The 56953-nt window shown below is 47.4% G+C and carries 59 protein-coding genes and 1 tRNA gene (2 of these 60 only partly in view); 29 read left to right on the top strand and 31 right to left on the bottom strand.

All coding sequences use genetic code 11. The annotated features are described in order from the left end of the window. The 5 genes from MST20_RS00945 to MST20_RS00925 form a co-directional block, all read right to left on the bottom strand. A protein-coding gene (locus MST20_RS00945; RefSeq protein WP_165426556.1) for a TetR/AcrR family transcriptional regulator crosses the window boundary here: on the bottom strand, positions 1 to 66 show its 5' end (the start). 507 nt of this gene lie to the left of the window's left edge; the window shows 66 of its 573 coding nt (coding positions 1-66); its start codon is at positions 64 to 66; its stop codon lies off the left edge, out of view. Between the two features lie 197 nt (positions 67 to 263). After that, complete coding sequence (hemY, locus tag MST20_RS00940; RefSeq protein ID WP_243939426.1) at positions 264 to 1676, bottom strand: protoporphyrinogen oxidase; 1413 nt, start codon at positions 1674 to 1676, stop codon at positions 264 to 266. Positions 1677 to 1691: 15 nt separating this feature from the next. Beyond that, the gene (gene hemH, locus MST20_RS00935; protein ID WP_243939424.1) at positions 1692 to 2630 is read right to left on the bottom strand and encodes a ferrochelatase; all 939 of its coding nucleotides are present in this window, start codon (positions 2628 to 2630) and stop codon (positions 1692 to 1694) included. 73 nt (positions 2631 to 2703) lie between these two features. Then, a complete protein-coding gene (hemE, locus tag MST20_RS00930) occupies positions 2704 to 3765 on the bottom strand; it encodes a uroporphyrinogen decarboxylase (RefSeq protein ID WP_243939422.1) in 1062 nt (353 codons plus the stop codon). Positions 3766 to 3890: 125 nt separating this feature from the next. Then, positions 3891 to 6029, bottom strand: a complete 2139-nt coding sequence (locus MST20_RS00925) for a transglycosylase domain-containing protein (RefSeq protein ID WP_243939420.1) — start codon at positions 6027 to 6029, stop codon at positions 3891 to 3893. A 132-nt stretch (positions 6030 to 6161) separates the two neighbouring features. Between MST20_RS00925 and MST20_RS00920 the strand changes: the two genes are divergently transcribed. From MST20_RS00920 to MST20_RS00910, 3 genes are all read left to right on the top strand, one after another. Further along, complete coding sequence (locus tag MST20_RS00920; protein ID WP_243939418.1) at positions 6162 to 6665, top strand: antibiotic biosynthesis monooxygenase family protein; 504 nt, start codon at positions 6162 to 6164, stop codon at positions 6663 to 6665. Between the two features lie 108 nt (positions 6666 to 6773). Beyond that, complete coding sequence (locus tag MST20_RS00915; RefSeq protein ID WP_243939416.1) at positions 6774 to 8150, top strand: hypothetical protein; 1377 nt, start codon at positions 6774 to 6776, stop codon at positions 8148 to 8150. 140 nt (positions 8151 to 8290) lie between these two features. Then, positions 8291 to 9451 carry a M20 family metallopeptidase gene (locus tag MST20_RS00910; RefSeq protein WP_243941115.1) on the top strand — a complete coding sequence of 387 codons (1161 nt, stop codon included), beginning with the start codon at positions 8291 to 8293 and terminating at the stop codon, positions 9449 to 9451. A gap of 30 nt (positions 9452 to 9481) precedes the next feature. Here MST20_RS00910 and MST20_RS00905 read toward each other — a convergent pair whose 3' ends face one another. Genes MST20_RS00905 through MST20_RS00895 form a run of 3 tightly spaced genes read right to left on the bottom strand, consistent with a single transcriptional unit; the run spans position 9482 to position 12200 of the window. Then, on the bottom strand, positions 9482 to 10192 hold the full coding sequence (locus MST20_RS00905; protein ID WP_243939414.1) for an EcsC family protein: 711 nt from the start codon (positions 10190 to 10192) through the stop codon (positions 9482 to 9484). 48 nt (positions 10193 to 10240) lie between these two features. After that, the gene (locus tag MST20_RS00900; protein ID WP_243939412.1) at positions 10241 to 11467 is read right to left on the bottom strand and encodes an ABC transporter permease; all 1227 of its coding nucleotides are present in this window, start codon (positions 11465 to 11467) and stop codon (positions 10241 to 10243) included. Next, entirely contained in the window at positions 11460 to 12200 is a 741-nt protein-coding gene (locus MST20_RS00895) for an ABC transporter ATP-binding protein (RefSeq protein ID WP_106070777.1), read from the bottom strand. The genes MST20_RS00900 and MST20_RS00895 overlap by 8 nt, the downstream gene beginning before the upstream one ends. A 524-nt stretch (positions 12201 to 12724) precedes the next feature. Here MST20_RS00895 and MST20_RS00890 point away from each other — a divergent pair. From MST20_RS00890 to MST20_RS00880, 3 genes are all read left to right on the top strand, one after another. Further along, a complete protein-coding gene (locus tag MST20_RS00890; protein ID WP_020450801.1) occupies positions 12725 to 13144 on the top strand; it encodes an HIT family protein in 420 nt (139 codons plus the stop codon). Positions 13145 to 13341: 197 nt separating this feature from the next. Then, a complete protein-coding gene (gene serC / locus MST20_RS00885) occupies positions 13342 to 14415 on the top strand; it encodes a 3-phosphoserine/phosphohydroxythreonine transaminase (RefSeq protein ID WP_106070778.1) in 1074 nt (357 codons plus the stop codon). Between the two features lie 142 nt (positions 14416 to 14557). Next, a complete protein-coding gene (locus MST20_RS00880; RefSeq protein ID WP_020450799.1) occupies positions 14558 to 15085 on the top strand; it encodes a tryptophan transporter in 528 nt (175 codons plus the stop codon). A 91-nt stretch (positions 15086 to 15176) separates the two neighbouring features. On the opposite strand, the gene yhzF is transcribed toward MST20_RS00880, so the two are convergent. Next, positions 15177 to 15368 (bottom strand): membrane protein YhzF, encoded by a 192-nt coding sequence (yhzF, locus tag MST20_RS00875; RefSeq protein ID WP_020450798.1) that lies wholly within the window; start codon positions 15366 to 15368, stop codon positions 15177 to 15179. A gap of 161 nt (positions 15369 to 15529) precedes the next feature. Between yhzF and MST20_RS00870 the strand changes: the two genes are divergently transcribed. Together MST20_RS00870 and MST20_RS00865 are read left to right on the top strand one after the other, a co-directional pair. Next, positions 15530 to 15886, top strand: coding sequence for a YtxH domain-containing protein (locus tag MST20_RS00870; protein WP_003180256.1), 357 nt, complete (start codon positions 15530 to 15532; stop codon positions 15884 to 15886). Positions 15887 to 16079: 193 nt separating this feature from the next. Beyond that, positions 16080 to 16700 (top strand): HTH-type transcriptional regulator Hpr, encoded by a 621-nt coding sequence (locus MST20_RS00865; RefSeq protein WP_020450797.1) that lies wholly within the window; start codon positions 16080 to 16082, stop codon positions 16698 to 16700. Here the strand turns inward: MST20_RS00865 and MST20_RS00860 are convergent. Next, complete coding sequence (locus tag MST20_RS00860; RefSeq protein ID WP_243939410.1) at positions 16697 to 17044, bottom strand: YhaI family protein; 348 nt, start codon at positions 17042 to 17044, stop codon at positions 16697 to 16699. The genes MST20_RS00865 and MST20_RS00860 overlap by 4 nt on opposite strands. A 212-nt stretch (positions 17045 to 17256) precedes the next feature. On the opposite strand from MST20_RS00860, the gene MST20_RS00855 reads away from it, so the two are divergent. Beyond that, positions 17257 to 17772: a DUF3267 domain-containing protein gene (locus MST20_RS00855; protein WP_075754797.1), complete on the top strand. Its 516-nt coding sequence runs from the start codon at positions 17257 to 17259 to the stop codon at positions 17770 to 17772. Positions 17773 to 17850: 78 nt separating this feature from the next. Then, on the top strand, positions 17851 to 18066 hold the full coding sequence (locus MST20_RS00850) for a hypothetical protein (protein ID WP_003180249.1): 216 nt from the start codon (positions 17851 to 17853) through the stop codon (positions 18064 to 18066). 54 nt (positions 18067 to 18120) lie between these two features. On the opposite strand, the gene MST20_RS00845 is transcribed toward MST20_RS00850, so the two are convergent. Together MST20_RS00845 and MST20_RS00840 are read right to left on the bottom strand one after the other, a co-directional pair. Next, positions 18121 to 18219 carry a YjcZ family sporulation protein gene (locus MST20_RS00845; RefSeq protein WP_003180247.1) on the bottom strand — a complete coding sequence of 33 codons (99 nt, stop codon included), beginning with the start codon at positions 18217 to 18219 and terminating at the stop codon, positions 18121 to 18123. Positions 18220 to 18346: 127 nt separating this feature from the next. Further along, the gene (locus MST20_RS00840; RefSeq protein WP_003180245.1) at positions 18347 to 18433 is read right to left on the bottom strand and encodes a YjcZ family sporulation protein; all 87 of its coding nucleotides are present in this window, start codon (positions 18431 to 18433) and stop codon (positions 18347 to 18349) included. Between the two features lie 163 nt (positions 18434 to 18596). Here MST20_RS00840 and MST20_RS00835 point away from each other — a divergent pair, with 163 nt between their 5' ends. Beyond that, complete coding sequence (locus MST20_RS00835; protein WP_003180243.1) at positions 18597 to 19457, top strand: peptidylprolyl isomerase; 861 nt, start codon at positions 18597 to 18599, stop codon at positions 19455 to 19457. 44 nt (positions 19458 to 19501) lie between these two features. On the opposite strand, the gene MST20_RS00830 is transcribed toward MST20_RS00835, so the two are convergent. The 6 genes from MST20_RS00830 to MST20_RS00805 form a co-directional block, all read right to left on the bottom strand. Then, positions 19502 to 19735: a sporulation YhaL family protein gene (locus tag MST20_RS00830; RefSeq protein WP_020450792.1), complete on the bottom strand. Its 234-nt coding sequence runs from the start codon at positions 19733 to 19735 to the stop codon at positions 19502 to 19504. 67 nt (positions 19736 to 19802) lie between these two features. Then, on the bottom strand, positions 19803 to 20747 hold the full coding sequence (gene yhaM / locus MST20_RS00825; protein ID WP_243939408.1) for a 3'-5' exoribonuclease YhaM: 945 nt from the start codon (positions 20745 to 20747) through the stop codon (positions 19803 to 19805). Between the two features lie 49 nt (positions 20748 to 20796). Beyond that, positions 20797 to 23757, bottom strand: coding sequence for an AAA family ATPase (locus MST20_RS00820; RefSeq protein ID WP_243939406.1), 2961 nt, complete (start codon positions 23755 to 23757; stop codon positions 20797 to 20799). Positions 23758 to 23770: 13 nt separating this feature from the next. Further along, positions 23771 to 24997 (bottom strand): metallophosphoesterase family protein, encoded by a 1227-nt coding sequence (locus MST20_RS00815; protein WP_243939400.1) that lies wholly within the window; start codon positions 24995 to 24997, stop codon positions 23771 to 23773. 119 nt (positions 24998 to 25116) lie between these two features. Next, positions 25117 to 26385, bottom strand: a complete 1269-nt coding sequence (locus MST20_RS00810; RefSeq protein ID WP_243939399.1) for an ABC transporter permease — start codon at positions 26383 to 26385, stop codon at positions 25117 to 25119. After that, the gene (locus MST20_RS00805; protein WP_065643326.1) at positions 26378 to 27274 is read right to left on the bottom strand and encodes an ABC transporter ATP-binding protein; all 897 of its coding nucleotides are present in this window, start codon (positions 27272 to 27274) and stop codon (positions 26378 to 26380) included. Before MST20_RS00805 ends, MST20_RS00810 begins: the two co-directional genes overlap by 8 nt. A 117-nt stretch (positions 27275 to 27391) precedes the next feature. On the opposite strand from MST20_RS00805, the gene MST20_RS00800 reads away from it, so the two are divergent. Beyond that, on the top strand, positions 27392 to 27577 hold the full coding sequence (locus MST20_RS00800) for a YhzD family protein (protein ID WP_065643325.1): 186 nt from the start codon (positions 27392 to 27394) through the stop codon (positions 27575 to 27577). Positions 27578 to 27649: 72 nt separating this feature from the next. On the opposite strand, the gene MST20_RS00795 is transcribed toward MST20_RS00800, so the two are convergent. From MST20_RS00795 to MST20_RS00765, 7 genes are all read right to left on the bottom strand, one after another. Next, positions 27650 to 27928, bottom strand: a complete 279-nt coding sequence (locus tag MST20_RS00795; protein ID WP_243939398.1) for a hypothetical protein — start codon at positions 27926 to 27928, stop codon at positions 27650 to 27652. A 4-nt stretch (positions 27929 to 27932) separates the two neighbouring features. Further along, on the bottom strand, positions 27933 to 28070 hold the full coding sequence (locus MST20_RS00790) for a hypothetical protein (RefSeq protein WP_243939397.1): 138 nt from the start codon (positions 28068 to 28070) through the stop codon (positions 27933 to 27935). Positions 28071 to 28216: 146 nt separating this feature from the next. Further along, the gene (locus MST20_RS00785) at positions 28217 to 28993 is read right to left on the bottom strand and encodes an enoyl-CoA hydratase (RefSeq protein WP_243939396.1); all 777 of its coding nucleotides are present in this window, start codon (positions 28991 to 28993) and stop codon (positions 28217 to 28219) included. A 135-nt stretch (positions 28994 to 29128) separates the two neighbouring features. Beyond that, on the bottom strand, positions 29129 to 30646 hold the full coding sequence (locus MST20_RS00780) for a coproporphyrinogen III oxidase (protein WP_243939394.1): 1518 nt from the start codon (positions 30644 to 30646) through the stop codon (positions 29129 to 29131). A gap of 130 nt (positions 30647 to 30776) precedes the next feature. Further along, complete coding sequence (locus MST20_RS00775; RefSeq protein ID WP_243939392.1) at positions 30777 to 31640, bottom strand: Cof-type HAD-IIB family hydrolase; 864 nt, start codon at positions 31638 to 31640, stop codon at positions 30777 to 30779. 447 nt (positions 31641 to 32087) lie between these two features. Then, positions 32088 to 32441 (bottom strand): YlbF/YmcA family competence regulator, encoded by a 354-nt coding sequence (locus MST20_RS00770; protein ID WP_016886435.1) that lies wholly within the window; start codon positions 32439 to 32441, stop codon positions 32088 to 32090. 122 nt (positions 32442 to 32563) lie between these two features. Next, positions 32564 to 33694 carry a DUF445 domain-containing protein gene (locus MST20_RS00765; protein ID WP_065643323.1) on the bottom strand — a complete coding sequence of 377 codons (1131 nt, stop codon included), beginning with the start codon at positions 33692 to 33694 and terminating at the stop codon, positions 32564 to 32566. Between the two features lie 329 nt (positions 33695 to 34023). Between MST20_RS00765 and MST20_RS00760 the strand changes: the two genes are divergently transcribed. The 5 genes from MST20_RS00760 to MST20_RS00740 all read left to right on the top strand — a co-directional run bounded on the left by MST20_RS00760 (position 34024) and on the right by MST20_RS00740 (position 38948). Next, complete coding sequence (locus tag MST20_RS00760) at positions 34024 to 35109, top strand: YheC/YheD family endospore coat-associated protein (protein WP_243939391.1); 1086 nt, start codon at positions 34024 to 34026, stop codon at positions 35107 to 35109. Next, positions 35106 to 36464, top strand: coding sequence for a YheC/YheD family endospore coat-associated protein (locus tag MST20_RS00755; protein WP_065643321.1), 1359 nt, complete (start codon positions 35106 to 35108; stop codon positions 36462 to 36464). The genes MST20_RS00760 and MST20_RS00755 overlap by 4 nt, the downstream gene beginning before the upstream one ends. 143 nt (positions 36465 to 36607) lie before the next feature. Beyond that, complete coding sequence (locus MST20_RS00750) at positions 36608 to 36826, top strand: YheE family protein (protein ID WP_171866274.1); 219 nt, start codon at positions 36608 to 36610, stop codon at positions 36824 to 36826. A gap of 18 nt (positions 36827 to 36844) precedes the next feature. Next, positions 36845 to 37726, top strand: coding sequence for a helix-turn-helix domain-containing protein (locus MST20_RS00745; RefSeq protein ID WP_065643320.1), 882 nt, complete (start codon positions 36845 to 36847; stop codon positions 37724 to 37726). A 115-nt stretch (positions 37727 to 37841) separates the two neighbouring features. Beyond that, complete coding sequence (locus tag MST20_RS00740) at positions 37842 to 38948, top strand: ABC transporter ATP-binding protein (protein ID WP_059231197.1); 1107 nt, start codon at positions 37842 to 37844, stop codon at positions 38946 to 38948. 40 nt (positions 38949 to 38988) lie between these two features. On the opposite strand, the gene MST20_RS00735 is transcribed toward MST20_RS00740, so the two are convergent. After that, on the bottom strand, positions 38989 to 39213 hold the full coding sequence (locus MST20_RS00735; RefSeq protein ID WP_065643319.1) for a hypothetical protein: 225 nt from the start codon (positions 39211 to 39213) through the stop codon (positions 38989 to 38991). A 128-nt stretch (positions 39214 to 39341) separates the two neighbouring features. On the opposite strand from MST20_RS00735, the gene MST20_RS00730 reads away from it, so the two are divergent. The 4 genes from MST20_RS00730 (at position 39342) to MST20_RS00715 (ending at position 40597) form a co-directional block, all read left to right on the top strand. Continuing rightward, positions 39342 to 39417 (top strand) — tRNA-OTHER (locus tag MST20_RS00730). 29 nt (positions 39418 to 39446) lie between these two features. Next, the gene (locus MST20_RS00725; protein ID WP_020450770.1) at positions 39447 to 39650 is read left to right on the top strand and encodes an alpha/beta-type small acid-soluble spore protein; all 204 of its coding nucleotides are present in this window, start codon (positions 39447 to 39449) and stop codon (positions 39648 to 39650) included. 156 nt (positions 39651 to 39806) lie between these two features. Then, the gene (locus MST20_RS00720) at positions 39807 to 39950 is read left to right on the top strand and encodes a hypothetical protein (protein ID WP_020450769.1); all 144 of its coding nucleotides are present in this window, start codon (positions 39807 to 39809) and stop codon (positions 39948 to 39950) included. 20 nt (positions 39951 to 39970) lie between these two features. Next, the gene (locus MST20_RS00715) at positions 39971 to 40597 is read left to right on the top strand and encodes an NAD(P)-dependent oxidoreductase (RefSeq protein ID WP_243941113.1); all 627 of its coding nucleotides are present in this window, start codon (positions 39971 to 39973) and stop codon (positions 40595 to 40597) included. Between the two features lie 19 nt (positions 40598 to 40616). On the opposite strand, the gene bmrD is transcribed toward MST20_RS00715, so the two are convergent. Both bmrD and bmrC read right to left on the bottom strand, forming a co-directional pair. Next, complete coding sequence (gene bmrD, locus MST20_RS00710; protein WP_243939382.1) at positions 40617 to 42635, bottom strand: multidrug resistance ABC transporter ATP-binding protein/permease BmrD; 2019 nt, start codon at positions 42633 to 42635, stop codon at positions 40617 to 40619. Continuing rightward, a complete protein-coding gene (bmrC, locus tag MST20_RS00705) occupies positions 42632 to 44386 on the bottom strand; it encodes a multidrug ABC transporter ATP-binding protein BmrC (protein WP_243939380.1) in 1755 nt (584 codons plus the stop codon). Before bmrC ends, bmrD begins: the two co-directional genes overlap by 4 nt. A 522-nt stretch (positions 44387 to 44908) precedes the next feature. Between bmrC and MST20_RS00700 the strand changes: the two genes are divergently transcribed. The 5 genes from MST20_RS00700 (at position 44909) to MST20_RS00685 (ending at position 50890) form a co-directional block, all read left to right on the top strand. Then, positions 44909 to 45409, top strand: a complete 501-nt coding sequence (locus MST20_RS00700; RefSeq protein ID WP_243939378.1) for a universal stress protein — start codon at positions 44909 to 44911, stop codon at positions 45407 to 45409. A 681-nt stretch (positions 45410 to 46090) separates the two neighbouring features. Beyond that, on the top strand, positions 46091 to 46423 hold the full coding sequence (locus MST20_RS21310) for a heterocycloanthracin/sonorensin family bacteriocin (RefSeq protein ID WP_377903678.1): 333 nt from the start codon (positions 46091 to 46093) through the stop codon (positions 46421 to 46423). A gap of 125 nt (positions 46424 to 46548) precedes the next feature. Beyond that, positions 46549 to 48402 carry a putative thiazole-containing bacteriocin maturation protein gene (locus MST20_RS00695; RefSeq protein WP_243939376.1) on the top strand — a complete coding sequence of 618 codons (1854 nt, stop codon included), beginning with the start codon at positions 46549 to 46551 and terminating at the stop codon, positions 48400 to 48402. Next, positions 48402 to 50336, top strand: coding sequence for a TOMM precursor leader peptide-binding protein (locus MST20_RS00690; protein ID WP_243939374.1), 1935 nt, complete (start codon positions 48402 to 48404; stop codon positions 50334 to 50336). Before MST20_RS00695 ends, MST20_RS00690 begins: the two co-directional genes overlap by 1 nt. A gap of 77 nt (positions 50337 to 50413) precedes the next feature. Then, on the top strand, positions 50414 to 50890 hold the full coding sequence (locus MST20_RS00685; protein WP_243939372.1) for a DUF4944 domain-containing protein: 477 nt from the start codon (positions 50414 to 50416) through the stop codon (positions 50888 to 50890). A 15-nt stretch (positions 50891 to 50905) separates the two neighbouring features. Here MST20_RS00685 and MST20_RS00680 read toward each other — a convergent pair whose 3' ends face one another. Next, positions 50906 to 51886, bottom strand: coding sequence for an aldose 1-epimerase (locus MST20_RS00680; RefSeq protein WP_243939371.1), 981 nt, complete (start codon positions 51884 to 51886; stop codon positions 50906 to 50908). A gap of 220 nt (positions 51887 to 52106) precedes the next feature. Here MST20_RS00680 and nhaC point away from each other — a divergent pair, with 220 nt between their 5' ends. Next, positions 52107 to 53465, top strand: a complete 1359-nt coding sequence (gene nhaC, locus MST20_RS00675; RefSeq protein WP_243939369.1) for a Na+/H+ antiporter NhaC — start codon at positions 52107 to 52109, stop codon at positions 53463 to 53465. Between the two features lie 40 nt (positions 53466 to 53505). Here the strand turns inward: nhaC and dat are convergent, their stop codons facing one another. After that, the gene (dat, locus tag MST20_RS00670) at positions 53506 to 54357 is read right to left on the bottom strand and encodes a D-amino-acid transaminase (protein ID WP_243939367.1); all 852 of its coding nucleotides are present in this window, start codon (positions 54355 to 54357) and stop codon (positions 53506 to 53508) included. A 293-nt stretch (positions 54358 to 54650) separates the two neighbouring features. Here dat and MST20_RS00665 point away from each other — a divergent pair, with 293 nt between their 5' ends. Both MST20_RS00665 and MST20_RS00660 read left to right on the top strand, forming a co-directional pair. Continuing rightward, a complete protein-coding gene (locus MST20_RS00665) occupies positions 54651 to 55562 on the top strand; it encodes a polysaccharide deacetylase family protein (RefSeq protein WP_243939365.1) in 912 nt (303 codons plus the stop codon). Between the two features lie 134 nt (positions 55563 to 55696). Further along, a complete protein-coding gene (locus MST20_RS00660) occupies positions 55697 to 56191 on the top strand; it encodes a GNAT family N-acetyltransferase (RefSeq protein WP_243939363.1) in 495 nt (164 codons plus the stop codon). A 244-nt stretch (positions 56192 to 56435) separates the two neighbouring features. On the opposite strand, the gene MST20_RS00655 is transcribed toward MST20_RS00660, so the two are convergent. After that, a protein-coding gene (locus MST20_RS00655) for an NAD-dependent protein deacylase (protein ID WP_279599727.1) crosses the window boundary here: on the bottom strand, positions 56436 to 56953 show its 3' portion. 232 nt of this gene lie beyond the right edge of the window; only the last 518 of its 750 coding nucleotides appear in the window; the start codon falls outside the window, past its right edge; its stop codon occupies positions 56436 to 56438.

The raw sequence follows: 56953 nt of genomic DNA, 5'->3' as shown, positions 1-56953 counted from the left end.
GTAGCCGAATTGTGTAAACGATTTTGTCGCCGCTTCTAAAATCAGTGCTTTTCGATCTTTGCTCACGGTTTCTCACCCCGAAATTGACTATTTGAACATTTTGGTCAGTAAGTACAAAAAGTAATGTAACACACCTGAATATAAAATGCAATAATTTAAATGTTATCTTTTCCATAAACAAACTTTAAAATGATGAAAGCTGTAAAAAGAGTGAAAATAAAAAAAGCCGCCGAATGGATTCGGACAGCTTTATTTGCTCTTCTTTATTCGAAAAGGTGTGAGAGTACATCGGCTACGGCCTGCTTGCCTTGGTCGATGCAATCCGGAATGCCGACCCCTTCAAAAGAGGCCCCCGTCATGAAAACGCCCGGATATGACGCCTGTAACCCTTCCCTGATCTCTTTCATTCTTTTCTTATGGCCGACATGGTATTGCGGCATCGCTTCATGCCATCTTGTGATGCAGGTCATTTCCGGCTCACCGTCGATCTTCATAATCCGTTTTAAATCGTCGAGGACGATTTTCACCATCTCGTTATCCGACTGTTCGACAACGGACTCATCGCCGGCTTTCCCCACATAAGCCCTTAACAGGATTTTTCCTTCAGGCGTTGTACTCGGCCATTTTTTGTTTGTCCAAGTGCACGCCGTAATCGAAAAGTCGCTGTTTCTTGAAATGACAAAGCCTGTTCCTTGATGCTCCATTTGGACGGCTTCTTCCGGAAATCCGAGCGCCACATTGGCGACAGATGTTGACACCATATCTTCTAAACCCTTCAGCCAATCCGCTTTGGGAAACATCGCGGCAGCTGCTTTATGGGGAGCGGTGACCACGGCCGAATCGGCGTGAAGCAGCTTGCCGTTGTCAAGCTTCATGCTGTAGCCCGAGCCCGCGCGCTCAATGCTGACAACCTTTGTGCCTTTATAAACCTTTGTGATATCGAGCTGCTTTTCCAGTTCTTCAACAATCGTCTGCAGGCCGGTTTTCACCGTCTGGAACTGGCCTTTCTTTTTGTTTGCAGGCTTTTTGGCGCTCTGGGCGCCGCGCGATTTTTTCATCCCGATGATCAAGCTTCTGTACTTCTGTTCTGTCTGGTAGAATTGCGGGAAAGTCGACATCAGACTGAGGCGGTCAATGTCCCCGGCATAAATGCCTGACAAAAGCGGTTCGATCAGGTTCTCCACCACTTCACCGCCGACGCGTCTTCTGAAAAATTCTCCGAGCGACTGGTCTTCCTGCGGCTTGCTCGCCGGAAGCAGCAAATCCATTCCGGCTCTCAACTTCCCCGGCAAGGAAAACAAGCCGGTTGTCAGAAAAGGTCCGATTTTTGTCGGCACCCCCATCACGGCTCCTTCTGGAATCGGATAAAGCGTTTCGCTGACAAGAACATAAGACTGGCCTGTAGCGTTGTTCACGAGCAAGTGCTCCAGCCCGAGATCCTTCACGAGCTGAGGTGCGCTTTGCTTCCGTTCCAAAAATGAATCCGGCCCCCGTTCAATCACATAGCCGTCTTTGTGTACCGTCTGTATCTTTCCGCCCAGTCTCGGACTTGCTTCAACAAGCGTGACTTCGGCCGGGAGATCGTTCTTTTTGATTTCCTTCTCCAAGTAGAAGGCGGCGGCCAATCCGGTAATACCGCCGCCGATGATGACAATCTGCCTGCGTTCTCCACTCATTTACAATCGCCTTCTTTACTGTTCTTTCTCCAATTGTTTTAATACAACATCTGCTAAAGCATCGATAAACTCATGTTTTGCATTCGGCATTTCAGGTCTGTAATAGCTTGCTCCGATATCGTCCGTGACGACTTTGCATTCATAGTCGTTGTCATAAAGAACTTCCAAATGGTCGGCTACGAAGCCGACGGGAGCATAAACAAAAGCGCTGTACCCTTTTTGCTCTGACAAGTCGCGCGTCAAATCCTGAACATCCGGCCCAAGCCACGGATCAGGGGTGTTTCCTTCGCTTTGCCAGCCGACGGCGTAATCTTTTACACCCGCCGCTTCGGCAATCAGCTTCGCTGATTCTTTAAGCTGTTCAGGATATGGATCACCCATTTCGACGATCTTTTCGGGAAGGCTGTGCGCCGAAACAATCAAGACGGCGTTTTCCCTTTCTTCCGAAGGCATTTCGTCATAGGTTTTTCTCACTTGATCCGCCCAATATGCGATGAATTTCGGCTCATCATACCAGCTGTTGATCGATGTGATCGACAATCCGCCGAGCTTTTCAGCCTCGTCTTTCGCCCGCTTGTTGTACGACTGTACGCTGAAGGTGGAGAAATGGGGCGCGAGCACGATGCTGACGGCTTCTGTAATCCCGGCTTTATGCATCTCCTGAACGGCATCCTCAATGAAAGGTTCGATATGTTTGAGACCGATATATGACTTGAATACCACATCATCCTGAAGCTCGTTTAAGCGTTTTTCAAGCTGCTTCGTCTGCTCTTGCGTGATCTTTGCAAGCGGAGAAATTCCGCCGATCGCCTTATAGCGGTCTTTTAAGTCCTGCAGCATGTCAGGCTCAGGCTTCCTGCCTCTTCTGATGTGTGTATAATAACGTTCAATGTCTTCCTCTTTGTACGGCGTCCCATACGCCATCACAAGAAGCCCCATTTTCTTTTTACCCAACGTGAACACCTCTTTAAAGATCATGATCTATACGTATTTTGACAGTTTATATTGAAAAGACCAACTGAAATGCTCATGTGATCAGGCTCGATTTTTTTGAGGCGGAATACTCATGAACAAATGCCGTCAATTTTTTCAGTGTGTCTGGACTGACTTCGGGAAAAATCCCGTGACCGAGGTTGAAAATAAACCGGTCCGTCTGCATGCCCTGATCGAGAATGGCTTTCGTCCTCTCTTCAATGACTTCCCACGGGGCAAGCAGGATCGAAGGGTCCAAATTCCCCTGAAGCGTTTTTGTCAGCCCTTTATCCCTGGCTTCCTGCACGCTCATCCGCCAGTCCAACCCGACGACGTCGAGGTCAAGATCGTGCCATTCAGTCGCAAGGTGGCTTGCGCCGACTCCGAACATAATCAGCGGCACGCCTTCTTTTTTCAGCTCTTTGAAAAGAATGTCCATCGTCGGCTTGATATAGCGGCAGTAATCACCGGCATTCAGCGCGCCGACCCATGAATCGAACACTTGAATGGCTTTGGCGCCGGCGCGGATTTGGGCTTTGACGTATACAGCCGCCATCTTCCCGAGCTTATTCATCAAGAGATCCCATGCAGCAGGCTGGCTGTACATAAACGCTTTTGTTTTATTGTAGTTTTTGGACGGGCCGCCTTCGATCATATAGCTGGCCAGTGTAAACGGCGCTCCTGTAAAGCCGATCAGCGGAACGTTCAGCTGTTCTTCTGTCAAGAGCCTGATCGTCTCCAGCACATATGGAATATGCTCCTCCGGCTCGAGTTCGCCGAGTTTTTCAACATCTGTGAGAGATGTAACCGGCTGATCGATGACAGGACCGATGCCGTTTTTAATTTCGACGTCAACGCCAATACCTGGAAGCGGTGTCATTATGTCTTTATAAAGTATTGCCGCATCGACACCGTACTGTTCGACGGGCAGTCTTGTCACATAGGCGCACAATTCGGGCTGATGGGTAATGTCAAACAGTCCGTACTTTTCCTTGAGCGCTCTGTACTCAGGCTGTGATCTTCCGGCCTGCCTCATGTACCATACCGGTACATGGGCGGCCTTTTCTCCTCGGCATGCTTTTAAGAATGTGTCATTAAAAGCCTTGTCGTTTTTCATCATGATATCCACCTTTCAAGCTGCAACCATACGTTCGCAAAATTACTCCTTCCAATATACCGTTTTTTTATTGAACGGTATACTCATGAGACTTATTGTTCAAGAAATTGATGAATTTCGGGTACCTAATGCCCCGAAGGAAACACTTTCGGTTCGACATAATCAGTCCCTTTCCCCTCTGTTTTCGTCTGCGGATTGTACGGAACAATTTTATAGGAAGCATTGGAAAAGATGTTTGCATAAGGGATTGAATAGCTTCCTTTCCCCTTAACCGTATCGATGAGCGTTTCTTTTCCATTTTTCATTTCATATATTCGGTATTCAACTCTTTTATCCTCTTGTTCATGCCATTTTAATGATACCGTAATCAGCCCCATCGGCGTAAAGGAATAGTCTGCTTTAACACTTTCCAGATCTTCGAGGCGGATCGGCCTGTCCAGATCTTTTACACCTTCAGGCGCCTTAAATCGTTCAGGCTTATGGTTGGAGCGTTTTAAAATGTCTTTAAACAGCCTTGTCGGATAAGCGCTGCCGCCTTTTAAATAATGGGATTCATCCGTTTTATCGTAGCCCATCCAGACAGCTCCCGTTACTTCGGGCGTATACCCCGCAAACCAGGCATCTTTTGTTCCGCCCTCTTTTCCGGTATACGTGGTCGACCCCGTTTTTCCTGCAATCTCTCCGGAAAAATCACCTGCTTTTCCCGTTCCGCTCTTCACGACCTCCTCCAGCATTCGCGTCATGTTCCAAGCTGTGTGTTTGCTGAATACCTTTTCTGATTTTTCCTCGTGGCGGAATATGACATCCCCGTTTTCGTCCGTGATTTTTTTAATAAAGAACGGCTCGGTGTATTGTCCTGAATTTGCGAAGGTCCGGTATGCCCCGGCAATCTCAAGCGGCGACACTCCTTTCTCTAAGCCGCCCAGCCCCAATGCCAGGCCCTCATCCGGCACGTTCATGCCTAAGCGGCTGAGATAAGGCTTCACCGTTTCGATTCCGATCTCATTTAACGTCCATACGGCAGGCGCGTTTTTGCTGTAAGTCAGCGCATCCACCATTGAGACCTTGCCCTCATACTGGCCGTCATAGTTTTTCGGCGAGTAGCCGCCGTATGACAGCTGTTTATCTTCAAGCATGGAGTACGGCTTGAACCGCTTTTCTTCAAGAGCTGGGCCGTAAACGGCAAGCGGTTTAAACGTCGAACCGGGCTGACGCGGGGCTGTTGCCCTGTTGTAGCCTTTCGGAGCGTATTCCCGGCCTCCGAGAGCGGCTACTATGCCGCCTGTCCGGTTATCGATAAAAACGGCGCTCCCTTCAGCTTTATTGTCTGTTCCGGGAAAATAGCCGTCCTGCTTCATCAGCGTGTAAGCCGCTTTTTGAATCGAAATGTCGAGCGGAACACTAATCGTGTATCCGCCTTGAAGAAGCTGTTCGCTCGAAATCGAATATTTGTCTTCTGCTTCTTTCATGACCAGATCAATATAGCTGTCAAGCCACGGATTTTTTGATTTTTCTTTCACATGGAGACCCAATGTGCTGCCTTGGGCTCTGACGGTTTCCTTTGAGCTGATATATCCCTGCTCATTCATCATGCCGAGAATGACATTGCGCCGCTCACGGCTTTTTTCCGGATTGAGAATGGGCGAATACGTGGACGGCGCTTTAGGAATGGAAGCAAGCACCGCTCCCTCACTGACCGTCAAGTCTTTCACATCTTTGCTAAAAAAGTAGTTTGCCGCCGCCTGGATTCCATAGACGCCGTGCCCGAAATAAAGCTGGTTCAAATACATTTCCAAAAGCTTGTCTTTGCTGTAGTCCCGCTCCAAGTTGATCGCGATAATGACTTCTTTCGTTTTTCTTAAAAACGTTTTGTCGTGTGTTAAAAAAGTGTTTTTTGCAAGCTGCTGGGTGATCGTACTTCCACCTTCCACTTTCCCTCCCGCTAATATATCTTTATAGACCGCACGGCTCACCGATTTAAAATCGATGCCGTGGTGCTCATAAAAGCGCTTGTCTTCAACCGCGATAAAGGCATTTTTTACGCCGTCCGGCACCTCGGCAATTGAAACAGGTCTTCTGTTTTCGGTATAGAGGCTTGCGACTTCTTCTCCATTTTGGTCGACGATTTTAGAAGAAGCATGGAAAATCAGTTTCTTTTCATCAATCACATAATCCCCCAGAAACAAAATCGTAATATATCCGATTAACGATAAAAGGAATATCGCCGCTGTAATGATGATTGGAATGAAAAATCTCTTTCTCATATGGTCACCTCATTCCTTTCTATAGCTAGTATGGGAATTTTTTCTTCAAATTATGTTGCAGCATTTATAGCGGGTAATAGATAGAATTTTAAATCGTCCTTTTGTTATACTATCAAAAAAGGGGTGATGAAATTGAATTTTTACATTACATACGGAACTGTCGAGTTTTTAAAAAAGCTCGCCAAACAGCACGGTCTTGAAAACATGTTATTTATGAAAAGCCACGATTCCGCCATTCTCTTTCACGAAACCGACGGAGAAAGCGTCTTTCATTCTCCGCACCGCTACGAAATCATCGATCAGTCGGGAACTTTGAAACATTCCGGATTCGCCGTCCTCAACAACATCCCTGTCACACCGGAAGGAAGACCGCTTTTCGAAACCCGTTTTAAAAACAGAGCCGGAAAAATCGAAAATCAGCCCGGTTTTAAAGCCCTCAGGGTGCTGAGGCCAAAAGACAGCGATACGTATATCGTCCTGACGCTGTGGGACACAGAACAGTCATTTCAGGACTGGAAAAGCTCCAAATCGTTCGGCGAAGCCCATCAAAAGAAGGAATCTTCAGCTGGAATCAACCAAGGCGGAACGATTTTTTCCCGCCCATCCTATATTTCTTCGTATCATTCTGTCGAATAACTGCCTTTTAAGGCAGTTTTTTTATTTCCGAGGAAATGAGCCCTTCCTTCACACTCTGACAGCCCAGGAATAAGCTGTATGAGGCTATGTTAACGGGGGGATCGGGAAATGGAAATTGAATTAACGTCCATTCACTTTATATATTTGGGCTTTATCGCTGCTATTCTCGCATTTATGCTTCTTCGTCTTGATACCACCTTTATATCGCTTGCCGGGGTTTTTTTCATTTCATTCGCGGCGACCCATTCTGCCATTGCCTCTGTGATGGGCCTGTTCAACAGCTTAATCTATGCCGCCGGAGAACTTCTCCCGACCATTTTCATCATCTGCTTTACCGTTTCGATGAGCGAACTGTTGGCAAAGACCGGCGTTAATGAAGCAATGGTCACTCCGATCGCCAAATGGATGAAAGGTCCTGCCTTGGCCTACTGGATCACCGGAGCTTTAATGTTTATCATTTCTTCATTTTTTTGGCCCTCCCCGGCTGTCGCATTGATCGGCGCCGTCCTCCTGCCTGCCGCGCTGAAAGCCGGTCTCTCCCCGATAGCGGTAGCGTGCGCCATGAATTTGTTCGGTCACGGTTTCGCTCTATCAGGTGATTACATCATCCAGGCAGCACCTAAATTGACCGGAGATGCAGCCGGACTGTCCGTTGCAGAAGTGATGTCTGCAAGCGTTCCGCTCGTCCTGATCATGGGCTTTTCGACAACGGCGGCAGCCTTTTTGATGCTCAGGAAAGAGAAAGGCAATCAAGGAGCGGCAAACAGTGAGCGGCGGCAAAGCGAGCCTGAATGGCTTCTTCCCCCGGCCCCAAGAAAACGGCTCGCGCTGATGATTCCGGTCATTTTTTTAGGGGATATCGCCGCGATGCTGATCCTGGAATTGCAAGGAGACGAAGCGACGGCGCTTGTCGGAGGAACGGCTGTCTTCGTCATGATTCTCATTCATTTTATCGTCCACAAACACCGTCGTCTTGAGAAAATCACCGGTTATTTCATTCGCGGATTTCAGTTCGGCTTTAAAGTGTTTGCCCCCGTCATTCCGATCGCCGCCTTTTTTTACTTGGGCGACGCGGGTTTCGAAAAAGTACTGACAGCCGAGATGCCCGGTTTTTCTAATAGGATCGTGCAGGACCTCGGCTCAGCTTTTGCCCACAGCGTTCCGCTCTCTCCAGAACTCGCCGCAGTGGCGCTCACTGTCACGGGAGCGGTGACCGGTCTTGACGGCTCCGGTTTTTCAGGGATTTCTCTAGCCGGATCAGCCGCTTCGATGTTTGCTGCGGCTGTTGACGGCAACCCGACCGTTCTGACCGCGCTCGGCCAAATCTCAGCCATTTGGGTCGGCGGTGGTACGCTTGTGCCATGGGCGCTCATTCCGGTTGCAGCGATTTGTAAAGTTGACCCGTTCGATCTTGCCAGAAAAAACTTTATTCCTGTAGCAGCCGGATTAACTGTCACAACGATTGCCGCCATTTTTCTTCTATAAAACGTGACAGCAAGGTTGAACAGCGGCTTCAGTTGTCATAAAATTATAAAAACTTACCATTCCTAAAAGGAGGAATTTTTTTGAGCGCATCCGCATTCATCCGACAAATCAATGAGCAGCTTGATGCCCACTACGATGAAATGGTCAAATTGAGGCGCCATTTTCATCAGCACCCGGAGCTTTCTTTTCAAGAAAAGAAAACAGCCGCATTTATCGCTTCTTACTATGAAGCGCTCGGTATTCCTATCCGCACCAATGTCGGCGGAGGCGGAGTTCTCGCGCACATCGAAGGCGGATCGCCCGGCCCCGTCATTGCGCTTCGAGCCGATTTTGACGCGCTGCCCATTCATGATGAAAAAGATGTAACTTACCGGTCGACGGTGCCGGGAGTGATGCATGCCTGCGGACACGACGGGCACACGGCCACCCTGCTCGTCCTCGCGAAAATTTTGAATGAACATGCCGACCGTTTAAAAGGAAAGATCGTCCTCATCCATCAGCACGCCGAGGAATATTCGCCGGGCGGAGCCAGGCCGATGATTGAAGACGGCTGTCTTGACGGTGTTGACGTGATTTTCGGAACCCATTTGTGGGCTACAGAGCCGACGGGAACCGTTCAATATCGAACAGGACCGATCATGGCCGCTGCGGACCGTTTTACGATTACGATTAAAGGCAAAGGCGGGCATGGCGCACAGCCTCATAAAACAAAAGACGCCGTGTTGATCGGATCGCAGATCGTCGCTTCACTCCAGCAGATTGTCAGCCGCAGGCTCGATCCGACTCAGCCGGCAGTCGTTTCGATAGGTTCATTTGTTGCCGAAAACTCCTTTAATGTCATCGCTGATAAAGCCGTTTTAATCGGGACGGCGCGTTCATTCAATGAAGAAATCCGCACCTTGATTGAAAACGAAATTGAACAGATTGCAAAAGGGATATGCGGCATGCATGGCGCTGACTGTGACTATTCCTTTGAAAGAGGCTATCCGCCTGTCTGCAACCATCCGGAAGAAACGGCTTTTCTCGCAAACATCGCCAAACAGACAGAAGGCGTCGAAAACGTCGAGGAAAGCGGCATGCAAATGGGCGGGGAAGATTTCGCTTACTACCTGGAGCACGTCAAAGGGACATTCTTCTTTACAGGCGCCCGTCCTGAAAATCCAGACGCGGTGTTTCCCCATCACCATCCGAAATTCGATCTTGATGAAAAAGCGCTGCTGATCGCAGCCAAGGTGCTGGCAAATGCCGCGATCTCCTATCAGGAGAAAGAGCAGGCGCCCCGCGAAACGCCTGCAATGTAACAGCCGAAAAAGCAAAAAACAGCCGGATCATCAATATCCGGCTGTCTCATGTATCAACCTCATATGGAAAACGTGCCTCGCTGTTTCCCCAAGATGCCCAAGCAGCTTATAGTTAGCCGTTCCGCCTATGACCGCGCCGAAGCCCGGCACAAGCTGAAACAGCTTGACAAGATCGAGATAGTCCCGGTATTCCTGCTGAAAAGCCTGCCAATCGATTTCGCGCTTTTCGGTTTCCCAATGTTCAATCATGCGGAAAATTTCTTTTCGGTGCGCTTCCCCGGAGAAGGCGAGCTGAAAAATATACAGAAGAAACATCCGCTCTTCTTTCTCCTTAATATCGTATCCGTAAATCGACGCCAATTCAAACAGGCATTTCATTTTGATGCCGAGCAAAAGCGGAAAGTCCGCCAGTCCGAGAAAAATCCCGCCTGCACCTGTTCCCATCCCTTCAACTGCAGCCGCCTTTTGATACTGGGCGATCGTCTTCTGAGCCAGCTCATCTTTTTCCCTTAGCGAAAGCGCGCCTGTTTTCTTGTCAAAAGTCGTCAAATTCGAGCCGAGCAAAGTGGCCTCGACCATCTTTTTAATGCTTTCTGTTATCGCTTTGTGAACTTTGGCGGGAATGCGGGCGTTGATTTTCGACTGCACGCCTTTCGACATCCGCTCAGCCATCGACGGCTTTCTGAGAAACTTCATTTTCCAGCGGATCGCTTCCTCCAAATAAAGCTGGTTTTCATTCATGCGCCACTCACCTCTTCTTTCATGATACTTGCTTAAAAAGAAAAGGATTCATGATCTCTTGGCATTTTTCTTTAATCTGCTGCTGAAATAAGGCTTCAAAATTACAAAAATAAGCAATGCGGAGCCGGCCAGTCCGGCGAGCATCCCGGTCCACTGCATCATGGCTCCGGCAACAGCAGACAAAACAAGCGCCTGGACGCTCAGAACAATGTGAAGCAAGCCGAAAAAGCTCTTCCGCTTTTCTTCCGCTTTGACGGGATAAAGCTCCTGCAATGACAAGTGTGAGAAATGATCAAACAGCGGCGTCAGCTGAATTCCTGTAATGAATACGGTAAAGACGATGAGTGCGGCAGAAACCCACTCATATGTCGAAAAATAAGCGATGATGATACCAAAAATTGCGGTCAGTCTGACGACGATGCCGAAATAGTCGTTTGATCTGATAAAGGCCCTTCCGTACATATATGTAAATGTCCGGCGCTGTTCATACGGAATAAACCGGAGCATCCAATCGAGATATGCTCTTCTTTTCGCCTGCTTTCTAAGATGGGGAACGTCTGTGAATAGGTTCGCAATTCTGTAGAACCGCTGCTTTCTTCTGATTTCGTCTTCAATATGCAGCTCCCATTTAAACGATTTTTTCTTATCAATCATTTTAAAATACACATACAGGGCGGCCATGATCAGGTAGACAGCTGCTGCAAATCCGTATGAAGACGCTAAAGCGAAATAGATCGCGATCGTGTTGAGAAGCAGTCTGACAATCCAGTCGGTGACCCTCATGTTTTTTTCGCCGAAAAACGTCATCCGCCATTGCATCGCCGTGTTCCATCCTTTTAAGACGAGCAGTTGAATCAGCAAGATGAAGTATGCGGAAAAAGCCTTGCCGCTCGCTTCAAGATAGAGCGGCGCCAAAGCGAGGGCCGCGGCGGCCAGCGGAAACAGCTGCGTCAACAAACTGAATCGGAAAGCCTGCTGAAAATACGGCTCCATCTTTGCTTCGAGCGGCAGCAAAAAGACGAGGTCCGCTTCTTTAATCAGCGTGCGGACGTAAGAGCCTGTCAAAATGAACGAAAAGATGACGGCCATCACCCAATAGGCGGGAAAACCTTCCGGCATCTCTTTCAGCCATTTGCTGTACCAGCTCGCAGCTCCTGCAAGGAAAAAAATCATGACGATGACAAGGTGGTCATTCAGCATGTACTTCAAATATGATCTTGTTTCTTTGACATACTCCTCAATTCTTGTCTTCCAAATCCCCAGAATGCTATTCATAGCTCTCTTCCTTCGTCAGTTCAAGATACAGGTCGTCGAGGCTCGCTTCTTCCATCGAAAACTGTTCCCTGAGCTCATCAAGCGTTCCTTTCGCCCGCACTTCGCCGTTATGGAGAATAATGAAGGAGTCGCAATACCGCTCTGCCGTTGCCAAAATATGCGTCGACATCAAAACGGCCGCGCCGTTTTTCTTCGCTTCGTTCATCCGCTCAAGAAGGGCATTGATCGCCAGCGGATCAAGACCGAGAAACGGTTCATCTATAATGTACAGGTCGGGTTCGACAAGGAAAGCGCACATGATCATAACCTTCTGCTTCATTCCTTTTGAAAAGTGGGCGGGGAACCATTTCAGGCGCTTTTCCATTCTGAATTCTTTCAAAAGCGGCGGAAGCCTTTTCTCCAACGTTTCCTTGGAAAGGCCGTACGCCATCGCCGTCAGCTCCAAATGCTCCTTCAATGTCAGCTCTTCATATAAAATCGGCGTTTCCGGAATAAACGTAAATTGGGAACGATAGCTTTCCGGATCGTCCATGAACGTTTTGCCGTTCAATTCAACCGATCCTTTGTGCGGTTCCATTAAGCCGATGATATGCCGGATCGTCGTGCTTTTCCCCGCTCCGTTCAAACCGATCAGCCCGACGATCTGCTCCCGTTCAATCGCAAATGAAACATCGCGCAGCACCGGGTTTCTTGTATACCCTCCAGTTAACTCATTAACAGTCAGTAGTGACATACGTTCGTTCCTTTCATGCATTTTTCTTAATAGTACCAAAAACAAGAATGTATTTGAAACGTTTTCCCTCCCGCTTTTCGGCCTTAAAATAAAACGAATAATCGAATGCGCATCAGGACATTCTAATTCTTGAAGAAGGGAAAGCTTATCAACTCTGGCGAATGAGGTGTTTGTCAAAGACAAAATCGGCAAGAGTTCCTGAGTATGAAACATGTCAAGCTTAGAAATTTCTTTCATCCACTGAATTGAGAAAGCACCTGTTTTATTTGACATCTCCGTCATATAAAAAAGGTGTGACGATCAAATGAGGTGTTTGTCGCAGGAAATGTATAGGCGTTACAAGCTTTCATTTTGACGAAAATGGGGTGCTTGCAAAAGGCAGTTAACGTTTCTTCATTAAAGCGTACCTTCTTCAGGCAGGGTGAACGTTGGAGCCGTTCATCCTGTTTTTCGTGTTTTCACGCAAATTGTGGTAATATGTTGCTTATACATAACCTTTCCCTAATGGAAAAAGGAGGAAAAGTATGAGCGACTGTATTTTCTGCAAAATCATAAACGGAGAAATCCCTTGTGCAAAGGTATTTGAAAATGAACATGTGCTGGCTTTTCTCGACATCAGCCAAGTCACAAAAGGGCACACGCTTGTGATTCCAAAAGTTCATAAAACCAATATTTACGAAATGACACCTGATGTTTCAAGGGAATTTTTTGAAGCGGTTCCGAAAATCGCCCAAGCTATCAAAGACGAATACGAGCCGATCGGCTTAAACCTTCTGAATAACAATGGCGAAAAAGCGGGGCAGTCCGTCTTCCACTATCACATGCACATCATCCCCCGCTACGGCAAAGGAGACGGATTCGGAGCCGTCTGGAAAACACATGCGGACGACTATTCACCGGAAGACTTGCAGAACATTGCAGCTTCCATCAACAAGCACCTGTAATCGAGACATTGTCCAAGGGCGCCGGCAGCTGCCGGCGTCTTTTTTTCGTTCAAAAAAACTCCACATTTTTCAGATCGCCCGGCACGGCTAAACAGACTTGCTCTATATTTCACACAATTCAAATTTTTTATGTATAACCGGAACCTTTTATGATAGGATTGTTTTATATTTTTATACATGAACAGGGAGCGATTGTGATGATACGTACAACGAACTTTAACGCAGGACCGGCAGCACTGCCTTTAGAAGTACTGCAAAAGGCGAAAGACGAATTTCTTGATTTCAACGGTGCGGGGATGTCCGTGATGGAGCTGTCCCACCGCAGCAAAGAGTATGACGCCGTTCATCAAAAAGCGAAAGCTCTGTTAAAGGAACTGATGGACATACCTGATGATTATGAAATCATGTTTCTGCAAGGCGGAGCAAGCCTTCAGTTCTCAATGATTCCGATGAACTTCCTCTCCAAAGACAAAACGGCCCACTTCATGATGACAGGCGCCTGGTCTGAAAAAGCGCTGGCCGAAGCGAAGCTCTTCGGAAACACATCGATCATCGCGTCCAGTAAAGAAGATACGTACAGCTATATTCCCGAAGTACCGGAGATTCCGGCAGACGGGGCTTACCTCCACCTGACTTCCAACAACACGATCTTCGGAACGCAGTGGCAAAAGTTCCCTGACGCTCCGATTCCGGTTGTCGCTGATATGTCCAGCGATATTTTAAGCAGAAAAATCGATGTTTCCCAATTTGACATCATCTATGCCGGCGCGCAGAAAAACCTCGGACCGTCAGGGGTGACCGTTGTCATCATGAAAAAAGACTGGCTCGGCAAAGAAAACGAGCAAGTTGCCAAAATCCTGAAGTACTCAACACATGCCAAAGCGGATTCGCTCTACAATACCCCTCCGACTTTTGCGATTTATATGCTGTCTCTCGTGCTGGAGTGGCTCAAGGAAAAAGGAGGCCTAGATGCCATTGAGAAACGCAATCGCGAAAAGGCCGGTATTCTATACAGCGCGATCGACGAAAGCGGCGGATTCTACCGCGGCCATGCGAGAGAAGACAGCCGCTCAAACATGAACGTCACTTTTACGCTCAAAAATGATGAGCTGACAGCATCATTCATCGCAAAGGCAAAGGAAGAAAAAATGTCAGGGCTTGGCGGACACCGTTCGGTCGGAGGCTGCCGCGCTTCGATTTACAATGCCGTATCGGTTGAAGACTGCGAAAAGCTGGCGGCCTTTATGAAGAAATTCCGCGAAGAAAACTGATGGTTATCCTGATGATGGAAAATGGCGAAAAAGGCTTCCCCATTCCTTCGAAAGTTTGATATACTACTAGAAAGCTTTCGCAATAAATGACGAGCATATTATTGGAAAGCGTAAAAAGAGCCTAGACGAGGAGAGAATAGATATGAAAACAAAAGAATTAGTCGCTATGGCCCTGTTTGTCGCCATTGGAGCGGCGCTTCACGCTGTGATTCCGCCTTTTTTCTACGGAATGAAGCCGGATATGATGCTGATCATGATGTTTATGGGAATCCTTTTGTTCCCTAGATTGCAAAATGTTCTCGTCATCGGAATCGTGACAGGCGTCATTTCCGCGTTGACGACGGCTTTTCCTGGAGGACAGCTGCCCAACATCATCGACAAACCGCTAACAGCCTTGATGTTCTTCGGCGTATTTCTGCTTGTGAAAAAGCTGAACAGCAAAACGCTTGCCGCCGCCGGATTAACTGCTGCAGGAACGGTTCTTTCCGGAACCATTTTCCTTACGGCTGCGCTGTTCATCGTCGGCCTGCCTGGAAACCAGGGGTTCATCACTCTGTTTTCTGTTGTCGTTTTACCTGCTGCCTTGATCAACACGATCGCCATGGCGGTCATCTTCCCGATCGTGCAGTCGATCATGAAGCGCTCAAGGCTGATTGAACAAGTCAAATAAAACCAGAACCTCTTCTTGAAAAGGGATATCCTTTTTTTGAAGAGGTTTTTTTCGTTTTGATGGTCAAAAAAAGGGGAATCCGCCCGATATTTTATATAAGAAGCTGAATAAAAAAAAGGAGCAGGAGCGCCAATCCTGCACTTCCCGTGCAAAAAAGCGCTTTTTGTTTAAGAATGCGTTTCGGCGGGTAAGATGCAGAATATCCGAGAAGCCTTAAATAATAAAAGGAGCCGGCGGTAAATACAGCACTTAAAATTGTCAAAACAATGATAATGACAGACAACCCTCTCCCTCCTTTTTAAAAAAGTATGCTAAAATAAAGCAAGCTATGCAGAAGTTTCTAAGAAGAAAAACGGATGGCTCGGCTCGGACGCCAATATCTAATCATGAGAAGACGGGCGCCTGCCAAGCCTGATCTTTAAAAATATAACCGGGGTGATGTACATGTCAAAAGGCCGATCTTTAGCAGCCGGACTGATTGTAGGCGGTGTTATCGGCGGTGTTGCAGCATTGCTGACCGCACCGACTTCAGGAAAAAACTTGAGAGGACAGCTTAAAGCCAACTGCGGTAAATGGGAAGACACCGTCAAAAGGCTGAAAAACGACGGAATCGCATTAAAAGAGCAATTCGTCAAAACCGCCATAGAAGGCGCGGAAATCATCAAAGACGTCGGCAGCGAACTGCAAACGTCCATTCAGGAATGGCGCGAGGAAATCAAACCTCACCAGCAGGACTTAAAAAAGGAAATCGCTGAGATTGAAGAAAAGATAAAACAGCTGGAGAAAACCTTACAAAACTAATATACTCAGCGAAAAAAATGAACCTTAAAAAAGGGGTGTGAATGGAAAATTTTCACGCTCTTTTTTTGGGTAAAATCCTGATTTCACACCGTAAAGCTGGATTTTTTAAAAATTTCGTAAATTTACATCTTTATTAATCTTTATTTTATTGGCATAATAGAAATTATAAGATAAAGAGAAGCAGGTGAAGTGAATGAATCGAGCGGAAGAGCCCTATACGGTGAAAGAAGCCCTTTTATTCAGTCAAAGAATGGCACAGCTTAGCAAAGCGCTTTGGAAGTCAATAGAAAAGGATTGGCAGCAGTGGATTAAACCTTATGATCTGAACATTAACGAGCATCATATTTTGTGGATCGCCTACCAGCTGAACGGTGCATCCATTTCAGAAATCGCCAAGTTCGGCGTCATGCACGTATCCACAGCGTTTAATTTTTCAAAAAAACTTGAGGAAAGAGGTTACCTGGAGTTTTCTAAAAAATTGAATGACAAACGAAACACTTACATTCAGCTGACTCCGAAAGGTGAAGACGTTTTCCTTAAAATCCTCGAGTCTTACGATCCGACCCGAAATGCCGTCTTAAAAGGCGCTCAGCCCCTTCATCAGCTGTACGGGAAGTTTCCAGAAATCGTCGAGATGATGTCGATCATCCGCCATATTTACGGCGATGATTTCATGGAAATTTTCGAAAAATCGTTTTCAAACATCGAAAGTGAATTTACGAGCGAAGAGGGCAAAATGAAGAAAAAACAAGAAGCAAAAGAAGCCGGGGAATCGATAGAGATGGACAAACCGCTTGAGCCTCTTAAAAACTAAGCCAGATCGTATTGCCTGATTATGCTGACGAATTCGCTCATCAGCGGTTTGTACAGACCTTGTCTGTGAAGGGCGAAAATCGTTTCGTGCACTTCAAGTTTTTCATTTAACTGTCCCGCAAAAAGCGTGAGGAGATGATCGAACATCACATATCCTTGCGCTTTTTGTGCTTCAAGCTCCTTTGAGAGCTCTTCGCACAGCTTTTCCGTTTCCTTTGCTTCTTCCTCTGATAAGCCCTTTTCGATCAACATTTTATAATACGGATACTCTTCCATATCCGCATTGTTCAATAACAGTTTGATGTAATATTCCAGCCGCTCAAGGCGTTGCTCGATAGAGTTCATATTTGTCCCTTCTCTCCCTTTCTCTTATTTTAGCCGATATTCCCTTCTGATGAAAGTTCAACACGGGAGATTTCTGTTCCTTTTACACCCTTCTAAATTCTTTGGAAAATGACGAAATTTTTTTCGGAAAAGGGATTGATTTTTCTCATCCAGAGGAGTAAATTATTCTGAGGATTTCATATAAAGTTTGTTGAAACGGAAGGATGTCATTTATGAGTTGCTGGAAAACCATCAATCTCGTTAAAGATTATGGAGGCATGCGCATCGTGCTCACTGCCGTCAGTTTAATGATTTTATTTTTTATTCCCGAATATTTAGCGATGCAGCTGATTCATCCGCAAACTGTTCAGAGAGGCGATCATGCCCTTTTGTTTGCAGGACTTTTGGTTGCGGCTATAATTGCCCATAAAATTCTTCATATCTTGCCGGTGATCAGCAAGAAAAAATTAGAAAAAAAGATTTATTGGTTGAAAATGAGAACATGGAGAGAAGTTCCAAAAAACACGATGCTTGTCTCTCTTCTCTGCCCTTTTTTCGTCATCACGCCTGCTTTATTTTACGCGGGGGCTGTGATGCCGAGCTTTGCTCATTATTTCTGCATCATTTCAAGCATTCATTTCGGCTATTGTCTGCCTGATTTTCTGTTCGCCTGGAAACTGATCAAAGCGCCTAAAAACTGCTATGTCGATCAGGAAGCCGACGATTTTGATATTTTAATACAAAAATAATCCAGCCGCTCGGTACTTGGAAAATCCTTTTTTTCAGTCTATTTTCTATCTTTTTTAATAAATATTTGGTAATGTAGTATGGAGCAGAAACAGAGAGGGGGATCTCCTATCATCCTTTTTTATTTCATCTTGTTTGCGGTTTTTACTGTCTTCAACATAAACAAGCTTACAAACTCTTTATGCCTTGTCAGAGAGATTCCTGAAGAACGGCAGGATAAGGTGTTTAGAATGATTAATGTGCTGATCTTAATTTTATTGATCTCATCATTCATTGAGATTTCCTTTACGGTGTAAAGAAAAAAAGGATAGCTGCCGATCGTATTGATCCGGCAGCTATCCTTTTGTTGATTAGCATATCCAAGAAGCACCAATAATAATTAATAAGATGAACAGTACCACAAGCAGCGCAAAGCCGCCAGCGAAACCTCCTGCATAACCGTCGCCCATATTGACACCTCCTCTGCCCCAGTCGTTACATTAGTGTATGCACGAATGTCATGAAACGCTTAGGCTATCGTCCAAAAGAAAAGAACCGCCTGAAAAAATAACGGTTCTTTTCTCATTTTCTAAGGTTTTAGTACAGATAAGCTGCACCAACGATGATTAATAAAATGAACAACACGACCAATAAAGCAAAACCGCTTGAGTATCCTCCGCTCATGTTATTGACCTCCTTTTCTTGATCAATATATTTGTATGAGCGGAAAGAAAATTTGACTAGACGGATGCCCCTCTGTTGAAAATCTTTTTACAGCATGTCAGAATATGATATGATACAATTCAAAGGAAAGTTTAAACTGTTATGATTAGGAGTGTTTGCATTTATGAAGAAGATTGCAATTGCGGCGATTACAGCGACAAGTGTGCTGGCTCTCAGCGCATGCAGCGGGGGAGACTCTGAGGTTGTTGCAGAAACAAAAGCTGGAAATATTACAAAAGAAGACCTTTATCAAACATTAAAAGACAATGCCGGAGCGGACGCACTGAACATGCTTGTTCAGCAAAAAGTACTCGACGATAAATACGATGTCTCCGACAAAGAAATCGACAAAAAGCTGAACGAGTACAAAAAATCGATGGGTGACCAGCTCAACCAGCTCATTGACCAGAAAGGCGAAGACTTCGTCAAAGAACAGATCAAATACGAACTTCTCATGCAAAAAGCCGCAAAGGATAACATAAAAGTAACCGATGATGACGTAAAAGAATATTATGACGGCCTGAAAGGCAAAATCCACTTAAGCCACATTCTTGTGAAGGAAAAGAAAACGGCTGAAGAAGTTGAGAAAAAGCTGAAAAAAGGCGAAAAATTCGAAGACCTTGCAAAAGAGTATTCAACTGACGGAACAGCCGAAAAAGGCGGCGACCTCGGATGGGTCGGCAAGGACGATAACATGGACAAGGATTTCGTCAAAGCGGCATTTGCTTTGAAAACCGGCGAAATCAGCGGCCCTGTGAAATCGCAATTCGGCTATCACATCATTAAGAAAGACGAAGAGCGCGGCAAATATGAAGACATGAAAAAAGAGCTCAAAAAAGAGGTCCAAGAACAAAAGCAAAACGATCAAACTGAACTGCAATCTGTCATTGACAAACTTGTCAAAGATGCTGATTTAAAAGTAAAAGACAAAGAGTTGAAAAAACAAGTCGACCAGCGCCAAGCTCAGACAAGCAGCAGCAGCTGACGCCAAAAAAGCTGTCCTCCCCTCGCGGGGCCGGACAGCTTTTTTTATGCGATGGAATGACTGTCAGCCGATTTTTCATGCTGTTCTTGATCTTCATCCAATGAACGCTTCATGCGCTGTGCTTTTTCTTTTTCCATCCGTTCGATATAAATGCGGCCTTCTTTTTCGATAAAAGCCTGATCGATCTTTTCCTCTTCCTTTGCCGTCGTCATCAGCTTATAGGCGCTGAAAATAATGCCGACGATGCAAAGGTACACCCACCACGGAAACAGCAGCACGGCTTTTCCCCCTTTTTGAATAAACTGTATATCAGACATTATGCAAAAGGGAGACAAGTTATGACGCTTATTTGTGAAAAACGGGTTTATAAAAGGAACGATTATCCAATGCAAAGACGCGTTCGGTATATTCTCCAGGCTTGACCCGTTCGAGCGCTCTGTCCATCATATTGATCTTCGCGTCAAGGTTGTCGATATAGTGAAGAATTTCCGCTTCCTTGACCATCGGCGGCTTTGGACTGCCCCATTCGGGTTTGCCGTGATGGCTTAAAATCAAATGCTGGAGAATCAGCACTTCTTCTGAATCAATTTGAAGCTCTTCGGCTGCTTTTGCAAGTTCTGTCACCATAATCGAAATGTGCCCCAGCAGATTCCCCTCGACAGTATAGGTCGTGGACACCGGTCCGGATAGTTCTTTTACTTTTCCAAGGTCATGCAGAATAACGCCTGCGTACAATAGGTCGCGGTCGAGCGACGGATACAGGTCTGCGACCGATTTGGCCAGGTTCAGCATGGAGACAACATGGTATGCGAGACCTGATACGAACTCGTGGTGATTTTTCGTCGCAGCCGGATAATCAATGAATTCCTTGCCGTATTTTTTGACGAGGTGCCTCGTGATTCGCTGAATACTCGGGTTTTTCATTTCAAAAATATATTGAGTGACCGCATCCATCATTTCGTTTTTGGGAATCGGTGCAGTCTCAAGAAAGTCATCGATTTTGACATTTTCATTCTCGCCCGCAGGTCTGATGTTTCTCAGCTTCAGCTGGTTCCGCCCGCGGTAATGATGAATGTCGCCGACCACTTTTACGATCGTCTGCGGGCCATAGGTCACTTCGTCCTGCTGTTTGGCGTCCCAAAGCTTCGCTTCTATATCTCCGGACTGATCCTGGAGCATCAGCGTTAAAAACGGTTTCCCGTTGCTCGCGATTCCTTTCGTTGACGATTTAATGAGCAAATACAAATCCACCTGCTCGCCAACTTCGTGCAGCATGATACCTTTTGCCATGATAAAGCTCCCTCCGTTTTCCTACATAAAATCATTATAGCACACACTTTTATTTGTTAGTTATACCCTTCACTTCCACCTTTTTCATGACAGAAGGCAGCAGAATCACATCTTCGTCGTGAAAAGCTTCTCTTACATGTTCATGACACGTAAAATACAAGATTTGCTGATCTTCGCCTGAAAGCTTTTTTAAGATGTTCAGCACTTGTTTAAACCTCTCCCGGTCAAAGTGGACAAAGCTGTCATCCAACTGGAACGGCAATTTGACTTCCTTTTGATGGGAGAGGGCCAGAGCGAATCGGATCGCTAAATAGAGCTGTTCACAAGTTGCCTGGGACAGTTCGTGGGCGTAAAAAACAGCCCCGTCTTTCCGCATGACCATTATGGAATCATCTGTTTCAGAAAAATAAATTTTTTCGTATTGCCCGGCAGTCAATGGGTTCAGTAATGATTCAGCCGTCTGTAACAGCTTCGGAAGCCGAACCTCCTTATGTTCATCGATCTTGTTTTTGACCGCCTGCCTGATCAGCTTGACGGCGGCCCACTTTTTGGCCAGTTCGGCGACCCGCTCTTTTTGCATTCCGGTCTGATAGGCGAGCTCGGATACCGCTCCCGATTCCTCAAGTCTGACCAGTTCCGCATGGACATTCGCCGCCTTTTGTCTTTCTTCTGCAAGCTTATTTTCTATACGGGCCCTTTTTTCCTGCGTCTCGGCCAGCTTTCCTTTCAGTTCTGCAAGAGAGTGTTCTGATGCGAGCATGACGGCCTTCTCGTCCTGCCTGCCGAGCTCTCTTTTGAGCTGCCCGAGCCTTGCTGTTAATTCTTTTTTGGCTTGGTCGCGCTTCGCCAGACCGATGAACATCTCACGGCCGTCCGCCCCTGCTTTTTGAAAGAGTTCGCCAATTTGGGATTGGAAGTATTCCGTCTCTTTTGTCAGCTCTTTGATTTGTTCGGCGGTATGCTTTAAAGACACGTCCGCTTCCTGTTTTTGCCGAAGTTTTTCTTTTTGGGAATCAAGCGCGCTTTTCAGCTGAAACACCTGCTCTTGAACGCTTTCGCCAGCGCGGCCGAGAGATGAGACAAGCTTTCTCAATTCTGCTTCAAAGGATGCTTTTTTAGCCTGAAGGCGGCTCAGCTCTTTCTCGAAATCCCGCTTTTTCAACATTTCCTCTCGGACTTCCTTGATCAAAGCGTACGCATCGGCTAAAAATGACGGGTCGATTGACAGGTTCAACTCTTTCAAATAGCGTTCGGTCTTCTCCTGATACGGACGGATATCCTTTTCCCACGCCTCGAACTTCTGAATCGCTCTTTCATATTCCGCTTCTCTCTGTTTGAGCTCAGCTTGTTTTGCGATGAGGAGCTGCCGGGTTTGGTCGTCCTTCCACAGCTCTTCCCTCAAAGCGTTGTCACTCACTCCGCTTTTTGAACCGCTGCGTTCAATGTCGTCCAGCTGTTTTTGAATAAAAGCCGCTGCGGCGGAAGGCTCGGGCTTTTTTAGAACAACAGCGGCAACTATGAGCAAGATCGGTACGAGTAAAGCGCCCGGGAACCACTCCTTGAAAAAGAGCGCCGCAAAAGCTGCCGCAAAAGCAGCACAAAGCGCTGCCGCACAAGCGGTCTTTCTTCTTTTCATCCGAACCTTTTGTTCTTGCTTCAGATAGGACAGCTGAAGGAGCAGCTCTTCCCGCCTTCCGGCATGGCCGCCGGCGGACGCAAGGCGGCTGAGGCTTTCTTCCTTTTGCTTGCGGACATCTTCCGGCATCACTTCATTGCTGAGAGCGGCGTGGGCCTGTTCAGCTTCCTCCAGATCAGCCCTCGCCTGCTCAAACCGCTCGTCAAGCGACCGCTTCAGTTCACGCAGCTCGATGTATGCCTGAGCGGTTTCCTGCAGCTTCCACTCGTATTCATATGCGGTGTCCGCGTTGAGGATATCGCATTCCTCGATTTGCAGGCGCTCAAGTCCCGCTTGAACGCGTCCGTTTATCTGGTGAAGCTGATCAGTCAAAGACGCGATTTTTTCGGAATACGACTGGTAAAACGGATATGCTTTTAAAAGCTCTTCCGCTTCGTGCTCGAGAAAGTCTTCAGCCGGTGCAAGAGCGGCGGCGCGCTGTTCCAAACGGCGCTTTTTTTCTTCCAGCGCCTTCAGCTGAGCGGCTTTTGGATGCAGGTGGGATTCGAGCTTTTCGAGCTCAAAAAGTCCGCCTTCGGGGAAACGGCTTTCTCCTGAGCCGCCGAAAGAAGCGAGCTGCTCTTCCAGCTGGCGTTTTTCGGCGGCCGCCGGCAGAATCTCAATGGCCTGCTCGATTTGTGAGACGAGGTGCTCAAGATCTTTCAGCAGTTGCCCGCTTTCCTTTATTGACGCCTCAGCGCCTTTTTTTTCGTTTAACAGCCGGTGGTAGTCGCCTTCCCGCGCTTTCGCCTTTTTCAAATCTTCGGAAAGCCTTTTTAACCGGTCGAGCTCCTGATTCAGCTCAGGCTTCCGTCCGTTCGGTTTAAACAGCTCTTCCTGCTTTTTCACGAGGCCGGCATCCATCTTGGAAATCGCATCAGAGCCGAACAGACTCGAAAACAGCAGAAAACGGCCGATTTTGTCACGGTTGAATTTATGTATTTCCTGAAGGCCGAACACGTCAAATGAGTAGATCGCTTTATACAGCTGTCTGTCGACGCCTGACAGCAGCTCATTTAAAAAACCTTCCGGCTTCGTGCTGCCGTCTTCCAAATAAACAGTGACCCGCTCAGGCTTTCCGGCCGTCCGTTCGATTCGGATCCGCCCCAAATCAGGGTGCCCGACCTCAAGCATCCCCCCGTAAATGACTCCCGTTTTCGGCTCGTACCGTTTCGTCTTCGGAAAACCGAACAGCACGCTTTCAATAAACGACATGAGCGTCGTTTTCCCTGCTTCATTGAGCCCGTAGACCAAATGCAGATTTGAAGGAGACAGGCGAAATGTCTGATTGGCAAATTTACCGTATCCGTATATATGTATCGCATGTATATTCACCCTGCATCCTCCTTTATCTTTTCAATGTCTTCAGTTCATGAAGCAGCAGTTTTTCCGCCTGCGCGCGAATGTCCCGAAAGTCTTCTTCATTAAACCGGTCTCCGTGCCTTCTAAAAACCGGATGCCGCTCCAAATCGTCAAAAATCAGGCTGAAATCCTGAAATTCCTGCATTTCTTGTAAAAGCTCCTGGAAAAAAGCGTCCCGTTCGATTCCAGACAAGGCGGCATCTGTTTGATCTTCGATCGCGGTAAGCCAGATGAACGCGTCTTCTTCCCGCTCTTCTTCATGGAAGATGTCAAGGATCTCGTCCGCAATGCCGGCCTGTCCTTCCGCCAAATAAGAGGGTGTTTCTCCTTTCAATACCATCTTGACGCATGCGGGCTTGCCTCTGTTTCTGAAAGATTGCAGGGCATCCTGCATCAGGCTGATCAGCTCTGTCATCTGCTTTGTCCCGGAGATATCGATGCTGGCCGTTTCCCACAGAACATCCGATAAGGCTTTAAATTCGAAAGACAGTTCTCCGCCGCAAACATTGACGAGATAGCAGCCTTTCTCCCCCGTTTCCTTCATGTGCCGTGATTGCGTGTTTCCCGGATAAATCACCGCCGGGTCGGAGGCTGAAATGACCTGTCTTTTATGTATATGGCCAAGCGCCCAGTAATCCATCCGGCCGTTTTTTAAATCTTGAAGGGAAAAAGGACAGTACGGATCATGGCCGCTCTCCCCGGAAAGCGTCCCGTGAATCATGCCGATATGCAAGGGCGCGTCGGTCGTTTTTTTGATTTCGGCAGCCTTATTGGCAAAAACAGAGCGCTCGGGATAGCTGTACCCGTAGATGCTTGCGGCGAGCCGGCCGTCTTTGTAAAACGATTTTTCTTCAATGTCTTCCGACGAGAAAATGTGGACGTTGTCCGGCCATTCAATCGGCGTCCAATCGCCGCCCAGATGATCGTGATTGCCAAAAATCACATAGACTTGGATGTTGTTCTCTTTCAGCTTTAAAAATTGCTTTCTCAAAAACATCTGTGCTTTTAAACTGCGGTTTGCTTCGTCGAAAAGATCGCCGGCAAGCAAAATGAAGTCGGCCTGTTCATCAATCGCAAGCTTAAACACATTTTCAGCGCTTTTAAATGTGCTGTTTTTGATCCGCCGGTAAACCTCTTCGGGTAGCCGGCTGATGCCGTGAAACGGACTGTCCAGGTGCAGATCGGCCGCATGAATGAAAGTGATGTTTGTCAATCTTCTGCTCCTTTTCATAAAATATTCTGCTCCCATTCTATCACGGGTTGAAAGCGAATGCACGTTCTACTCTTTGCGCGAAAAAAGCAGCTTTTCTTTCAAGCTGCTTTTCTCTTTCATTATCGATCTTTTGACAGACGAAGCGCCTGTTTAATATTTTTCAATCCGCCGCCGCTCGTGTACATGAGCACGCCGCCTTTATACACCCTCGCCCCGATGACGGCGAGAATCACAATGGTGAGTGCGGTAATGCCGATGCCGAGCGCCGCTTCCCAAAACGGAATATCAAGCACGCCGACTCTGAGGAACATGATCATCGGCGCAAAGAACGGAATGAATGAAGTGACGGTAATAAACGTCGAATCCGGAGCATTCAGTCCGAACATGGCAATCATGAATCCGGCGACGACCAACAGAATCATCGGCGAAATCATTTGCTGAACATCTTCAATCCGGCTGACGACGCTTCCGAGAAATGCCGCAAGAGTTGCGTAGAGGAAGTAGCCGAGCATCAAGAAAATGACCGCGTACACAAGCGTTGCAGTAGGTACGCCGGAAACGTCAAAAAATCCTTTAATCAGCTGAGCCGCATCCCCTCCGCTTTCCTGGCTGGACTGAAGCGACAGGTAGCCGGCAAGAAGGAGCGCGGCAAGCTGTGTCAGGCCCAACAGGGCGACGCCGAACAGTTTGGCGAACATTTGCTGGACAGGCGGCACGCTGGAAATTAAAATTTCCATTACGCGGGAAGACTTTTCCGTTGCAACTTCTGTCGCGATCATTGACGCGTACATCAAAACGGAAAAATAGATGACAAACAGCACAACATAGACAAGCCCTGTCGCCTTTTGAAGCTCTTCCTCGGTTTTCGCGCCTTCTTTCAAGGCGACACTGTTGACTTTTACCGGTGTAAACAGTTCACTCAGCTTTTCCTGTGGTACGTTCAATTCAGCCGTACCAACGGCGATCTTTGCTTGTGAGAGCGCCTGTTCAATCGTGGAGACAGCTGTGGAATCAGCGATATCGAGCGCTTTATATGTTCCCTTCAGCACGCCTTTTTTATCTCTGTCCAGGATTAAAATGCCTTCGAGCTTTTCGTCTCTGACGTCTTTTTCAAGCTCTTTTTCCGGCTTATCCGCTTTCTCGACTTCCAGCGCTTCATCAGTGTCGAGTGCTTTCACTTGCTGGGCAAACGTGTCGTACAGCTGATTTGAGCGGTCAATGACGGCGATTTTATCACCCTCTCCGCCGTCATCAAACATGGAAATAATCGATCCCAGATTTGTGACGAGCACGACAAGCGCAAGCGTGATCGCCGTTGAAATGATGAACGACTTCGTTTTCAGCTTGCTGAGATATGTATGAAAAAGAACAATCCAAAACTTATTCATAACGGGCACCTACCTTTTCGACGAAAATATCATGCAAAGAAGGCTCTTCAAGTTCAAACTTTCTGATAAACCCGCGTCCTTGAAGCATTGTAAACAGCTCTTGAGAGACTTCTTCATTCTCGACCTGCAGGCGGACTCCTTCGGAATGATCCCGCCATTTGACGATGCCGTCCGCCTCTTTCAAGAAGCTCAAGTCGCCGTCTGCGTGAATCGTGACATTCTTTCTGCCAAAAGAACGTTTGATTTCTTTTAATTTCCCTTGAACGACAGGCGTCCCGCGCTGCAAGATGCAGACGTGTTCGCACAGCTCTTCGACATGCTCCATCCTGTGGCTTGAAAATACAATCGAGGTGCCGTCGTCTTTCAAAGAAATGACCGCATCTTTTAAAAGCTCGACATTCACCGGATCGAGACCGCTGAACGGCTCGTCAAGAATCAAAAGCTCCGGCTTGTGCAGCACGGCCGTGATGAATTGAATTTTTTGCTGGTTCCCTTTGGATAGCTCCTCAACCTTTTTGTCGGCGTATTCCGTAATGTGGAACCGTTCGAGCCACTTCTCCATTTCCTTGAGCGCATTTTGCTTTGTCATGCCTTTCAGGCGACCGAGATATATGAGCTGATCTTTCACCTTCAGCTTCGGATACAGTCCGCGCTCTTCGGGCAAATAGCCGATGCTGTTTGTGACACCGTAGTTAATCGGCTGTCCTTTCCATGTGACAGTACCCTCTGTCGCATTCAAAAGGCCTAATATCATTCGGAATGTCGTCGTTTTCCCTGCTCCGTTGGCGCCGAGCAGACCGAACATTTGCTTGTCTGGTATCTCCAGCGTCAGATCGTTTACAGCTGTAAATGAACCGAATCTTTTCGTGACGTGATCGATTTTGAGCATAATAACTCCTCCTTCCAATTTACAATCATACGTTAGTCATACCATTTTAAAAAGGATTTTTTTGATTTTTATATAATTTTAAACAAATAGATCATATTTTGAGAAAGGGGAAGAGAAATGGAAAATTATCATGTAACCGTTTTCGACACTAGTGGAGAAACGCTTTTGAATGAGCGATTTGAAGCGGCCGATCATGAAGAAGCGAAAGAGAAAGGAAGAGGAATCCTGAAGGAAAAGCAATTTTTGGAGCATACACACCGGGTAGTCCATTCGTCCGGTAAAATCATTGTTTTCCGCAGCTGAATAAAATACGGGGTAAGGCGGCGCTGTTGGGGAAGGTCTCCCGCTGCCGCCTGCCCTTTAAACCGCCAAACACTAGTGGATCATCATAACAATGAGCAGTCCCACGTTGATGAAACAGAGTAAAAACGATAAGCATGCGACGCCTTTATTTTTTCGCAGAAAATAAAGGCCATTGACCGCCAGCACACAGATGATGACGGCATCAAACAGTCGAAACAGCAGATCCTGCAAGCTGTAGGCCGGAGCGAAAAAACCAATCACAGAGAAGATCAAGATGAAAAGGCAAGAAACTGTAATATACATCGTCCATTCTTTCGCTGCGTCAGCCCGCTTATTCTCAGATGAAATCATGTCCTTAAACTCGAGCCTCCTTGTCAGTCGTAATCATTTTGTCCGCATACAAGGAAGGGGCTTTCCCCGCATCTGCCAAAAAGCTTGAAGACGTTAACACAACAGCCAGCGACACCATGGCGAACAACAGTTTAGCTTTCATACAACGCATCTCCCCTTTTGATTTTTCGTCTTGCCTGAGAGCAACAGACCTGTGTCTTATGAATCATTTTATAGAAACTTAAATTTTTTTACAATTGCTTCTGCACATCATTTCCCAAGGTCAATTTCCCTGCCGGGCCGCGCTTGTTATACTTGCTGACGGTTAAATTGCGGCTGGCGCTTTTCTAAAAATGCGCGGATCCCTTCCTGATGGTCGCTTGTCAGCCTCATTTTCATCTGGGCCGTTTTCTCGAGTTCAAGCGTTTTTTGCAGCCTGCCGCCATTCAGCGCCTGATAAATCTTTTTTGTTTCAATCATCGCTGCCAGCGGAGCGTGCAGAAGCTTTTCAAGATAGATGCGCGCAAAACGGCCGGAGTCCCCGCTGAATACGGCGTCTGCGATCCGAAGCTCGTGCGCTTCGGCCCCCGTCAATTTTTTCCCGCTCCAAATCAATTCTTTGGCCGCAGTTTCACCGACTCTCCGCTCTAAAAAGAAATGTCCGCCTCCATCGGGAACAAGCCCGATGCCGATAAAATTCATCGCCAGCTTCGCCTCTTTTTCGACCAGTACATGATCGCAGCTGAGCGCGAGGCTCAATCCCAGACCCGCGGCCGCCCCGTGGACAGCCGCTGTCGTCATCTTCGGCATGCTGTAAAGCTTCACCGCAATTTCAGAAATTGTGTCAATGACGCGGGCCGAGCTGTCTTGATCTCCGGAAGACAGCATCATCTTAATGTCTCCGCCTGCCGAAAATCCTTTGCCGCTGCCTCTCACAAGGAGAAGCAGCGATTCGCTTTCCTCTGCAACACGCAAAGCTTCATTCAGCTCTTCCAGCATTTTTTCATTCAAGGCATTGTACGCCTCAGAGCGATTCAGCACAATTTCAAAAATCCCGTCTTCGTCTTTCCATTTGATATACTCCATCTTGCACCTCCGTGAATACGTTTACAATTTGTACTGTTTAAACTATTCCACCTTCGTCCTTCAAAACCTTTTTTTGTTGCCGATTCCGACTTGATTCCGCAATAAAAAAACTGCCGGCGATACCGGCAGCAGCTTCTATTCTTGTTGAGAACCGCTTTTTGCCTCCTTCCGAAAAAGCTCAGACAAGTAGCGGATTTTTTCGTTTGTATAGTGTTCAAATCTGTCATTGTACGTTTTCGGGTCTTTCGGGTTGGAGAAGTGCGTGATTTTTCCCGTTCCCGGATCGACGAATTTGCTCGCAGCTCCGCAGCCGATCCCGATAATCGTCTGTTTTTCCTCCATGATCATGATGTTATAGATGCTTTCCTGGCCGGGAAGGGAATAGCCTATATTCTCCAGGTTGCCGAGAATGTTTTTCTGCCTGTACAAATAGTAGGGATGGTAGCCGTGCTGTTTCGTCCACGAGACAGCGTCATCCATCATCGCGACAATCTCCTCGCGGTCAGCCACCTTATACTTATGTTTGTTTTTCGTCATTTCAGACGCGCGCTTAAATGACAGCGTATGGACGGTCAATGATTCAGGCATTAATTTTTCGGTTTCGGAAAGAGAGTGTCTGAATTCTTTTACCCCTTCTCCCGGAAGACCGATGATCAAATCCATATTGATGTTCGACATGCCGGCATTTCGCGACAGATGATACTTTTCGATCGTTTCTTCGACGGTATGGTGGCGTCCGATCGCTTTTAGCGTTTCATTCTCGTAAGACTGCGGATTAATGCTGATTCGGTCGATGTTCCATTTTTTTAAGACCGCGAGCTTTTCCTCTGTGATCGTATCGGGCCGTCCAGCCTCAACTGTGACCTCGCGGATGTTTTTCACATCGGGAAATGAACGGTACATTTCTTCATACAATAGATCCATTTCTTCAGCGGTAATGCTTGTCGGCGTTCCGCCGCCGAAATACACGGTCGTTATTCTGACATCGTTCTCCTTGAGCCATTCGCCGATTTTTTGCATTTCATAGTGAAGCCCCCACAAAAATGAGCCGACCCGTCCGGCTTGTCCTCTGATCGCATACGCCGGAAACGTACAGTAAGCGCACTTCGTCGGGCAGAACGGGATGCCGATGTAAATGCTGACCTCTTGACTCAGCTCATACAAATCGGGTACCGCTTTCAGCTGACGGTCAATGATGTTTTGCATCAGTTCGATTTTTTCGTCGTGAATTAAATAATCCCGTTTCAGCTCGGCATGTGCCTCTTCCTTTGGCATGCCGCTCTCCAGCTTTTTATGAAGCAGCTTTGTCGGGCGAACACCGGTGAGAATCCCCCATTTCTGAATGATTCCGGTATGCTCCTGAAGCATGCTCAAAAAAACGTAGGAAACGGTATTCTTCACCTGCTTAAACGCTTCCTTTTCCGTCAGTTTGGGATCAATGTTTTTCGCATATTCCGCTCTAATGTCCGTATCCTTTATCATACCCGAAGCCTTGACGCCGTTCTCTTCCCGGTTATAGCCGAGAACGATCGCAACGTCTGCCGGCGCTTCTTCACCAAAAGCGACTTCGCTTTCTTCAAAGAATAAGTTGGCTATATGCTCCAGCGGTCTCTGGAACCTTTCATCTTGGAGCCCTTCTATATAAATGCGCAATGTCATCACCTTTTTCGTTTCAAAACTTTCTTTAGTGTACAAAAATAAATGGGCAAAATCAATATTCCTACAGGACAGCGATGAATGAATAATCCCCGCATTCAAGTTGAAAGCGGGGATTCTATAAGATTCAGACTTTTTTAATATGGAATTTTTTAAGAAACCCTTTGCTTTGCTGCATTCTGAAGTATTCTTTAATCATATAAGCGACGCCCTGTTCATCATTGGAGCGCGTCACCCAATCCGCTTTTTGTTTGACTTCCTGAGGGGCATTGCCCATTGCGACTCCGAGTCCGGCAAGCTCGATCATCGGAAGGTCGTCGATTTCATGGCCGATCGCAACGACATCTTCCATTTTTAGACCGAGGTCGGCGGCGAGCATCGTCAAACCCGCTTCTTTCGAAACCCCTTTATGGACAATCAGCATTTTTTCCCCCGCTCCAATGATGTCGACGAGAGGAAATGCATTTGTGATCGTCTGCCTGATTTCTTCGGACTGTCCTGTTGAGCAATAAACCTCGATCACCGGTGCGCTGACCGGTTCATCCATCAGCATGTCGCTCAGCGAATCGACAAACTGGACGGGATAAAAAATCGGGTCAGACGGGTGAATCATCGTTTTCCCCAGCAGGTTTGAATTCGTTTTTTTCCGGTTTCCAATCGAATATTTTTCATGGAGGATTCTAATATTGCAATCATAGCTTTCCAGTATTTGAACAAGGTTAAATGTCTGTTCTTCAGAAATCCTTTTTTCTAATAAAGGATCGTCGATTTTGTTCGCTATAATCGCTCCGCTGTGCGTAATCAGCTTCGTATCCAGCTTTAAAGATTTGGCGATTTTTTGAGCGGAGCGAAAATGTCTGTTCGTCACAAGCGTCACATATACACCTTTCTTCTTTGCATATTCGATCGCTTCCTTCGTTGCGGGATGAAGCCGTCCGTTTGTCCGAAGCAGCGTTCCGTCTATATTCAGCGCAAGCATTTGTTTTGACACCAGGAGGTCCCCCTTCTTTGATGACTGAATCTGTTATAGAGGATATGTCCCGGTCCCTTTTTTTAGAACAGCCCTCTTGATGCACATACTAAAAAAAGCCTGTGTTCACAGACTTTTTACTTCGCATCTTGTGGATACGATCATGATTCTCCCTCATATTCAAAACAGTGAATTCAACGCCCCTTTCGTTCAATTCACCGTATATTGACAACCCCTTTATTTGACCAGCAGACGTGCTTTCAGTCTGTCAATTTCCTCTATACCCCTTATCATTTTGCCGCCAGTCCGTTTTTCATGATCGTATCCCGGCAAAAAATGAAAGCACTTACATTTAGTATTATCGCAACTATTTCACGAATTGACAAGTCTTTTTTTAAATCTTTCTGAACGTTATTTGTTCACTTAGTGAAAAAATCCCCTCTTGCCTTGACAAGAGGGGATTTTTTATCAGCTCTCTGGATTTCCGTAAAGCTCTTCCAAAGGCTTCATGATGATTTTGTTTAATTCAGCAATCAGCATGCTCATCCGCTGTTCCGCTTCCATCAGCTGCGAGATTTTATCATGCTGCTGGACGAGCGCCACGGATTTTTGCGCTTGTTCGACCTCTTCCTGGGTGATGTCTTCGCCGTTCATCTGTTTTTGCTGAAGGTTCATTTGAATATCGCGAAAGTTATCAAACATCTTTTTAGCAGATGGGTCGCCATTCACCTCATCATAAAGATTTTTCAATCGGGAATATTCATCGCTTTGTCGCAAGGCTTGCCCCAAGTCATAAGCCGAGTCATGTAAATTGACCGTCATCCTGATCCGCTCCTTTCCTGCCTGTATTCTTCTTATGGAATCGGCACCACTCCACTATAACAAACTATGGAGCGTTTTTCACAGTTATACGATAATTCAGTTTGAACAGGACGTCTTCAGCCTCAGATCAAAATCACAAAGATGGCTTGCACGGCTCCGATCATTCCGCCAAGCAGGCCGCCTAAATACGTGATCATTTTGAACTCCCGCCTGGAAATGGACAGCACCATTTCTTCAAGACGTTCAACGGGGAAGTTGTCCACCTGTTCCTTGACGATTTGCTCGAGCTCCAGCTGCTTGAGCACTTGATCCAGGCGGCGGCCCGCCTCTTCGAGAAGCCGGTCGGCGATCTGCGGCAGGCGCAAAGCGATATCCCGCTCAACACTGGAAATAGAGGAGCCGATCGTTTTTTCGAAAAACGGCTGAAGCGAGAATCGTTTCAAAAGCTTTTCCTTTAAATCGAAAATGAGAGGTTTGACATTCCATTTGTCATCCGCTTCCTTGAACGTATATTCTTTCAGCTTGTCCCATTCGTTTTCAAGAAGATCCGTTAAAAGCCGAGCGGTCTCGCCGTTCTTTAAAAACTTCACAATCTCCGGCTGAACGCGGTCAACCAGACTGCTGTTGCCTAAAAACATCTGCACCATGCTGCCGAGCATGCCCCGTTCTTTCAAAAAATCGTCAATCATATGTCCGAGGCGTTCCTTTCCTTCGCCGCTTTCAAAGTAGCTGACAGCCCGGCTTAAAATATAACCGGACACCATTGGAATTTTCTCTTTCAGCTTTTCCTGGGCCTCAAGAGGGATAAGCTCTTTCAGCGGTTCATTTTCATGCGCCTCTAACAATGCGGACAGCTTCTCATCCGTCCATCTGGATACCGCCCGATCCGCTTTTTGGGCGGGATTTGACATTCCGATGCTTTCCAATGCTTCTTCAACGGTGGCCGTTGATTGCGAGAGGTGCGCCAAGATCCGCTCCCCAACCTGCACCGCCTGGCTTTTAACCGCATCGGATGCAAGCCTTTTTTTGATCCCTTCTGTTGTCAGCAGATGGCCTGTGACCATCTGTCCCATCTGTCTCGCCAATTCATCGCGCCTTTTCGGAATTAATCCGGGTGTAAAAGGAACCCGCTTTCCAAATATGTAGATCGCTTTATATGGGCGAAAAAGCATTTTAATCGCAAAATGGTTCGTTACAGCGCCGATAAGTGCACCGACTGCAATCATAACGGCAAAAACCCCAAATACATACATGTTCTTTTCAACTGCCTTCCTTTTTACCTGACATCTTAGCTGCACAGCGTGGGCCTTACGGTCGATCATTACCGTCTTGCCTAACGTTATTATAGTAGCTGAATAAAAGACGGGCAAATAACGGAATGGAGCAAGCCGCTTCAAAATACAATGGGTCAGATGGCAATTGTATGAAGGGCGCTCTAAAATTTTTAATCATTTCCAATTTACAAAAGCCTATTTCTGCAATCTCAAGCGTATCATGAAACAGAAGTCTATATATTAAAGTTTGCCCGAAGTTTGACAGTCTCAGCCTGTTAAGCCTTGTTTTTCATGAAGGAGGTATAATCATGATGACGCTTGGATTTATGTCGCTGTCGCACGAACATGAAAAAACCTATGCCGAAGAACTGGCCAAAATGGCTTCGGACTATGGAATCCGGTTTATCCGGTTCACACCCCTGGATATTTCCCCCGGTTCCATGCTTGTGAAAGGGCTCTCCTTTCATCCGAAGTCAGGACAGTGGAATGAAATTGAAAGAGAAATCCCGGAATTGATCTATGACCGCTGCTTTTACGGCAGAGATCAGCAATCGAAAAAAGCAAAACCGATTGTCGAATGGCTCAAAAAGTATCCTAAAACGACATTTTTAGGACTCGGACTTCCTGACAAATGGACGGTTTACAAAGCATTGAAAGCCGATCCCGTCATCAAGTCCTACCTTCCTGCCACAACGATTGCAGAAAACGCCCAGGATATCCTGCGCAAGCTTGCAAAAGAAAAAGCGTGCATTTTGAAGCCTGCATCCGGATCAGGAGGCCGCGGCATCATTCACCTCGAGCTTACGGGAAAAACGGTGAAGGCCGCCTACCAAACCGGAAAACACAAACAGCTCAAGTCATTTTCGAAACAGGCTTCATTTGAAACGTGGTGCCAAAAAGTTCTTCAGCACCGCTATTTGCTGCAATCGTTCCTCGATATTCAAGACAAAGACGGTTTTCCGTGCGATATCAGGCTGCTGCTTCAGAAAAACGGCAATGGAGAATGGGAAACAGCCGGTAAAACGGTAAGGCGGAGCTATCAGCACGGACTGCTGGCAAACCTGGCCGGGGGCTCTGAGGCGGTGAGCTTTGACAGCTGGCTTTTATCCGTGCCGAAAAAGCGCCAGGCCGTCCTTCTCGATGATTTAGAGACAATGGCGCAGGCCGTGCCCCTGGTGCTTGAATCAAATCACGGGCCATTATTCGAGCTCGGCCTCGATATCTGCCTGACGAAAGACGGAAAAGTCTGGCTTCTGGATGTCAATTCAAAGCCCGGAAAGCACGCTTTTATTAAGCACTCTCCTGAAAAAAGGGAGCTTTTGTATAAAGGTCCTTTGGAGTACTGCTCATTCTTAACGGCTTCAGCCGGCGCGAAAGGGGCTGAGAAAAGATGACCGGTCAACCGCTGACCGTCGGCATCCACCAGACGAGCGAAAATACAATGCTCCTGCCCGCTTCTTTCAAACAGGACGGTTTGTTATTCGCGGCTTTCGGTACAAGTGTTGAACGATGCCACGTCTCATTTGACAGCCATTTGAAGCGCACTGTTTTATTATCTGAAAATCTGTACAAAAACCTGCGGATTCCGTACCGCGGCAAAGCCTCCCTGATTTTTCGCGACAATACCGTCTATATCGGACCTTTAATCGGAATTTTCACGGCCGGTTTCATAAAATCGCAGCTGGATCCTGTCAGAGGGAGGTCTTTATTTTTTTCGAAGCTTTTGACGATGGATCTCCCGGCAGGAGGCTACAGCTATCTGTTCGGAGCGCACCAGATAAATTGGGAAGAAGGCACGGTGCAGGCTCTCATTTTCAGGGAAAACGGCTGGGAGGAGGCCACAGTCCCCCTTCCCAATGTCGTTTACGACAGACTGCCGAACCGCAAAGCCGAAGAATCCGCCGCTCTGCGGGAAACAAAAACCCGCCTTATGGATGAATATCGCATTCCCTGGTTCAATCCGGGCTTCTTTAACAAATGGGAGATCTATGAATGTCTGCAGCAAGATGAGAGGACAGCGGAATTGCTTCCATTTTCGGCATTGGAGCCCGATGCCGATAAAATCGAAGACATGATCGGTCAATACGGCTTCATTTATGTAAAGCCCGCCGGCGGCAGTCTGGGCAAAGGCATATTCCAGCTTTCAAAACGGGAAGAAAACGGCATTCTCGCCAGACATGCCGAAGGCGTCACATCTTATTCGTCTGCTGCTGAATGTTTAGATGAATGGCAGAGACTGCACAAACATACTTCTTATCTCGCCCAGCAGGGCATCGAACGGATCGAAGTGGATCATCACCCGGCAGACTTCAGGGTTCATACAAACAAAAACGGAAAAGGCCACTGGACCGTCACAGCCATCGCGGCCAAAATCGCTGGAAAGGACGGAATTACAACCCACGTGTCGAGCGGCGGCGTCATCAAAACGCTCGCAGAGATTTATGATGATCCTCAGGAAAGGCTTCACATTCTGCAAAAGCTGACAAAAGCGGCGCTCCTCCTCAGCCGGGTCCTTGACGAAAAGCTTGACGGTTTCATCGGGGAAATCGGCTTTGACCTCGGATTGGACCGTTCGGGAAAGGTGTGGCTGTTTGAAGCCAACTCCCGGCCCGGCAGGGGGATCTTCTCCCATCCCCGTCTGGCATCTGTCAGCCGCTTAACGAAGAAAAGAAGCTTCGAATATGCTTCTTATTTAACTGAACAGTCCATCCTTAATCCGGAGGACATGTGGCATGACCTCAAGCCGTGAAGAACCCGCTTCTTCACGGTATTTTTTTGAAAAGCTCCATTTGAAAAGAATCTATGATCTTTTCTGTGAATGAGATACAATGATAACAAATCAACGTGTAGTCAGCTCGCTGGATTTTGCCCACCTGAAATCAATGAAGGAGCGTGGCGTTTATGATTTCTCATTTTCAATGGAAGCCGCTGTTTAAAAAAGAAAGGCTTCCCGGCTGGAAAATATCGTTTTATCATAAAGGGATTCACTATGAAGGAATCTATCATAAATCAGGGGAAATCGAGTGGGGCAGCACCTATCCCCCGCACGATGACGAACCTTCCCTGAAAAGCGAAATTCACGAATTAATGCTCTTTCATATTTACGAATAAAGAAAAGGACGTTGTCGTATGCTGGAGAAATTAAAGACGCTTTACGGTGAACGAATGGTTGTATCGGAGGCTGTTTCAAAACACGATGCAATATGGTTTCAAACCGACGAAGGCGAAACCTTCGGCGTTTTGAAAAGCGCGGTCACCGACCGGGAAAAAGAGCTGCTCCATTGCCTGTTCCGGCCTTTTTCAGAACCGCATCCCGCACAGCAGCTGACAAAGCGGGAGACAGAATGGCATGAATATTTCTTTCGCGATGTCCCCCTTCAAAACCCGGGGAACATTCAGCTGATGCAAGGCCATTTTTTTAAAATGGAGCATGTCCCTGAAGAAAGACAGGCGATCAAAGAAGCGGTCAGCGGCTTTTTTAAAGACCCGCTTGTTGTGTGGTACGACCGGCATGAAGCCGTTATCGTCCACGAAAATCCCTCGCCGTTTCTCGCAAAAAAAGAGCTGTCCGAGCTTGCGCATGCACTGACAAGCGATTTCATGGCAAACCCCGTGTTTTTCAGCGGCCAGCTTCATCCAGTCAACGGATCGCTTCAAGGTAAAATCCGCTTTGAAAAACAAATGTTTCATTATATGCTGGAAGCGGGTGACATCGGAAACGTCGCCACGTTTTGCCAGTGCCTCCCGTCTTTTTTGACGGCAAAACCGGAGCGGGTTCATGCTTCTTCGTTTTCGGACGCCGTAAGAGAGGCGCTGTCTGATCCTGAGACATCCCTGACCATCAAAACGTATATGAGATGCAACCTGAATGCCTCTCTCACAGCGAAACGTTTGTTTATCCATCGAAACAGCCTGCAGTACAGAATTGATAAATTCATCGAACGGACGGCGATCGACATCAGACAGTTTGAAGAAGCAGCCGCTGTTTATTTGATGATGCATCTCCTTTAGCGGCTTTAGCAACTTGCACGAAAAGAAATTGTGCACCATGTCCATTTACACCGCCCTGCCGTTTTTTATAAACTAAAATCAGATAAAGCGTTTACATAAAAGAGGGGGAGAAAAAATGGCGGAACTCGTGCTCGATCAGATATACAAAGTGTATGACAATAAAGTCACGGCTGTGGACAATTTTAATCTTCATATCGATGATAAGGAATTTATCGTCTTTGTCGGACCGTCAGGCTGCGGCAAGTCGACAACGCTCAGAATGATCGCAGGCCTTGAGGAAATTACGGATGGCGAATTCACAATCGACGGCAAACGGATGAATGATGTCGCTCCAAAGGACCGCGACATTGCGATGGTATTCCAAAACTATGCCCTTTATCCGCACATGAATGTCTATGACAATATGGCTTTCGGCTTAAAGCTGAGGAAGTTTCCGAAGGATGAAATTAAACGGCGCGTCCATGAAGCGGCCAAAATTTTGGGCCTTGAACAATATTTGGACAGAAAGCCAAAAGCGCTTTCCGGCGGACAGCGCCAGCGCGTCGCCTTAGGCCGGGCAATCGTTCGGGACGCAAAGGTGTTTCTGATGGATGAGCCGTTATCAAACCTTGACGCCAAATTGCGCGTACAAATGCGCGCCGAAATCACAAAGCTTCATCAGCGCCTGCAGACGACGACCATCTATGTCACCCACGACCAGACTGAAGCGATGACGATGGCTACGCGGCTCGTCGTCATGAAAGACGGAATCATCCAGCAGGTCGGCGCGCCGAAGGAAGTCTATGAAAATCCGGAAAATGTCTTTGTCGGCGGCTTTATCGGGTCTCCTGCAATGAACTTTTTTACCGGCACTCTGAAAGAAGACATGTTTACATTTGACGGCATTTCGATTCGCGTGCCGGAAGGAAAAATGAAAGTTCTGCGCAGCCAGGGCTATGCCGGCAAGGAAATCATCATGGGAATCAGGCCTGAGGATATCCATGACGAGCCTGTTTTCATTGATGCGTCAAAAGACTCAAAAATCGATGCGAAAATTGAGGTAGCCGAGCTGATGGGCGCGGAAACAATGCTTTATTCGCAGGCCGGCACTCAGCCGTTCATCGCCAGAGTCGATTCAAGGACCGACGTCCAGGCCGGCGATACACTTCCTCTTGCGCTTGACATGAATAAAGCCCACTTCTTTGATAAAGAAACGGAGCTTCGCATCCGCTCTGAAGAATAACCCGGATTCAAACAATCTCCATGACCGAAGCATGCTACGACTATGCTTCGGTCGTTTCAATTTCGACGGTTTCTTCATAAGTACAATCCTGGCAAGTATATAAATGAACGCATACGGTTTGCGTTTGTTTAAATGAATCGAACTCCATATACGGACTGTACGGACCGAAAAAATCGGTTGCTCTCCCCGCGTCCGCCATTTCCCCGCCGCACTTCGGACAATGCCTTGGCTGGACGAGAATGCCATTGCACACTGGACACATCATCTGCTCCATCCTCCTGCTTTTTTCCTTAGCTTGCCCCATTCCCGGCCTTTTCGCCTTTCAACATTTACCAGATTGAAACATGCATTTATTTTATCGAATCCACCATAATACGTAGTACAAACCAACATTGGGCTTTAGCCGAGAAGGCAGCGGTTTTCTTTTGGTGAAAGCCGGCAGCTGGTGCAATTCCAGTCAGCCCAACCATACCATTTTTATAAAGGAGTTTGATACAAATGGCTAATCAAAATTCTTCAAATCAACTGGTTGTCCCAGGAGCAGCTCAAGCGATCGAACAAATGAAATTCGAAATCGCTTCTGAGTTCGGCGTAAACCTTGGCGCTGACACGACTTCCCGTGCAAACGGTTCTGTCGGCGGAGAAATTACAAAACGTTTAGTTTCCCAAGCTCAAGCATCTATGGGCGGTCAACAATTTTAAACAACTTCATATTCATGGATAACAGAAGGTGCATATCCTGCACCTTCTTTAACGTGTCATTCATTCTCGCGAATAAAATGATGAGCGGCTGCCCGCGCATGAAAGCCCGCACCCGCTTCTCCTTTTTTCATATGCTGATATAAAGGAGGAGTCGGCATGCAGCTGATGTTGAGCATCAATTGGGAATTGATTCAATTTGTCGGGATTTCTCTATTGAATGAGTATGTCTCAAATGTACGCCCTTATCATGGAACTTTTTGTTTTCGCGGGGCTTTTTCTTCCGGACGATCTGACGTATGATAGATCCGATGGGAGTGATCATGTTGAAAATTGCACTTTTTGGAGGTACAGGCCGTGTCGGACAGGCCTTTCTTAATTTTGTTGAAGAGGATGGGCGTCATTCCGTTTACGCACTTGTCCGGAGAACGGAAGGCGCCCGCATTCCGGATAAATGCTGCCAAGCACTTACAGGGAACGCCCGGAACCAGCATGACGTCGAGTCTTTAATAAAAAATTGCGATATCGTTGTCAGCTGTTTAAACACAGATGGAGACGATACATTGACCGTCTCCATCGAACATATGATAAACGCTATGAACGCACACCGGATTAAACGGCTGATTACCATCGGAACCGCCGGCATTTTAAACGCCAGGCAGAACCCGTCCCTTTACCGCTTTGAAACAAACGAGTCAAAACGGCGCTCGGCGCGCGCAGCGCAAGAACATGCCCGTGTGTACGAACGGCTCCGCGAGTCTGAATTGGATTGGACGATCGTCTGCCCGACATATCTCCCTGACGGGCCGGCATTGAAGACATACCGGTTTGAACAGGATGTTCTGCCGGCCGGCGGAAAAGAAATATCGACCGTCGACACCGCCCATTTTCTTTTCAAACAGCTTGAGTCTGACCAGTTTGTCAAGGCAAGGGTGGGGCTTGCTTATTAAAGCCGGGTGAAGATCCGGCTTACCCTGTCAGGGTTCCTTTTCCCTTTTGCAGTTCATACATTTGATAGTATTGGCCTTTTTGCTTCATCAGCTCTTTATGATTTCCCCTCTCGATAATCCGGCCTTTTTCAAGCACCAGAATCTGGTCGGCGTTTTTGATCGTTGACAGCCTGTGGGCGATGATAAAGGTCGTGCGACCTTGTTTAACGACATCAAGCGCTTTTTGAATGACCGCTTCTGTTTCAGTATCGATATGGGCCGTCGCCTCGTCTAAAATAAGAATAGCAGGATCATATGCCAGCGCACGCGCAAACGAGATCAGCTGTCTTTCCCCTGAAGAAAGGGTGCTTCCTTTTTCGATGACCGGCTCGTCAAGACCTTTCGGCAGGCGGGCGAGCATTTCAAGAGCCCCGACCTGTTTCAAGGCGGCTTCTATTTGCTCTCTGGTCAAATCAGCATTGTCAAGGCTGACATTTGAAGCAATCGTGCCGGAAAACAAGTAAGGATCTTGAAGAACGATGCCCATCTGCTTTCTGATTTCCTGCCTTGACATATCGTATATGCTTCTGCCGTCGATTTTGACATCGCCCTTTTCAATATCGTAAAAGCGGAAAAGCACATTCAAAATGGAGCTTTTCCCTGAGCCTGTATGGCCGACCAATGCAACGGTCTCCCCTTGCTTCGCTTCAAATGAGATGTTTTTCAGCACATCTTCACCGTCATGATAGCGAAAAGATACATCCTCAAATACGACTCGCCCAAGCGCTCTTTCGCTGCCCGGCTCTTTGACGTCGACGCCCGGCTCATCCAGCAGGCGGAAAACCCGCTCCGATGATACGCGCGCCAATTCAAGCTTGGCAAACTGGTTGACAATGCCCGTAATTGGCTGAAATAAACGATTTAAGTAATCAACGAATGCATAAAGGACGCCGATTGAAATCATTCCTTCCGCGTTCAGGGCAGCTCCCCCGAAATACCAGATTAAAGCGGTGAACATCACATTTCTGAGAATGTTGACCAAGTTGTGGGACATGAGCGAATTCAATTTCAGCATTTTATTTTGGTAATGAAAGTGGCTCTCGTTCAGCTGTTCAAATTCTTCTTTTGTGTCCCGTCCGCGCCGGAATGCCTGAATAATCGGCATGCCTTGAATCGATTCATTCATTTTGGCGTTGATCTCGCTGTTGATTGACCTGAGTTTATGATTGTAGCCGGAAGCGAATTTTCGATAAACGGCCGCCCAAATGACAATCAGAGGCAAAATCAAGAGACAGACGCCGGCCAGCCTGACATCAAGGAAAAACAGCGCGGCGAATATTCCGGCCATATAAATGATATTTGTGACAAACGTCGATAGAACGGTCACATACAGGTCGCGGATCGCTTCGGTATCATTCGTCACCCTTGCAACGATTTTTCCTGCCGGCAAATTATCAAAATAGCGGATAGGAAGCCTTTGAATGTTGGCGAATACATCCTGCCTCATCTTTTGAATGATGCGGTTTGCGCTCATCTGCAAGAGGTAGAATTGGCCGTAATGGAAAAAGATCGAGAAGACGAGAAGGCCGAAATAAATAGAAACGAGTGAAATCAGCCCTCCTATTTCAGGCTCGTAAAAAGCATACACTTCTGACAAAGACAGGCGATCGGCCTTGTAGGTTTCCGTCCGGTCTCCGCTCGTCATTCTCAGCTCTTCTCCGGAAACCGTCCGCTCTCCGTCAAAGGAAACCGGTTCCTCCACAAAGTAGTAGTTCATGCCGACTTGAAAGATGTGAACTTCCTCCAGCTTTTCAGCTGAAGAGTCTGTCCTGTCCTCCCTGATATATTCCTTTCCTTTATAGGAAACGGTATATTTGGTCTTCTCTGTCGTTTCATACCACGTTTTTTCAATTCCGAGAATATGATCGTCGATCATCTTTTTGGCGATCATCGGTCCCGTCAGCTCGGCTGTGACGGCAATCGTCAGCATGACGAGCGCCCAGATGAGAATTTTCTTGTAAAGAAGCGCATATTGGAAAAGCCTTTTTCCTGTTGTCATGCTACAGTCCCCCCTTCTTCTCCCGAAGGAAGCTGCTGTGCTTCGTATTGTTCAAAATACCAGCCTTTCCGGCCAATCAGTTCCTGATGCGTCCCTCTTTCAACGATCCTTCCATCCTCCATGACGAGAATGAAATCGGCGTGTTCGACGGCCGACATCCGATGTGATGTAATAAAGGTCGTTTTGCCTTTCCGCCTGCTGCGGATGTTTTCAATAATCGCCGCTTCCGTTTTCGCATCGACAGCGGACAGCGAATCATCCAAGATCAAAATATGGGGCTCCGCAATCATCGCTCTCGCAATTGAAATCCGCTGTTTCTGTCCCCCTGATAAAGCGACGCCCTTCTCTCCGACCATTGTCTCCAAGCCGTCTGAAAGCATCTCAATATCCTTTTTCAGATGTGCTGCAGAGATGACATCGTACAAATCGCGTTCCTCGGCGAGGCGTCCGCCGAACAAAATATTATCTTTCACCGATTTTGAAAACAACACGTGATCCTGAGGCACATATCCGATCCAGCTGCGAAGCTGATCAAGCGGCAGGCGCTCAATCGGCACGCCCGAAATGGTGATCGTTCCTCTTCCTTTCGGGTACTGCCTCAGCAGCTGCTTGACTAACGTCGTTTTGCCGCTTCCCGTCTTTCCGACGATTCCGACCGTTTGTCCTTCTAATACGGTAAATGAAATATCGGCCAGGTTTTCAGACGCAGAACTTGGGTACGTAAAAGTGAGCCCGTCAAATACAATATCGCCCGGCTCCGCCGCTTCCGGTTCAGCGGGTTCTCTCACATCAGGCTCATATGCCAATGTTTCATTTACCCTGTCAAGCGATGCATTTCCCCTCTGCATGACATTGATCAGCTCGCCGATCGCAAACATCGGCCAAATCAGCATGCCGAGGTATACGTTGAAAGAGACGAGCTCTCCCAATGTCAGCTGGCTGCGGAAAACAAGATAGGCGCCGTAGCCAAGACCGATTAAATAGCTGATCCCGACCAAAAGCTTCACCGTCGGTTCGAACAGCGAATCGATCAAAGCGACTTTCATATTTTTCTTGTACACATCAGCCGTCATGCTGTTGAACCGGCTGACATCGTTTTTCTCCTGCACATAGGCCCGGATCACCCTTACCCCTGACACGGACTCGAGCACTCGATCATTTAAATCGCCAAACGCGTCCTGCGCTTCCGTGAAACGCTCATGAATTTTTTTCCCGTAGATGCTGATGGCAGCCGCCATCAGCGGAAGCGGAATGATCGAAGCAAGCGTCAGCTTCCAGCTGATCAAAAAACCCATCGTCAACAGAATCGTCAGCATATACAGCGTCGAATCGACCAGGGTCAAAATGCCGAAGCCCGCCGTCATGGAAATCGCTTTTAAATCATTTGTCGCCCTCGCCATCAAATCCCCTGTGCGGTTTTTCTCGTAAAATGACGGGGTCATTTTCAGCAAATGGCCCATCAGCTTGGATCTGAGAATTTTTTCGACCAGGTTCGCTCCCCCAAACAGCTGATACATCCAATAATAAGACAAGATATAAACAACTGCGCCAAGCGCGAGAAATAAACCGATATAGCCGAGCATGCCGGCCTTTGAAAAAGTGCCCGCCTGCATGTCGTCAATCGCGTTGCCAAGCAGCTTCGGCGGAAACATTTCAAATACGTTTACAATAATCAACAGGACGACCGCTATCGTATAGCGCCGCCAAGAGGCTTTAAAAAACCAGCCCAGCTTCCATAAAACAGAAAACATCTAATATCCTCTCCTTTTTTAGCCGCCTTCAAGTTTTTCCTTACAATCTTTGATTTCGTTTTTTCTGATACTCGGCATAAAAAATTCCTCCTTATGTGCGGTTGATTTATTAGAAAAACATGCTGCTCCGCGTCGGGAACAGAATGTTTTTTCTCAGAAAAAAAAAGGCACACTGTGTACCAGCATGCCTTTTTCCATATAAAAAGGCACATGTACGCTTATTCACGCGACATGCGCCTTCCTTCTGAAAATGGTTAGAGTGAAACGGATCCCTGAGCGTAAGGAAGGTATAAAAATGTCACGTTAAGGTGCTTTTGTTGTTGAACTGATGCTTTGATATTTCTAAACATGACGATACCCTCCAATCTTATTAATATTTTCCATCTTATAGTACGGCCCTTTAATTGTCAATTTGTTTTTTTGGCGAATGGCGGGCTTTTGATTCATATTCTCATATTTCGTTAGATTTGTTGGGAAAACGGGTAATATAAAAGTAAATCCATTCTGAAAGGAATGATCAATTTGTTTAAAGCTGACCGGATCATTGTCGCGTTTGACGGAAAAGAGGAAAGCAAAAAAGCGCTGAAAAAAGCGATCGACCTTTCGAAAAGGCTCGGCTCACAATTGACCGTCGCCCATGTCCATGAACCGAGGCAAGTGAGAACAGAGGCTGCGGACGAAAGACCCGCTGCCGGCGCGCCGTACCTTTACAGCGGCTTCCCGGCCGCACCGCGGGTCCCCCACGATTCAGACTTGGCCGGTGAACCCATGATCTATGAGGACAGCGCGGAAGAAGCGATTGCGGCAGCGAAAATCATGTTGAGCGAAAACCAGTACGACGCGGAAATAGAGGTGTTGGATGGAGACCCGGCCAACGCAGTTCTGCAACATGCTGAAAACATCGGAGCTGACCTCGTCATCACGGGTACGCGCGACCAGAACCGCCTGAAAAAACTCCTGTTTGGCAGCGTCAGCGACAAGATATCGACAAAATCGGAGATCCCGGTGCTGATTGTAAAATAACGATTTTAAAAGAGGCCGGTCAAATGTCCGGCCTCTCATCATGTTATGATCTTCTTGAATTTCTAAACCTGTTAATAATGGAGATCATTCCCCACACAATGAATAGGAAGACTCCTCATACTATGAAAGCATTTATTATTGAAAAATTGATCAAAGCAATCTCTCCTTCTCTATGAAAACATACTTGTTGAAAAAACCTGTTTTTGTAGTAATACATAAGCATTTGCATCAGTATAAAACTGCAAGGGCACTGTTCCCGCGAATGATGCTCCACTGCTATATAATATACAACGCCAATTGATTTTTCCCTCCTAATCCATAAGCCGAATGGTTACCTTTACCATCTATATTTTCTTCACTCTAGACGTTTACATAAATTGTCATTCACTTTAGACTTTCACTCCACATGACTTACAATTGTTTTTTTCTCCACCTTGCCTCGGTATTGTCCTCCTCTCTTCAGCCCCCACCGGTCTCAATAAACTGCCGCAAGTATGGCTGCAAAATAAAAGCCCCTCTTCAACGAAATCCAATAACAGGAAAAATAGGCGTTCAATTTAGTAACAACCACCTAACAGACCTCATAATTTGATCTTGTGAGTACCCGGGGTATTTGACTTAATCTGACTTTGCTTATGTTTCATTCTTCTTTTATTGTGTTTTGGTCAAAAAATTTTACCGATGAAGGGGGATATTAAAATGCAACCATTCCATGATGAACTGCAGTCGTTGGAGATGGATCAATTCCAGGCAGACGATATGACGCTTTGGGATGCGGGCCGCCATCACGCCAATGTTAAACACTGCGCAAGCTGCTGGAGCTGTGGAAGCTGTGCCAGCTGTTGGAGCTGCATGGGTCACAGCTGTTGGAGCTGCATGGGTCACAGCTGTTGGAGCTGTGCGGGCCACAGCTGTTGGAGCTGCATGGGCCACAGCTGCTGGAGCTGCATGGGTCACAGTTGTTGGAGCTGCGCGGGCCATTGCTGTGGGAGCTGTTGGCGCGGAGGCATGTAGTTTTTTTTATAAAAAAGAAGACTTCCCCTGCCTCTTTTGCCGCAGGGGTCTTCTATTGCATAAAGGACAAATGAAATTACATATAATGGTATGTCTTGTTTTTACAACATGGAAGGAGGAAGAGCATGACACACCTGACTGCTTCCGCTCGCCTGAAAGTAAACAAGGATACATGGTTTCTTCCTGATCCGAACGGCGGCGCATATTTTAGAAATAACTCCGGGTCGTTTCGCATAAAAGGATCTTCGATTGCTCAATGGATCGAAAAACTTCTGCCGATGTTCAACGGGGAACATTCGCTTGAAGACTTGACAAAAGGGCTGCAGGCTCCGTACCGAAAAAGAGTATATGAAATCGGAGAAATGCTTTATAAAAACGGGTTCGTTCGCGACGTAACCCGGGATCACCCGCACAAACTGGAAAGCTCAGTGCTTCAAACGTTTGAAGCCCAAATCGAATTTATTGAAAGCTTTGCCGATTCCGGCGCTTACCGCTTTCAGCTGTCGCGTCAAACCAAAATATCGGCTATAGGGACCGGCTCCTTTCTCACAAAATTGGTCCGGTCGCTGATCGATTCCGGTTTTTCAAGAATCCGTGCGATCGTGACGGATGCATCCGGGCATGCTTTAGACGAACTGGCAGAAATATCAGGGCAAACAGAAAGCGGACTGGAGATTGGCTGTGCCGAAACGCAACATTGGCGGGAAGCAGTGCGATCTGCCGATTGGGTTTTATATGCCTCTGACCTCGGCTTCACAGATGAGCTCCGCGCTCTTCAAACGTTTTGCTTCGAAGAGAACAAAGGCTTCATACCCTGCATCTGCCTGAAACAAGTCGGACTGGCAGGCCCTGTCTTTCATCAACAAGGAGACGGATGCCTGGAGGATGCCTGGAGGCGCCTCCATCGGTCTGCGCTCCATGAAGAGCGGACGCTTCGAACTTTTCTTTCGGCAGGAAAAGACATGCTGGCAAACGTTATTGTGTTCGAATTGATGAAAGCAACTGCGGAGCTTGCGCCATTATCTAAGAAGAATCAAGTGTACCTGATTGATTTGGCAACGCTCGAAGGCGGCTGGCATATGTTTCTTCCGCATCCGGACTTCGCTTGCGGCAAAGATTCGCCTGAACTCATCAGCGACCTTGAAGCGAAACTTTCGGAGCGCCCCGGAAGAGAAGCAGAAAGCCGGTTATTCCAATGTTTCAGCGAACTGACCTCACCCGTAACGGGCATTTTTCATCTGTGGGAAGAAAAACATTTGCGGCAGCTTCCTTTAGCACAATGCTTTGTTCAGACAGCTGACCCGCTCTCTTCCGGACCTGCAGAGCTTTTGCCTGAGACGGTGTCGGTCGGTTTGACCCATCAAGAGGCGCGGCGGGAAGCCGGGCTGACGGGTATTGAAATGTATGCATCAAGGTTGACCCGTTCTTATCCGAATAACGGAGAGTTCGCGATCGCCGCCGGAGAAACGCTGGCTGAAGGCGTATTAAGAGGATTGGAGAAATGCCTGGAACACCGGTTGCGAGAACGGATAAAGAGCGGAAAAGAAACGATTTCCCTCATTCAGCTGGGCGGAATGGAAGACCGGCATTCCTCATTTTATTTAGAAGCGCTGACAGTCTTGTACGGCAAACCGGAAATCGGTTTAGGAAAAAACATAGAAGGCTTCCCTGTCGCATGGGCGGGAATTCGCGGCCGCTGGTACGGAAGTTCGGGACTCAACATCACGTTGGCTCTCAGAAAAGCGCTCGAACGGGCGCTGACAGACAAAGATCCTTTGACAAACGCGGATGTTCTGCTGGAACCTAGTGACCTGAAGCTCGCGATCCCCGTTTCCGCTGCTTTGCAACAAACACTGCTTTCCGCCTTGAAAAACAACTGCGGCTTGCAGCTTTATGTCTATGAGCTGCCTGCTGAACCATTTTTAAAAGAAAAACTAGCAGGTATTTACTGCGTGCAGTTGCGAAAGGAGGAACCTTGATGAACCGCTGCATTTTGGTCGTTGGTGAAGGATTGTTGGCAGAAGGCGCATCACAACAATTATCTGCTGAATATAACGTGATCCGAAGGTCTGATTTTGAGAACAGCATACCGGAGGAGACTGCGTTCGCTCTTGTGCTGCACGATGCTTGGCGGCCTTTATTATATCACGAGGCCGAAAAGGTGCTAAGGGCGGCAGGGATTCCGTGGCTTCGCGGGTTTGCATCTTTTGGCGAAGGGGTCATCGGGCCGCTTGTTAATCCGTCAGCGTCAGGATGTTCCCAATGCGCCGATATGAGGCGGTATGTCTCCGGCCCCGACAGCAGAGAGACGCTTGAACTGGAACAAAAAAGCAATGGTATAAGCCGCGATCCGTGGGTTTCAAAGACCGGCTGCCGCCAGATGGTCAGCCTGATCTGCACAGAAGTCGACAACATCATGAACGGCGGGCGCGGCCGATTGAAAAAAAACCTTTACTTCGTCAATTTGAAAACGTTAGAAAGTTCGCTCCACGCTTTCATCCCGGAACCGACATGCCCTATATGCGGCAGTCTGCCAGAAGACGGAGCGGAATCCGCGCGAATATCGCTTCGGCCCAGCCTGAAAACGAACCCGGACAGCTTTCGCGTGCGAAACACGGACGATTTAAAACAAACGCTCGCCAAAGACTATCTGGATCATAGAACGGGGATATTCAACGCCAAAATTTATGACGCGATTCTGCCGTTCGCCGATATGATCGTCAATATGCCTTTATGGACGGGAAATGAAGGTGTCGGAGGACGGAGTCATTCGTATGAAGACAGCGAATTAACCGCCATTTTAGAAGGTTTGGAACGCTATTCCGGAATTGAACCGCGCGGCAAACGGACGGTCGTACATGACACCTACGAAAATGTAAAGGATCGTGCGCTCGATCCGGCAAAAGTCGGGCTCCATCAAGCCGAACAATACATGCATCCCGATTTTCCTTTCCAGCCATTTCACCCGGCCCGCCCGCTCCGCTGGGTATGGGGCTATTCATTTATGCAGAAACGGCCGCTCCTCGTTCCGGAATCGCTCGCCTATTACAGCCTGGGGCGCGAAGACAGCTTCGTCTATGAAACATCGAACGGCTGTGCACTTGGAGGGAGTTTGGAGGAAGCGATTTTCCACGGCATATTAGAAGCGGCTGAGCGCGATTCATTTTTGCTTGCCTGGTACACCAGGCTTCCACTTTGGCAGCTGGATCTCGACTCTTCAGGAGATCCGGAATTACGCCTCATGACAGAGAGGGTGCGAAGTGTGGCGGGATATGATCTGCATATCTTTAATTCAACGATGGAGTACGGTATTCCAAGCATTTGGGCGATCGCCAAAAACAGAAAACGGGAAGGATTGAATCTGCTTTGTTCCGCAGGCGCCCACCCAGATCCCGTAAAAGCGGTGAAAAGCGCCCTTCATGAGCTGGCAGGCATGATGTTGAAGCACGACCGCAAATTTGAATCTGAAAGGAGCAAATATCAGCAGATGCTCCGCAATCCTGCTTTAGTGCAGGAAATGGAGGATCACAGCTTCATGTACGGACTGCCCGAAGCTGAAGAGCGCCTCCGGTTTTTGCTGAATCAAAGCCGGCCTCTGCAAACATTCGACGATGCCTTTAAAAAAAGAAAGAAACACCTTGATTTAACCGAAGATCTCTGCGACCTGCTTGAAGCTTTCCGAAGTCTCGACCTTGAAGTGATCGTCGTGGACCAGACTTCACCTGTTATCAAACGGAACGGACTATACTGTGTGAAAGTGCTTATCCCGGGCCTGATTCCGATGACATTCGGACAGCGCTTCATCCGCCTGGAAGGACTTGAGAGAATGTTCACGGTGCCGATGGTGCTCGGCTTTGCGGAAGAGCCGTTAACACCAGAACAGTTGAACCTGCACCCGCACCCGTTCCCTTAAAATTTAAGAGAGTGGCTTTTTTTTCCGATTGTTCTGCTTTATGATCATAAAGCAGAACTTTTTAGGCGGTGGTTCATATGAAACAGGAATACAAGCGGCCGCTTCTTTTCATTGCTTCCCTTTTGACGGCCTTTTGCGCCGTTTATTTCGGCGGCAGACTGATCGGTTTCTATATGACGGAATACCCGAAATGGAACGGACAAAGCGCCGATGAAAATTGGGAGGCCGTGATCAAAAAGATAGAAGGCCGCGCGCTATTTGGCGGAGACCTCTACTGGACAGGCGACCGCGGGGAGCTGGACGATATATATTTGGAAAAATTGGTCGTAAAGTTTGGTGATGAAATCGTTTTGAACGCCCAAGTCGAGACGCCGATGAAAGATTACGCGGGAGGCGAATTCCCCGGCGGAGGGTCAAAAGAACAATCCGTTTCTTTTTTGGAAGGGCTTGAAGAAGCCGAATTCGCCGGCCGCAAGGTAACGGTTCAAGTGGATTGGAGAAAGGGCAAACAAGCGTCCCATACAGCATTTACGCTTGATAAAAGCTCATGGTAAAAGGCGGAATATCGATTATATTCCGCCCACCTCAATTTTGCTTCGCATCGTCAGCTCTTCCTGCGGCCCCAAATCCCGAAATCCGGTCACATTCTTCGGCAGGTTGAGGTTCGGTGCATTCGTCATCCAAGTATATGGCTCTATACAAAGCAGGTCATCCTGATCAGATGTACCGTTAAACACGACCCAGTGCTTAAAATGACCGTCGCATTGGTAGCGGACGCGAATGCCGGCGAGGCTGTCCGCAATGACGGCAGCGCTGTTTCCTTCTTTGTCTTGTTCAGCTGCCAATATATCGTCAAGCCTTTCTCCCGCTGCCATTTTTCCCGCTTTGAACTCCTCTGTCACCCGATACTCGCCTGTCGGCAGCATGCGGTCTGTCAGCGTCCATCGCTTTGAGGCAGGAAGAGTAAACAGGCACCTTTCTTTATCTCCTGCTTCGTTTAAAGGATAGCGGAAAGATGTGTGATACCCCAATCCGATCGGCATCGGGTCTTGACCGCGGTTGACAGCCGATGCATCGATTTTCAGATGCTGTCCTTCTAACGTGTAGGTGATGGTGATGGAAAACGAGTGCGGAAAGATCGCTTTAATATCGGGATGATCATCAGAGTCCAGCTTCGTCTGCACGATGATCCGCTCTTCTGTTGCCTCCACTTTTTCCACCGTCCATTTTTTATCGTAAAGAAATCCGTGCAGGTGGTTTTCGAGCGGCTTTTCATTGATCGGCAGCTCGTACGTTCTTCCCGCATATGTAAATCTTCCGTGATCGATCCGGTTGGGAGGAAAAAGAACAGGAATTCCGAATAAAAACGGATTCGCGTCATATTCTTCCTTTGTTTCAGGCGCTTTCAACAATTTCAAACCGCCCGGCTTCCACTTCAGTGAAATCAAATTGCTTCCCCACCCGGGCACAAGTACAGCCTCTAAATCATCATTTTCCAACCATATCGCTTCCTCATCTAAAAACCGGCTTTTGAGAACAGTGTAAGACATTCGCATTTCCCCCTATTTTGTGAAACGTGTACCAAGTGCCTATCTCCAATCTATTATATCTTAAAAAAGTCAGCGCTTTCAAAATAGAATGGGCGAACCTTTGAAAAATGTTTGAAATATTTTAATTTAAGTATATAATCTATTTTTCTGTTATAATACGTTTATGCACAAAAGCATCAAAGTATTAAAGAGAGATATTTCTTCTAATGAGGTGTGTGATTTGTCAAACGAAAAACGTCTATCGTTTTCCATATCGGCTCTATTGTTTTTGGCCATATTGTTCATTATTTTCACCTGCTTATTCATATTTAAAGCAGAAGCGCACATACCGCTGTTGATTTGCGTTGGTTTTTTAGCCGCGGTCGGCGCGGTGAAAGGCCATTCCTGGAAAGACCTTGAAAGCGGCATTGTCTCAGGCATCCGGAATGGCGTTCAGCCGATTATCGTCCTTTGTTTAATCGGCATCTTAATCGGAGTCTGGGAGTACAGCGGCGCGATTCCGACGGTAACGGTTTACGCGTTGAACCTGATTGAACCGCAGCACCTGCTGCTCACCGCACTTTTCAGCTGTCTTGTGATCAGTTCATTGGTCGGCTCCAGCTTTACGACGGTCAGCACGATCGGCGTCGCTCTCATCGGCGTGGCCGCAGCGGCCGGCGTTCCCCTGACATGGGCGGCGGGAGCTGTGATTTGCGGCGCCTGTTTCGGCGACAAAATGTCTCCGATGTCTGACACGACCAATTTTGCCGCAGGAGTCGGGGAGCTTCCCATTTTCAAGCATATTAGACATATGGCGGGAACGACGATCCCCGCTCTTTTGATCACGATTTTGCTTTTCTTTTTCATGGGCCGTTCTTTAACGGCGGCACCGGCTTCAACCGAAAACATTCAAGCGATCATAAACGGAATAGAAGGCACAGTCAACATCAGCGTCTGGTCGCTTCTGTCGCCTCTTCTTGTGATTGTACTTGCTGTCAGACGCACGCCCGTCATTCCGTCGCTTGCAGCGGGGATCGTTTCCGCCGGGATTCTTGCCGCATTGATTCAGCCTGACGCCAGCATTTCATCGTTTTTGTCAGCGATGCAGAATGGTCCGGTTTTCTCAGCCGACACTGAAGCCGTTGAGAAGATTTTAAACCGCGGCGGCCTTCAATCGATGATGGGCTCTGTTTCCCTGATCATCATCGCATTCGCGCTCGGCGGTCTCATGGAAAAAATCGGCCTGATTACAAGCCTGCTTGAAGGTGTAATCAAGGGCATTCATACGAAAGGCCGGCTTGTGTTCTCAACCGTTTCATCAAGCATCGGCATGAACCTGGCGACAGGCGAACAGTATTTATCGATCTTGATTCCCGGACAGTCCTTTAAAAAGCTGTATGACAAGCTCGGCATCGACCGGAAGCATTTGTCGAGATCGCTTGAAGACGGAGGGACATTAATCAATCCGATGATCCCTTGGGGAGTCAGCGGCGCGTTCATGTCCAGCGCGCTCGGCGTTCCCGTCATTGAATATTTGCCGTTTGTGTTTTTCCTATATTTATCGCCGCTCTTTTCAATTTTGTTCGGTTTCCGAAAGTAAAAAAACGCCGTTTCCCCATGGAAGCGGCGTTTTTCTTTTGTTAAACCGGTTTGGCTGTCTCTGACAAAATGCTGTTTTGCAAAGCGGTCTGCACATTTTTGGTGAGCGGTCCGGGCGCTCCGGAGCCGATGGTTTGCCCGTCAATCGATGTGACCGGAATGACTTCGGCCGTCGTTGACGTGATGAACACCTCATCTGCATTCAGTAATTCATCCTTTGTCACCGCTTTTTCTTCATAATTCAAGCCGTGTTGCTCACACAGCTGAAGCACTTTCATCCGCGTGATGCCGTTTAAGATGAGCGTTGTCACAGGATGGGTGTAGATAACGTTTTGCTTGACGACGTAAACATTTGAGGACGTCCCTTCCGTAACCAATCCGTCGCGAATTAAGATCGCTTCGAATGAAGAAGCTTCATGCGCTTTTTGCTTGATCATTACATTGTACAACAGATTTAAGCTTTTAATGTCGCATCTCAGCCAGCGCATGTCGTCCGCAGTAATAGCCGAAACGCCGTTTTGCTGTTCTTTTTCAGGCTTTTGAATAGGAAATGTATAAGCCGTCACCTGAGGCGTAAGCCCTGCTCCGTATTGGTGCTTTCTCGGGGCTTTTCCCCTTGTCACTTGAAGATACAGCCCGCCGTCCCGCATCTGATTGATGTCGACGAGCTCTTTCAGCTGGCTTTTCAGCTCGGCTTCTGAAAAAGACAAGCCGATTCCGATTTCGGCTGCGCTTTTGTATAAGCGGGCAATGTGTTCATCAAGCGTGAACAGGATTCCATTGTAAATGCGGATGACTTCATAGACGCCGTCTCCAAATTGGTAGCCTCTGTCCTCAATATCAACCGCACACTCGCTTCGCTCCATCAGCCGGCCGTTAAAAAGAACTTTCATTTCTCCATCCCCTTGTTTTTTGTTGACTTCTGAATTTTCTCCATTCCATTCTAACACGACCCTGCCCTTCAAAATAGTGCAATATTTCCAAAAACTTTTCTCCGCCTTCATGATCAAAAAAACAGCATTCCCCATCGTTCAGCATTTTCTCTTAAAATTTGATATATTTTTCCCTTCATCCTGTATTCATCTTCTTTCCAATCCTGTATACTTAAACATTGTGATCCATTATTTTATGAGACTAGCATTCTATAATGGCATTGGAACGAGAAAAATGATACGGAGAGAGTGACATGCGCCAAGTATCAAAAAAAACTGCCCCATCTGTAACTTATCTGTTGACGAAAGCAGCGTGCTTTTTTGTTTTGTGTCTGATTCTCCTGTACGTGTGGGACCTTTCACAGTCCTCTGCCGCCACTGAGAAAAAAGAGCTTACGGTGTCGGAAAACAGCCAAATGAGGCATGAAGGAGACAGCGTTCCGCTCAAAAAAGCAACGCAAGGCGAGCTTCTCGATCACTTGAGCACAAAACAGCAGATCGAAAAGCGCAAGCAAGAAAAAGAGAAGCAAAAAGCTGCTGCGGAAAAAAAGCAAGAAAAATTGAAGGAAAAAACGGTTTATTTGACGTTTGACGATGGGCCTTCAGCCGTAAGCCAAAGGCTGCTGCAAATTTTATCAGAACATGATGCTAAAGCGACGTTCTTCATGCTCGAACCGAACATGAAGATTCACAAAGAAGCCGTTCTCAATATGAAGCAGCAGGGCCATGCACTTGGACTTCACGGGGTGACCCATGACCAAAAGCAATTTTATAAAGGCGCCCATTCTCCTCATCTGGAAATGAAGCAGGCTCAAAAAACGCTGAAGTCTATCACCGGGGTTGAAACCCATTTAATCAGAACGCCGTACGGGAGCAAACCTTCGCTGACCGAAGCGCAGAAAAAAGTGCTGAAAAAGAACGGATTTGTTTATTGGGACTGGAATATTGACAGCATGGACTGGAAATACAGAAGCCAAAAATTCGTTCCGGAAGTCATGAACCAGCTGAACACGCTGGAAAAGCGGCAGACAAAACAGCCAATCGTAATCCTGATGCACGATATTCCTTCAACGGTTCAATCGTTGCCGTTATTGCTGACAAATTTAAAAAACATGGGGTATTCATTTGCAACGCTTGATGAATCGATGACACCCGTTCATGAATAACATCCCATGTCTGATCCCCTGCTGAAGGGGATTTTTTTATTTCCTCCCGCAAGTGTGATCATCTGACACACTTGTTGCCAAAAAAACAGTTTTCTGATTATGATGCAGTTATCTTTATATCATGGGGTGGATAAATGAAAATTGAAGAGTTGCATTCAACCGCGGAATATGCCAATCAATTGGCCGAGCTTCTCATCCGCGTCGTCGATGACGGGGCATCGGTCGGCTTTCTGCCTCCGCTTGAAAAGCGGCGGGCAGAGGCTTATTGGACAACAGCCGTTACACCGGATTCGGTTTTATGGATTGCCAAACAAAACGGCCGGATCGCGGGAAGTGTTCAATTGCACTTATGCACAAAACAAAACGGCCGCCACAGGGCGGAAATCTGCAAGTTAATGACAGATCCCGCCTTCAGGCGGCAGGGCATCGCCAGACTCTTAATGGAAAAAGCGATCGACAGGGCGAAACAGGAAGGCAGATCACTTCTCGTGCTGGATACAAGGGAAAAAGACCCGTCCAACCTTCTTTACGCTTCGCTCGGCTTTGCCGAAGCCGGCCGCATTCCCGCATACGCGGAATCTGCAGACGGCGGCTTCGATGCATCCGTTTTTTATTATAAAAAATTGTGATGAAGCTCAGAAAAAGGCGCTCCGGTCTGGAGCGCCTCAGATTGTTGACAAAATCCCAAAACGGCTCTTAGTTTTGGGATTTTGTCATCCTTTCAGCGTGACCCGCAACCCTTGCAGTCTAGGAAGGCCGAGCATCGGAGCGGAGCGAATGTTGGAATTCGTGAGCACCGACGCGCAGGCCTGACAACGAATGCGAGGGTTTGTCGACACGCTGAGGCGCTCCGGTCTGGAGCGCCTTCTTTTTTTAACGGTTAAGCTTCCGAACAAACTCGGCGATTTTTTGATGGATGACAATATCGAATAAATGATCGTAAGGTGTCTCATCGAGATTGATCATCGCTTTCTTCAAGCCGGGGATCAGGTGCGCTTCTTCAGGAACAAACCTGACAGGCGCCACTTCAAGTGAAGTGCCGATCACCAAAAGCAGGTCGGATTCGTTGAGGGCTTCAAAAAGCGTGTCGAAATGCTGAACGGCATCGCCGAACAGCACGACATCCGTTTTTAATATGAATCCGCATTCTCTCCCCTTGCCATTGACACGATGGCATCTTGGCACTTCTTCTTGAAGAATGTGGTCAAGACCATAGCGTGCCCCGCATTTTGGGCATGCGGCGGTTTGGATCGACCCGTGCAGTTCATATACATGGCGGCTTCCCGCCTTGAGATGCAGTCCGTCGATATTTTGCGTGAACACCTTGACATCCTTACCGCTTTTCTCGAGATCGGCTAAATAAAGATGCCCGTCATTCGGCTGATAAGTTC

The sequence above is a fragment of the Bacillus sp. B19-2 genome, assembly GCF_022832475.1.
Taxonomy (GTDB): domain Bacteria; phylum Bacillota; class Bacilli; order Bacillales; family Bacillaceae; genus Bacillus; species Bacillus paralicheniformis.
This window is presented reverse-complemented; position numbering and strand designations above follow the sequence as displayed.

Bases quoted from the DNA above. Each gene is read 5' to 3' on its own strand.
- MST20_RS00845 (WP_003180247.1), bottom strand. From the start codon at position 18,219: ATGGGCGACGGTTATGCAGGAGGTTTCGCTGGCGGCTTTGCGCTGCTT.
- MST20_RS00660 (WP_243939363.1), top strand. From the start codon at position 55,697: ATGAAAATTGAAGAGTTGCATTCAACCGCGGAATATGCCAATCAATTG.
- MST20_RS00850 (WP_003180249.1), top strand. From the start codon at position 17,851: ATGGAGCAGAAACAGAGAGGGGGATCTCCTATCATCCTTTTTTATTTC.
- MST20_RS00745 (WP_065643320.1), top strand. From the start codon at position 36,845: ATGCTGGAGAAATTAAAGACGCTTTACGGTGAACGAATGGTTGTATCG.
- MST20_RS00860 (WP_243939410.1), bottom strand. From the start codon at position 17,044: ATGAACTCTATCGAGCAACGCCTTGAGCGGCTGGAATATTACATCAAA.
- MST20_RS00755 (WP_065643321.1), top strand. From the start codon at position 35,106: ATGACCGGTCAACCGCTGACCGTCGGCATCCACCAGACGAGCGAAAAT.
- MST20_RS00795 (WP_243939398.1), bottom strand. From the start codon at position 27,928: ATGATTTCATCTGAGAATAAGCGGGCTGACGCAGCGAAAGAATGGACG.
- MST20_RS00735 (WP_065643319.1), bottom strand. From the start codon at position 39,213: ATGATGTGTCCAGTGTGCAATGGCATTCTCGTCCAGCCAAGGCATTGT.
- dat (WP_243939367.1), bottom strand. From the start codon at position 54,357: ATGAAAGTTCTTTTTAACGGCCGGCTGATGGAGCGAAGCGAGTGTGCG.
- MST20_RS00725 (WP_020450770.1), top strand. From the start codon at position 39,447: ATGGCTAATCAAAATTCTTCAAATCAACTGGTTGTCCCAGGAGCAGCT.
- MST20_RS00690 (WP_243939374.1), top strand. From the start codon at position 48,402: ATGAACCGCTGCATTTTGGTCGTTGGTGAAGGATTGTTGGCAGAAGGC.
- hemE (WP_243939422.1), bottom strand. From the start codon at position 3,765: ATGAAAAACGACAAGGCTTTTAATGACACATTCTTAAAAGCATGCCGA.
- MST20_RS00905 (WP_243939414.1), bottom strand. From the start codon at position 10,192: ATGAATGAAAACCAGCTTTATTTGGAGGAAGCGATCCGCTGGAAAATG.
- MST20_RS00685 (WP_243939372.1), top strand. From the start codon at position 50,414: ATGAAACAGGAATACAAGCGGCCGCTTCTTTTCATTGCTTCCCTTTTG.
- MST20_RS00910 (WP_243941115.1), top strand. From the start codon at position 8,291: ATGGTCAAATTGAGGCGCCATTTTCATCAGCACCCGGAGCTTTCTTTT.
- MST20_RS00890 (WP_020450801.1), top strand. From the start codon at position 12,725: ATGAGCGACTGTATTTTCTGCAAAATCATAAACGGAGAAATCCCTTGT.
- MST20_RS00715 (WP_243941113.1), top strand. From the start codon at position 39,971: ATGTTGAAAATTGCACTTTTTGGAGGTACAGGCCGTGTCGGACAGGCC.
- MST20_RS00865 (WP_020450797.1), top strand. From the start codon at position 16,080: ATGAATCGAGCGGAAGAGCCCTATACGGTGAAAGAAGCCCTTTTATTC.
- MST20_RS00765 (WP_065643323.1), bottom strand. From the start codon at position 33,694: ATGTATGTATTTGGGGTTTTTGCCGTTATGATTGCAGTCGGTGCACTT.
- MST20_RS00895 (WP_106070777.1), bottom strand. From the start codon at position 12,200: ATGTCACTACTGACTGTTAATGAGTTAACTGGAGGGTATACAAGAAAC.
- MST20_RS00800 (WP_065643325.1), top strand. From the start codon at position 27,392: ATGGAAAATTATCATGTAACCGTTTTCGACACTAGTGGAGAAACGCTT.
- MST20_RS00760 (WP_243939391.1), top strand. From the start codon at position 34,024: ATGATGACGCTTGGATTTATGTCGCTGTCGCACGAACATGAAAAAACC.
- MST20_RS00915 (WP_243939416.1), top strand. From the start codon at position 6,774: ATGGAAATTGAATTAACGTCCATTCACTTTATATATTTGGGCTTTATC.
- MST20_RS00805 (WP_065643326.1), bottom strand. From the start codon at position 27,274: ATGCTCAAAATCGATCACGTCACGAAAAGATTCGGTTCATTTACAGCT.
- yhaM (WP_243939408.1), bottom strand. From the start codon at position 20,747: ATGGCAAAAGGTATCATGCTGCACGAAGTTGGCGAGCAGGTGGATTTG.
- hemY (WP_243939426.1), bottom strand. From the start codon at position 1,676: ATGAGTGGAGAACGCAGGCAGATTGTCATCATCGGCGGCGGTATTACC.
- MST20_RS00680 (WP_243939371.1), bottom strand. From the start codon at position 51,886: ATGTCTTACACTGTTCTCAAAAGCCGGTTTTTAGATGAGGAAGCGATA.
- MST20_RS00925 (WP_243939420.1), bottom strand. From the start codon at position 6,029: ATGAGAAAGAGATTTTTCATTCCAATCATCATTACAGCGGCGATATTC.
- MST20_RS21310 (WP_377903678.1), top strand. From the start codon at position 46,091: ATGAAGGGGGATATTAAAATGCAACCATTCCATGATGAACTGCAGTCG.
- MST20_RS00900 (WP_243939412.1), bottom strand. From the start codon at position 11,467: ATGAATAGCATTCTGGGGATTTGGAAGACAAGAATTGAGGAGTATGTC.
- MST20_RS00665 (WP_243939365.1), top strand. From the start codon at position 54,651: ATGCGCCAAGTATCAAAAAAAACTGCCCCATCTGTAACTTATCTGTTG.
- serC (WP_106070778.1), top strand. From the start codon at position 13,342: ATGATACGTACAACGAACTTTAACGCAGGACCGGCAGCACTGCCTTTA.
- MST20_RS00740 (WP_059231197.1), top strand. From the start codon at position 37,842: ATGGCGGAACTCGTGCTCGATCAGATATACAAAGTGTATGACAATAAA.
- MST20_RS00840 (WP_003180245.1), bottom strand. From the start codon at position 18,433: ATGAGCGGAGGATACTCAAGCGGTTTTGCTTTATTGGTCGTGTTGTTC.
- MST20_RS00720 (WP_020450769.1), top strand. From the start codon at position 39,807: ATGCAGCTGATGTTGAGCATCAATTGGGAATTGATTCAATTTGTCGGG.
- MST20_RS00880 (WP_020450799.1), top strand. From the start codon at position 14,558: ATGAAAACAAAAGAATTAGTCGCTATGGCCCTGTTTGTCGCCATTGGA.
- MST20_RS00785 (WP_243939396.1), bottom strand. From the start codon at position 28,993: ATGGAGTATATCAAATGGAAAGACGAAGACGGGATTTTTGAAATTGTG.
- MST20_RS00695 (WP_243939376.1), top strand. From the start codon at position 46,549: ATGACACACCTGACTGCTTCCGCTCGCCTGAAAGTAAACAAGGATACA.
- MST20_RS00870 (WP_003180256.1), top strand. From the start codon at position 15,530: ATGTCAAAAGGCCGATCTTTAGCAGCCGGACTGATTGTAGGCGGTGTT.
- MST20_RS00855 (WP_075754797.1), top strand. From the start codon at position 17,257: ATGAGTTGCTGGAAAACCATCAATCTCGTTAAAGATTATGGAGGCATG.
- bmrD (WP_243939382.1), bottom strand. From the start codon at position 42,635: ATGACAACAGGAAAAAGGCTTTTCCAATATGCGCTTCTTTACAAGAAA.
- MST20_RS00790 (WP_243939397.1), bottom strand. From the start codon at position 28,070: ATGAAAGCTAAACTGTTGTTCGCCATGGTGTCGCTGGCTGTTGTGTTA.
- MST20_RS00770 (WP_016886435.1), bottom strand. From the start codon at position 32,441: ATGACGGTCAATTTACATGACTCGGCTTATGACTTGGGGCAAGCCTTG.
- MST20_RS00835 (WP_003180243.1), top strand. From the start codon at position 18,597: ATGAAGAAGATTGCAATTGCGGCGATTACAGCGACAAGTGTGCTGGCT.
- bmrC (WP_243939380.1), bottom strand. From the start codon at position 44,386: ATGTTTTCTGTTTTATGGAAGCTGGGCTGGTTTTTTAAAGCCTCTTGG.
- MST20_RS00810 (WP_243939399.1), bottom strand. From the start codon at position 26,385: ATGAATAAGTTTTGGATTGTTCTTTTTCATACATATCTCAGCAAGCTG.